Origin of the sequence: Rhizobium sp. NZLR8, assembly GCF_019685025.1 — a bacterium.
Lineage (GTDB): Bacteria > Pseudomonadota > Alphaproteobacteria > Rhizobiales > Rhizobiaceae > Rhizobium.
In genome coordinates this window covers 283,161-340,831 of the sequence record NZ_JABDVY010000001.1, presented here as the reverse complement: position 1 = coordinate 340,831, position 57,671 = coordinate 283,161, and the positions used below count along the sequence as shown (strand labels likewise).

Sequence of the window (57,671 nt, the reverse complement as noted above, 5' to 3'; positions counted from 1 at the left end):
GGCGGTCAACGAGGTGCAGCGCCTGCAGATCCTGACGAAGAAATACGGCCGCGAGGTCGTCGCCAGCCAGGCCTTCGCCGGTTATTGCGGCGGCGAATGGACGACGCTCGGCGAAGAAAAGCTGCGCGGCATCCGCCAGAAGGTGACGGTGCTGCAGCCGCGTGCGCCCACCCCCGAGATCAACGTCGACGAGAGCTTCCGCGAGGCCGTCCAGAACGGACTTTCAGAAGCCGAGCAGGTCATTCTCCTGCACCGTGACGCGAAGAAACAAGTCGAGCGCACAACCATGGAGAAGTTCATCCAGTAAAGCCACGAAACTCCTGCCATAAATCTGCGCATCCCGCCTGGGGAACTTCGGCGGGACGTGGCAGTTTTCCCTTGATTGTCATCTGCTAGACACCCCGTTTGCGGTACGATAGTGTTGCCTCAACGGGAACATAGAAGACTGGGGAATTTCATTGGTATGGCGTCTGCAGCCGATTTGTTGCGTATTGAAAATCTCGACGTTTCCTTCTCGGTTTTCGGCGACCGGCTGCGCGTCGTAAAGGAAGCCAATCTTCGCATCCTTCCGGGCAAGGTCACCGCTCTCGTCGGCGAATCCGGCTCCGGCAAATCGGTGATCAGCCAGTCGGTCATGGGCATTCTGCCCAACCCGGCCAGCGCCTCCGGCCGCATCCTCTTCACCGATCCGCTCGACGGCACCGCGACCGATATTCTGTCGCTCTCGCGCGACAGCGAGGAAATGCGCGACCTGCGCGGCCGGCGCATGGCGACGATTTTCCAGGAGCCGATGACCTCGCTCTCGCCGCTGCACACCGTCGGCAACCAGATCGGCGAAGCGCTGCTGATCCATACCGAAGCCGACAAGCAGGAAGCACGGGAGAAGACCGAGGAAATGCTCGGCCTCGTCGGCTTTTCCAATCCCCACCGCACCTACGACATGTATCCGTTCGAACTGTCCGGCGGCATGCGCCAGCGCGCGATGATCGCCATGGCGCTGATCTGCAAGCCGGCGCTGCTGATCGCCGACGAGCCGACAACGGCGCTCGACGTGACGATCCAGGCGCAGATCCTCGAGCTGCTGCGCGATCTGCAGGCCAAGCTCGGCATGGCGATGCTGCTCATCACCCACGATCTCGGCATCGTCGCCAATATGGCCGACGAGGTGGTCGTCATCTATCACGGCGAGATCATGGAGGCCGGGCCGGTAGAGGCAATCTTCCGCAATCCGCAGCATCCCTATCTCAAGGCGCTGATGGCCGCCGTTCCGCATTTCGACATGAAACCCGGCGAGCGGCTGAAGGCGCTGCGCGACGTGCCGGTCAATCTCGAGACCCTCGTCGGCAAGAAGAAGCCGTTGCAGGCGGAGGCGCCGGGCACACTGCTTTCGGTCGCCAACCTCTCGAAAACCTATAAGACGCGCAAGCGCAGTTTCCTCGGCAAGCACGAAGCCGCCGTCGTGCACGCCGTCGACGACGTCAGCTTCGACATCCGCCGCGGTGAATGCCTCGGCCTGGTCGGCGAATCCGGTTGCGGCAAGACGACGCTCAGCAAGATCCTGATGCGCGCCATCACACCCGACAGCGGCGCGGTGGTGTTCAACGACGGCAAGGACGTAATCGACGTGCTTTCGGTGCGCGGCGAAGCGTTGCAGGATATGCGCACCAAGATCCAGATGGTGTTCCAGGATCCGGTCTCCTCGCTCTCGCCGCGCATGACGGTGCGCAACATCCTCAGCGAACCGCTGGAGATCCACGACCGCGGCGACAGTGACGAGCGCAAGCGCAAGGTCGAAGGCTTGATGGCGGCGATCGGCCTCGACAAGCGTTATCTCAGCCGCTACCCGCATAGTTTTTCGGGCGGCCAGCGCCAGCGCATCGGCATCGCCCGCGCCCTGGCGCTCGGCCCGAAGCTCGTCATCCTCGACGAGCCGGTCTCGGCTCTCGACGTTTCCGTCCAGGCGCAGATCCTCAATCTGCTGAAGGATCTGCAAAAAGAGCTGGGGCTGACCTATCTCTTCATCTCGCATAATCTCGCCGTCGTCGATTACATGGCCGACCGCATCGCGGTGATGTGCAAGGGCCGCATCGTCGAGATCGCGCCGCGCGAGATCATCCTGCGCGACCCGGTGCACCCCTATACGAAATCGCTGCTCGCCGCCGTCCCCTTCCCCGATCTCGACCGGCCGCTCGATTTCAAGGCGCTCCGGGAAAACGGCGCTGCCGACAAGCAGAACTGGGGCGCGACCTTCACCGCCGCGCATGACGACGCCTCCGAGCTTGCCTATGCCGATCTCGGCGACGGCCATCTGGTGCGCGCCCGCAAAGGCGCCGATGCCAAGGAGTTGCGCGGATGGTGACGCGTCGCATTTTTCTGGGCGGCCTTGTCGGCGCAGCGATCGCGCCGGCGGTGCTTCGGGCGCAACAGGCCGGCGAGCCGGAATTCCTCAAGGACCAGCTCACATCCGGCAGCCTGCCGCCGATGGCCGAGCGCATTCCCGCTCGCCCTCGCATCGTCAACCTGAAGGAAATGGGGCTTGCACCCGGCAGCTACGGCGGCACGGTGCGCACCATCATCGGCAGCCAGCGCGACATCCGCTTCATGACGATCTACGGCTATGCCCGCATGGTCGGCTACAACAAGCACCTGCAGTTCCAGCCGGATATCCTCGCCGATTTCCGCTCGGAGGACGACACCGTCTTCACCTTCACGCTGCGCGAGGGCCATAAATGGTCAGACGGCCAGCCGTTCACGGCCGACGATTTCCGCTACTGGTGGGAAGACGTCATCCTGAACGACAAGCTGACGCCCGGCGGCGGTGCGCTGGAGCTTCGCCCTCATGGCAGCCTGCCGCGCTTCGAGATGCTCGATCCGCTGACGGTGCGCTACACCTGGGATAAACCCAACCCGATGTTCCTGCCGACGCTGGCCGGCCCCATCCCGCTGGTCATCGTCGGGCCTGCGCATTATCTCAAGCAGTTCCATAAGAAGTTCCAGCCTGACCAGGCGAAGATGGACCAGATGATGCAGGCCAACCGCGTCAAGAAGTGGCAGGACCTGCACATCAAGATGGCCCGCTCCTACCGGCCTGAGAATCCCAACCTGCCGACGCTCGATCCCTGGCGCAATACGACGCCGCTGCCGGCCGAACAATTCGTCTTCGATCGCAATCCGTTCTTCCACCGCGTCGACGAGACCGGCAGGCAGCTTCCCTATCTCGACCGGTTCATTCTCAACGTCTCCTCCTCGTCGATCATCGCCGCCAAGGCGGGTGCCGGCGAGGCCGACCTGCAGGCGACCGGCATCGATTTCAACGACTACACCTTCCTGAAGGAGGCCGAGAAGCGCTTCCCGGTGAAGGTCAATCTCTGGAAGGTGGCGCGCGGCTCGCGCATCACGCTGTTGCCGAACCTCAACTGCGCCGACGAGGTGTGGCGCGGCCTTTTCCGCGACGTGCGCCTGCGCCGCGCCTTGTCGCTGGCGATCGACCGGCACGAGATCAACATGGTCGCCTTCTACGGCCTCGGCACGCCGAGTGCCGATACCGTCCTACCCGACAGTCCGCTGTTCAAACAGGAATATGCCGATGCCTTCGTGAAGTTCGATGTCGACGAGGCCAACCGCCTGCTCGATGAGCTCGGCCTGACCCAGCGCGGCGATGACGGCATCCGGCTGTTGCCGGACGGGCGGCGCGCCGAGATCACCGTCGAAACCGCCGGCGAGAGCAATCTCGATACCGACGTGCTGGAGCTGGTCCACGATCACTGGGCCAATATCGGCCTTGCGCTCTATACCCGCACCTCGCAGCGCGACGTCTTCCGCAACCGCGCCATGAGCGGCTCGATCATGATGTCGATCTGGTACGGGCTCGACAATGGCGTGCCGACGGCCGACATGTCGCCCTCAGGGCTGGCGCCGACGCTCGACGATCAGCTGCAATGGCCGCTCTGGGGCATGCATTACCTCTCCGCCGGCCAGGAGGGCGCCGCACCGGACTTGCCGGAAGCAGCCGAACTGGTCGACCTGCTCGGCCAATGGGGCTCGACGGCAAAATTCGAGGAGCGCCAGGTGATCTGGCACAAGATGCTGTCGCTCTATACGCAGCAGGTGTTCTCGATCGGGCTGATCAACAGCACGCTGCAGCCGGTCCTTTGCGCCGCCAAGCTGCAGAACCTGCCGGAGAAAGCCCTCTACGGCTTCGATCCCACCTCCTATCTCGGCATCTACATGCCGGATACATTCTGGTACAAGGAGGCCTGAGGCGTGCTCAGATACATTCTCTGGCGCATCGCCGCCATGGTGCCGACGCTCTTCGTCATTTCAGCGCTGGTTTTCACCATCATCGAGCTGCCGCCGGGCGACTTCTTCGAAAGCCAGATCGCCGAACTGCGCGCCTCCGGCGAGACCGCCAACCTCCAGGAAATCGAGGAGATGCGCCAGCAATACGGCTTCGACAAGCCGGAGATCGTGCGCTATTTCTACTGGGTCGGCGGCATGCTGCACGGCGATTTCGGCTATTCCTTCGAATACCAGCTGCCGGTCTCCGACGTCGTCGGCGAGCGCCTGTGGCTGACGATCCTCGTCTCCTTCACCACTATCCTGCTTACCTGGCTGATCGCCTTTCCAATCGGCATCTATTCGGCCACGCACCAGTATAGCTGGAGCGATTACGGGCTGACCTTCTTCGGCCTGCTCGGCATCGCCATACCGAACTTCATGCTGGCGCTGATCCTGATGTATTTCGCCAATATCTGGTTCGGCATCTCGATCGGCCATCTGATGGACCAGCAATATATCTCGGCGCCGATGAGCTGGGAGAAGGCGCGGTCGATCCTCTCCCATCTCTGGATCCCCGTCATCATCGTCGGCACGGCCGGCACCGCCGGCATGATCCGCCGCTTGCGCGCCAACCTGCTCGACGAGATGCAGAAGCAATATGTGACGACAGCGCGCGCCAAGGGTCTGCATCCGATGCGGGCGCTGCTCAAATATCCGCTGCGCATGGCGCTCAACTTCTTCGTCGCCGACATCGGCTCGATCCTGCCGTCGATCATCTCGGGCGCCGAGATCGTTGCAATCGTCCTGTCGCTGGAGACGACGGGACCGATGCTCATCAAGGCGCTGCAGAGCCAGGACATGTATCTCGCCGGCTCGTTCCTGATGTTTTTGGCCTTCCTCAACGTCATCGGCGTTTTGATCTCCGACATCGCCCTCGGCTTTCTCGATCCCCGCATCCGTCTGCAAGGCAGGAGCACCAAATAATGTCGCCCCTTCCCGCACCCGGCGCGCCGCTTCCGCATTATGTCTCGACCGCGCCTTTCGACCCCTTGGCGACCGAGACCATGACGGCGGCGCAATCGCGCATCCATCTCGCCTCGCAAAAGCAGCTGATGTGGTGGAAGTTCAAGCAGCACAAGCTGGCCTTGATCTCCGGCATCTTTCTCGCCCTCGTCTACCTGATGATCCTGATCGTCGAATTCCTGGCGCCCTACGGTCTGCACACGCGCAACGTCGATTTCATCCATGCGCCGCCGCAAAGCATCCATTTCTTCGACAAGGGCAGCTTCGTCGGTCCGTTCGTCTACGGCCGCAGCATGACGCTCGATCTCGACACTCTGCACCGCGTCTATGCCGACAAGACGAACGACGTGCAGCCGATCCGTTTCTTCTGCCGCGGCGATGCCTATAAATTCTGGGGAATTGCCGCCTCGAACTATCATCTGGTCTGCCCGGCAATCGGCGGGCAGATGTTCCTGCTCGGCACTGACCGGCTCGGCCGTGACGTGCTGTCGCGCATTCTCTACGGCGCACGGATATCGCTGACGATCGGTCTGATCGGCATTTCGATCAGCTTCGTGCTCGGCATCGTCATCGGCGGCCTTGCCGGTTATCGCGGCGGCATTTTCGATCTCATCGTCCAGCGCCTGATCGAAGTGCTGCAATCGCTGCCGAGCCTGCCGCTGTGGATGGCGCTGGCGGCGATCATGCCGGTGACCTGGAGCCCGATCGTCATCTATTTCGGCATCACCGTCATCCTCGGCATCATCGACTGGACGGGGCTTGCCCGCGCGGTGCGCTCCAAGCTGCTGGCGTTGCGCGAGGAGGACTACGTCCAGGCGGCACAGCTGATGGGCGCCAGCACGCCGCGCATCATCGGCCGGCATCTGGTGCCGGGTTTCATGTCGCATCTCATTGCCTCGGCGACGATTTCAATCCCCGGCATGATCCTCGGCGAGACCGCACTCTCCTTCTTGGGCCTCGGTCTTCGCCCGCCGATCACCAGCTGGGGTATTCTGCTGACCGAGGCAAAAAGCGTCAGCGTCATCGCCTTTTATCCTTGGTTGCTCTATCCGATCATTCCTGTTGTTCTTGTCATTTTGGCGTTCAACTTTCTGGGAGACGGCTTGCGTGATGCGGCAGATCCCTACAAATAGCAGGAAGTTCCGCGGCGCCTCACGGCACCGCCCCCATCTCCTGGCCTCCGGACGGTGGGGGTACTAACCATGTTGCTCAGCCCAGAAGGGATGCCCATGTCCAGACGACTCGAAGATGCGCGCATCCTCATGTACAGCCACGACACCTTCGGTCTCGGCCACCTGCGCCGCTGTCGCGCCATCGCCCATGCGCTGGTCGAGGATTATCGCGGCCTCAACATCCTGATCATTTCAGGGGCGACGATCGCCGGCGCCTTCGATTACCGCGCCCGCGTCGACTTCGTGAAGATCCCGAGCGTCATCAAGCTCCGCAACGGCGAATATACGTCGCTCGCCAGCCATATCGACCTGCACGAGACGCTGAAAATGCGCGAATCGAGCATCCGCCATACGGCCGAGACCTTCCAGCCCGATATTTTCATCGTCGACAAGGAGCCGATGGGACTGAAAGGGGAGGTCGAGGATACTCTGGCCTATCTCAAGGCCCGCGGCACCGTGCTGGTGCTCGGCCTGCGCGAAGTCATGGACGCGCCGCATCTGCTCGACGCCGAGTGGAAGAGGAACGGCATCATGCAGAAGATCGACCAATATTACGACAGCGTCTGGGTCTATGGCCCGCCTGATTTCTACGATCCGCTTGTTGGTCTCGACGTGCCGGCCAGCCTGCGCCGGAAGATGGATTTCGTCGGTTTTCTGCAGCGCAGCGTCTCCAAGGGCAAGACCTCGGTCAACGCCCGCAAGGACAATTACCTCCTGGTCACCACAGGCGGCGGCGGCGACGGCTCCGATCTCGTCCACGACGTCATGAACGCCTACGAGGCCGATCCGACGCTGACGCAGAAGGCGCTCGTCGTGCTCGGACCCTATATGCCGGCCGCCGAGCGCGCCAAGCTGGTGCAGAAGGGCGAAGCCATCCCGTATATCGAGGTGATCGAGTTCGACAACCACATGGAAGAGCTGATCGACGGCGCCACCGGCGTCGTCGCGATGGGCGGCTACAACACCTATTGCGAGATCCTCTCCTTCGACAAGCCGGCCCTCATTGTGCCGCGCGTCAAGCCGCGCGAGGAACAGTTGCTGCGCGCCCAGCGGGCAAGCGAGCTCGGACTCGTCGACATGCTGCTGCCGGAACAATCGGTCGATCCGACCATCATGGCCGAGGCTCTGAAGCGTCTTCCCTCCCGGCTGCCGCCATCAAAGAGCGGCAGCAATATGCATCTCGAGGGGCTGGACCACATCTCGCAGACCGTCGGCCGATGGATCGACGGCCGCGGCAGCCACCTTTCCCTCGTCGGCGCGGAATAGGGAACAGCCTTGCCGCCACGCCGCAAGATCCTCGTCGTGCTGAAAGGCTATCCCCGCCTTTCGGAAACCTTCATCGCCCAGGAGCTGCTCGGCCTCGAAAAGGCCGGCTTCGACCTCACGCTGATTTCGATGCGCCGGCCGACCGACAAGAAGCGCCATCCCGTGCATGACGAGATCAGGGCGCGGGTCGTCTACCTGCCGGAATATCTGCATGAAGAGCCGATCCGCGTGCTGAAGGGCCTGGTCGCCGGTTTTTCCAAACCGGGCTTCAAGGCGCTGATCAAACGCTTCCTCGCCGACCTCACGCGCGACCTCTCCCGCAACCGCTTCCGCCGTCTTGGCCAGGCACTGGTGCTGGGACGAGAATGGCCGGACGGCGGGCAATGGCTGCATGCCCATTTCATCCACACACCGGCTTCGGTGACGGAATATGCGAGCATCCTCACCGGCACGCCCTGGACCTGTTCGGCGCATGCCAAGGACATATGGACGTCACCCGACTGGGAGTTGCACGAGAAACTCGGCAGTGCCCGCTGGGCCGTCACCTGCACCAGGACGGGCTATGAGCACATGCGCGCACTGACGTCCCGCAAAGATGCGGTGCACCTAAGTTACCACGGGCTCGATCTTGCCCGTTTCGGCCATTTTGCCGGCGAGCGTTCGGACAGGACCGGCAGCGACCCCGCCGATCCCGCCTTCATCCTTAGCGTCGGCCGCGCCGTCGAAAAGAAGGGCTACGACGTGCTGCTGCGCGCGCTGGCCCTGTTGCCCGCCGACCTCCACTGGCGCATGGAGCATATCGGCGGCGGCGAGGAGCTTGCGAGGCTGAAGGCGCTGGCAGCCGAACTCGGCCTTGCCGACCGCATCGTCTGGAAGGGCGCCATGGCGCAGGAAGACGTGCTCGATCATTATCGCCGCGCCGACCTCTTCGCGCTTGCCTGCCGGATCGCCGCCAACGGCGACCGCGACGGCCTGCCGAACGTGCTTGTGGAAGCCGCGAGCCAGCGGCTCGCCTGCCTCTCGACCGACGTATCCGGCGTGCCGGAGCTGCTGACGGACGGTGAAAACGGCCTGGTGGTGCCGCCAGAGGATCCGGCGCTGCTTGCCAAAGCGCTGGAGGCGGCAATCCGCGACCCGGCCCTGCGCAAGCGCCTCGGCGACGCCGCCGAAAAGCGGGTGCGCGAAGATTTCGACTATCACTCCAGCATCAGACAGCTCACCGGCCTGTTCGAGGCCGAATGGCAGAAGGCGTCATGACGGCACCGCGCATCTTCTTCTACGTCCAGCACCTGCTCGGCATCGGCCACATAGCCCGCGCCAGCCGCATCGCCAGTGCGCTTGCCAAGGATGGTTTCGACGTCACCGTCATCACCGGCGGCCTGCCGGTTCCGGGTTTTCCGGGCGAGGGTGTGAAGACCGTGGCCTTGCCGGCGGTCGTTGCCAGCAATGCCGGTTTCTCCGGTCTCGCCGATGCCGATGGCCGGCCAGCGGGCGAGGATTTCCTCCATGCCCGCCGCGATCTGCTACTTGACGCCTTTCATGCAGCAAGGCCCGATGTCGTCATCATCGAAGCCTTTCCCTTCGGCCGCCGGCAGATGCGCTTCGAACTGCTGCCTTTGCTTGCCGCAATCGACAAGGCCGAGCCCCGACCGAAACTCTTGAGCTCGGTGCGCGACATCCTGCAGGAAAACCGCAAGGCCGGCCGCGACGCGGAAACCGCCGCCCTGGTCAAAGCGCATTTCGATGCCGTGCTGGTCCACGGCGATCCGAGCTTCGTCAGGCTCGAAGACACGTTCCCGCTGACAGGGGAGATCGCCGACAGGCTGCGTTATACCGGCCTCGTCGCAGCGCCGCCGGCGCCGGAACCGACCGAGATATTCGATATCATCGCATCGGCGGGCGGCGGCGCGGTCGGCGCCGCGCTGATCGGTGCGGCGAAAGAGGCGGCGGCGATGCTGCCCGCCGATCTCCGCTGGCTGCTGATATCGGGTCCCAACCTGCCGGAAGCCGATTTCGCCGCGCTGTCGCAGGACGCGCCTGCGAATGTGACGCTGGTGCGCTTCCGCAAGGATTTTCCCTCGCTACTGCGCGGCGCCAAGGTTTCGATCTCGCAGGCCGGCTATAACACGGTCGGCGACCTCCTGCGCACCGAATGCCGGGCGATCCTCATCCCCTTCGTTGTCGGCGGCGAGACCGAGCAGACGGTGCGCGCCGAGCGGCTGCAGGCGCTTGATCTGGCCGATATCCTGCCGGAAACCGGACTGACGGCTGGCCATGTGAAAGAGGCCGTCGAAAAGGCGCTCGCCACGGCGCGCCGCGAGCCGGTATTGCTCGATCTCGACGGCGCCGAGAAAACCGCTGGCATCATTCGCTCCATGCTGGCCGAATCGCTCGCCTAATCCAAAATTCCTGTGATATAAGCAATGTTCCGGCGAGAATCGGCGTTTCTGCAGCCGGTCGCTTCGCCTTGTTTTCATTGCGATATCGGCGGTCCGGCTGCATGGTCCTGTTCTCAACATTCCTCCCCATCCCGGCCCCCGGAATTTCCCAGCAAGCTGACGGTTAGCCATGGAAAAAAGCCTCGCCCGCTACATCTGGAAAAACACGCGGCTGCAGCAGCTGTGGATTCTGGCTGTCGTCGCCGCCTCGATGGTGCCCTACTTCCTGTCCTTCGACCTGCCGAAGCAGATCGTCAACGGACCGATCCAGGGTGACGGCTTCGAAGGTCCGGGCGCACGGCAGACCTTCATGCACATTGCCTACGACATCCCGCTGATCGGCCATGTCGAGTTCTTTCAAGGCTTGCAGCTCAACCGCTTCCAGATGCTGATGGCCCTTAGCCTGGTGTTCCTGGCGCTGGTGGTGCTGAACGGCCTCTTCAAGTTCTATATCAACACCTATAAGGGCCGGCTTGGCGAGCGCATGCTGCGCCGTATCCGCTTCGAGCTGGTCGACCGGGTGCTGCGTTTTCCGCCCATTCATTTCAAGCGGGTAAAATCCGCCGAGATCGCCACCATGATCAAGGACGAGGTGGAGCCGATGGGCGGTTTCACCGGCGATGCCTTCGTCTCGCCTGCCCTTCTCGGCGGCCAGGCGATCACCGCACTCGCCTTCATCATCGTCCAGAATTTCTGGCTCGGCATGATCGCCGCCGGCATCGTCGGCGTCCAGGCCATCATCATCCCTCGCATGCGCAAGCGGCTGCTGGAGCTCGGCCGCCAGCGGCAGCTGACGGCACGCGAGCTTTCCGGCCGCGTCGGCGAAATCGTCGACGGCATTGGCACGATCCACGGCAACGACACCTCCAACCTCGAACGCGCCGACATCGCCTCGCGGCTTGGCCGGATCTTTTCGATCCGCTACGACCTTTACCAGTGGAAGTTCCTGGTGAAGTTCATCAACAACTTCCTCGCCCAGGTCACGCCTTTCCTGTTCTACGCGATCGGCGGCTACCTGGCGCTGCAGGGCAGGCTCGATATCGGCCAGCTCGTCGCCGTCATATCAGCCTATAAGGACCTGCCCGGGCCGCTGAAGGAACTGATCGACTGGGACCAGATGCGCCAGGACGTGCAGGTGAAGTACCAGCAGGTCTATGAGCAGTTCAATGTCGAGCCGCTGATCGACAGCCGCATCCAGGAGCTCGCCACTGCCCCGGTGGGTCCGCTGACGCATGCGTTCGTCGTCACCAACCTCTCACTCTCCGATGACAGCGGCGCCCGCCTGGTCGACCACGTCTCCGTCGAGATCAAGCCGAACGAGACAGTTGCGATCGTCGGCCCGAACGGCAGCGGCGCGGAAGCCTTCGCCGAAGCGCTCGGACGCATGGTCTGGCCGGATTCCGGCCGCATCACCATCGACGGGCAGGACCTGTTGGCTATGCCGGAATCGATCACCGGCCGGCGCATCTCCTACGCCTCGGCCGACACCTTCTTCTTCCATGGCACGCTTGCCAGCAATCTGCTCTACGGCCTCAAGCACGCGCCGATGACCGATCCGGTCTACGACGAGCAGGAAGCGCTGGAATACAAATGGCATTCCATCGAGGCGGTGAAGGCCGGCAATCCGACGCTCGACCTCAACAGCGACTGGGTGGACTATAAGGCAGCCGGCGCCAGCGGGCCGGAAGACCTTTTGAAAGCGATCCGCCCGGTGCTCGACGCCGTGATGATCTCGCAGGACATTCTGGATCTGGCGCTGCGATCGACCGTCAACACCGACGTGCATGTGGCCGTCAGCGATCACGTCGTCGCACTGCGTGCCTCGCTCCGGGACCGGCTGCGCGACGAAGGGCTCGACACGATCGTCGTGCCTTTCGATTTCGACGCCTATAACGGCCAGGCGACGGTTGGCGAGAACCTGCTCTTCGGCACGATGAAGCGGCCGCTGATGACCAATCGCAGGCTGGCCGCGCATCCCTATTTCCAGCAGCTGTTCCGCGAAACCGGCCTCAGCACCGATCTCTATGCCATGGGCCTGGAGATCGCCGAGAATGCGGTGGAACTCTTCCATGATCTGCCGCCGGACCATCCGTTCTTCCAGCAGCTGACCTTCATGACGGCGGAAGACATTCCGACCTACCAGGCGCTGCTGCAGAAACTGCAAAGCCGCCGCTTTGAGGATGCGACGCCCGAGGAACGTTCGGCCATCATCCGGCTGAGTTTTGCCTATATCGAGCCGCGCCACCGCTTCGGCTTGCTGACGGACGAGCTGATGGGCAAGATCGTCAACGCCCGCAAGCAGTTTCACGAGCATATTCCGGCCGATCTCGCCGAGCTGATCGAGCGCTACGACGCCGAGCGTTTCACTCCATCGGCAAGCCTGATGGACAATGTGCTCTTCGGCCGCATCGCCTATCAGCAGGCCGACGCCTCCGATCGCATCCGCGGCATCATGGGCGAGCTCTTCGACGCGCTCGACCTTTATGACGATGTCCTGTCGATCGGCCTCGAATTCGACGTCGGCTCCGGCGGCAAGCGGCTGACCATGGTGCAGCGCCAGAAGCTGAACCTTGCCCGCGCGCTGTTGAAACGCTCGGACTATTTCATCTTCAATCGGCCGCTATCGGCGCTCGACCAGCGCGTTCAGGATCAGATCACCCGCAACATCGTCGAAGACCTTCACGAAGAAGGCCAGCGGCCGGCGATCATCTGGGTGCTTTCCAATGCCCGGATGGCAGAGGTGTTCGACCGGATCCTGCTCTTCGACCGCGGCGGACTGGCGGAAGCCGGAAACTATCCGGAACTTTCCGAGAAAAACGGGATGTTCAAGGAACTGTTATCGTAATATTCTATAGGGGCGGCGATGGTAGGTGTTCCCGGCGGGACGCCCGGAATTGAAGACGCAGGGTTCCAAGAACCCGGCGTCAGGGGATTGAAACGCTCATGCTGTTGAGAGACGAAGTCGAAATGCTGCGACGGGTGCCGATCTTTTCGAGGATTGCGCCAGCAAAGCTCAAGCTTTTGGCCTTCACCTCCGACCGCATGACCTACAAGGCCGGGCAGAACCTCTTCCATCAGGGCGATGTCGGCGACGCCGCCTATGTGATTCTTTCCGGCACCGCCGACATCATCGTCTCCTCACCGGCCGGCGAGATCAAGGTTGCCGATGTCGAGCTCAATTCCATCGTCGGCGAAATCGCCATCCTCTGCGATGTCTCGCGCACGGCAACGGTGCGCGCCACCTCCCCGCTCGAAGTGCTGCGCATCAGCAAGGAGCACTTCCTGAAGCTGCTCAGCGACTTCCCCGAAATGGCCGTGGAAATCATGCGCGTTCTCGCCGACCGCCTGAACCACACGACGGCGGAACTGACCGCGGCCCGCGCGGCAAAGCAGCCGCAGATGGCGCAGTAAAATGCGCATTCAGCCTTTCGGCGGCCATTGCTGGGCGCAGTGAAGAAGGCGCAGTATTTCCACCCTCTGTGCTTTTCTGTCGATGCGATAGATCAGCAGAAATGCAGTGGGCGGAATGACCAATTCCCGCGTTCCATCGAGACGGCCGCCACGTCCTGCCTCGGGGTGATCGGCGAGCATTTTGGCCTGATGTCGAATAACATCATCCAACGCAATTGCAGCCTTCGGATTTTGAGCGAAGATGTGCCGAATCTGGCCTTCCCGATCCAGGAGAGCCTGCTGCAGCCACTTGACGATCAAGCCTTATCTCCGGATTCCAGCTGCGCCAGCAGTTCGGCCCGAAGCTTGTCCATTCGCTCTTCGGCGTCCTGCGCACTAATCCAGACGGCGTTCGGATCATCGGCTTCCCGGATCGCTTCCTCGACCTGTTCGCGGAACCACTTGTCGTATTCGGCCGCCTCATGGGTCCGACGCAGAGCCGCGGCCCGATCCGGCCGCGACGCCGTCTGAGGGGCGTAATCGGCCGCATCGACATCGAACTGCGAGATGCCGACATCCTTGAGATAGGAGACCAAGGTGTCCATGCGCTTGAACACACGCACCTGCCGGCTGCGTTGAGCCGCGAGCGGGCGCTCTGCCTTGCCGTAGCGGATAACGACGGACCAGCCGCCGGTTTTGCCGACGACATGCGCACCATCGACCGCTCCTGCGTTGACAAGGCGGGAAAGGGTCGAATGATCGATGGTTTCCGCAGTCATGGCATATCCTCTTCAGGCCGATAAGGATATGCATTTAATTATAGATTGCAATGCATTCAATAATTGAAATTGCGCAGTTCGAAAACGCAGCCTGCATGATTCCCGTGGATGCTCGGACGACTGACAAAGCCGGCCAACCTCTCTTTCGTCATGCTCGGGCTTGTCCCGAGCATCTGCAGCCGGTTCATATGTAGCAGATCCTCGGCACAAGGCCGAGGATGACGACGAGTGAACAGCGAAGTTTTGAAATTTATCAGCAAACCGAGCCTGCACGGTTTCCCATGCAGGCCGTGTCTTCAAGCCCGCCTATTCGCGCTGTTCCAGCGCCTTGCTGAAGGCGAGTGCGGCAAGCGTGCAGATGGCGCCGGACAGCAGATAGTAGCCGACGAAGGTCAGGCCGAAGCGGCTGGAGAGGCTGAGCGCCACCAGCGGCGCGAAACCGGCGCCTATCAGCCAGGCAAGGTCCGAGGTGAAGGCAGCACCGGTGTAGCGATAACCGCGGCCGAAGCGCGACGAGATCGAGCCGGTCGCCTGGCCAAAGGATAGGCCAAGCACGCCGAAACCGATGATGACGAAGGCATCGTGGCCGCTGTTGCCGGAGGCGATCAGGATCGGCCCGACGAAGCTGAAGACGGCGATCAGGACGGCGCAGATGGCAAGCTGGGCGCGCCGGCCGATTCGATCGGCAATCAGGCCCGAGGCGATGATCGTGACGATGCCGACCATGGCGCCGACCACCTGCACTACCATGAAGGCGCCGATCGGCTGGTTGCCGTAAAGGCTCATCCAGCCGAGCGGGAAGATGGTGACGAGGTGGAACATGGCGAAACTGGCGAGCGGCACGAAGGCGCCGATCAAGATATCGCGGCCGTGAACGCGCAGCACGTCGAAGATTGGTGCTGCCTCCAGCTCGTGCTGCTCCAGCAGCGTGCCGAATTCCTTGGTCATCACCAGCCGCAGGCGCGCAAAGAGCGCCACGACATTGATCGCGAAGGCGACGAAGAACGGATAACGCCAGCCCCATGAGAGGAAATCCTCACTGGAAAGATTGGCGACGAAATAACCGAACAGCGTGCTTGCCAGCGCAAAGCCGATCGGCGCGCCGAGCTGCGGGATCATCGCATACCAGCCGCGGTGATTGGCCGGCGCATTGAGCGCGAGCAGCGAGGCAAGCCCGTCCCAGGCGCCGCCAAGCGCAAAACCCTGGCCGAGACGGAAAAGCGCCAGCAGCGCGATCGACCAGACGCCGATCTCGTCGTACCCCGGCAGGAAGGCGATCGAAGCCGTAGAGCCGCCGAGCAGGAAGAGCGCGATCGTCAGCTTGGTGCCGCGCCCGTACATCCGGTCGATGGTCATGAAGACGACGGATCCGACGGGGCGGGCGAGGAAGGCGAGCGAAAAAATGGCGAAGGAATAGAGGGTGCCCGTCAGCCTGTCCGGCGCGAAGGGGAAGACGAGCTGTGGAAACACCAGCACGGAGGCGAGACCGTAGACGAAGAAATCGAAGAATTCCGACATGCGGCCAATGACCACGCCGACGGCGATGCTGCCTGGCGAAACCGGTTTGTCGTCGTGAATGCGCCGCGCGTCGCGTTCCAGCGACGACGATGACGGTCCGTAATGCGATGTTGTTGCCATAAACGCCTCCTCGTTAAGGCGCTTCCGGCAAGGCGCCCCACGCGTGATCTTGATCAAACCCGCAGGCTTATCAAGTCCGTAAGACTGAAATAGTTCATCATCACCGCTCAAATGAAGCCTGGATGAAAAAAACTGCGTGATCGGGACGGTGATATTTCTCCTGCAAACGCTGGCCCGGCCGGTTCTTGCGGATATATTGGAGCTGAAACATGCGCTGGCGAAAAAATCCTTCTGGATTTCATCAGGATTTCGAAGCTATAGAGCATCATGATTTACGCCGCAGTGCGGCATGCTTGCTGCACTGCGACCAAACACCTCATGTCGCGATCGGGTTCAGTGCTTTAGTCGCGGAACAAACGAAACAACAAGAGCTTAGAGACGTGCAAAAACTCACGAAGTTTTCCCGCCTTCTATCCGTCTTGCCGCTGTTTTTTCTGGCAGGATGCAACATGGTAGTCATGGCGCCCTCCGGCGACATCGCCGTGCAACAGCGCGATCTCATCATCATCTCGACGGTGCTGATGCTTTTGATCATCATACCGGTGATCTTCCTGACGCTGCTCTTCGCCTGGCGCTACCGCCACTCCAATACGGCTGCGACTTATGCGCCGGAATGGCACCATTCGACCCGCCTCGAAATCATCATCTGGGCAGCGCCGCTGGCGATCATCATAGCGCTCGGCGCCGTCACCTGGATTTCCACCCATAAGCTCGACCCCTACCGGCCACTCGACCGCCTCGATGCGGAGCGCGCCATTCCGGCCGATACCAAACCGCTAACCGTCGAGGTCGTGGCGCTCGACTGGAAGTGGCTGTTCTTCTATCCCGAGCTCGGCATTGCGACGGTCAACGAGCTCGCTGCCCCAGTGGATATGCCGATCAGTTTCAAAATCACCGCCTCCTCGGTTATGAACTCCTTCTACATTCCCGCCCTTGCCGGCCAGATCTACGCCATGCCGGGCATGGAGACGAAGCTGCACGCCGTTATCAACAAGGAAGGCGAGTATGAGGGCTTCTCTGCCAATTACAGCGGCTCAGGCTTCTCGCATATGCGCTTCAAGTTCCACGGTCTCAACCGCGAAGGCTTCGATGCCTGGGTGGCTAACGTCAAGCAGCAGGGCACGATGCTCAACCGCGACGCCTATCTGAAGCTCGAGAAGCCGAGCGAGAAGGAACCGGTGCGTTATTATGCCGGCGCCGATGCCGATCTCTACAACGCCATCCTCAACATGTGCGCCAAGCCGGGCAAGATGTGCATGAACGAGATGATGCACATCGACATGAAGGGCGGCGGCGGCAAGGAAAGTGCGGAAAACCGCGACAAGCTGCAATACGACAATCGCCATGCCGACGAAGGCATCGTCGCGCCTGCGGCCACCGTGCCGGCAACGGGCGCTCCGGCGCGCAGCGAACCGGTCAACACCAGCGACGGCAACAGCATGCAGCACGACATGCCCGGCATGGACATGCAGCATGACGGCCATTCCATGCCGGGCATGAGCAATGGCGCCGATCCTGCGCCGGCGCAGCTCAACAACAACAATTAACCTGGCGCTTTGCGTCGCAAGACATAATGAACGGGTTGTTCCATGTTTTCCAATCCTGACCTCCTGAAGTTCGTCTTCGGCCGGTTGACCCTCGATGCCATCCCCTATCACGAGCCGATCCTGGTCGTGACCTTCATCGGCGTCGTCATCGGCGCCATCGCAGTGCTTGGCCTCATCACCTATTTCAAGTTCTGGGGTCCGCTCTGGAACGACTGGATCTGCAGTGTCGATCACAAGAAGATCGGCATCATGTATGTGATCTTGGCGGTCATTATGCTGCTGCGCGGTTTTTCCGACGCGATCCTGATGCGCGTGCAGCAGGCGATCGCCTTCAATGGTTCGGAGGGTTATCTGCCGCCGCACCATTACGACCAGGTGTTCACCGCCCACGGCGTCATCATGATCTTCTTCGTGGCGATGCCCTTCGTCACCGGCCTGATGAACTTCGTGGTGCCGTTGCAGATCGGCGCGCGCGACGTCTCCTTCCCCTTCTTGAACAATTTCTCCTTCTGGATGACCACCGCCGGCGCGATCATCATCATGCTGTCGCTGTTCATCGGCGAATTCGCCCAGACCGGCTGGCTCGCCTACCCGCCACTGTCGGGGGCCGCCTACAGTCCGGGCGTCGGCGTCGACTATTATATCTGGGGCCTGCAGGTGGCCGGCGTCGGGACGACGCTGTCGGGCATCAACCTGATCGCCACCATCGTCAAGATGCGCGCGCCGGGCATGACCTTCATGAAGATGCCGGTCTTCACCTGGACGGCGCTCTGCACCAACGTGCTGATCGTCGCCTCCTTCCCGATCCTGACGGCAACGCTCGCTTTGCTGTCGCTCGACCGCTATGCGGGGACGAACTTCTTCACCAATGACCTCGGCGGCAATCCGATGATGTATATCAACCTCATCTGGATCTGGGGCCATCCGGAGGTCTACATTCTGGTGCTGCCGGCCTTCGGCATCTTCTCGGAGGTCGTCGCCACCTTCTCCGGCAAGCGCCTCTTCGGTTACGCCTCGATGGTCTACGCGACTTGCGTGATCATGATCCTGTCCTACATCGTCTGGCTGCACCACTTCTTCACGATGGGCTCGGGCGCCAGCGTCAATTCCTTCTTCGGCATCACCACGATGATCATCTCGATCCCGACCGGGGCGAAGATCTTCAACTGGCTGTTCACCATGTATCGCGGCCGCATCCGCTTTGAGGTGCCGATGCTATGGACGGTCGGCTTCATGGTGACCTTCGTCATCGGCGGCATGACCGGCGTCATGCTCGCCGTGCCGCCGGCCGACTTCGTGCTGCACAATTCGCTGTTCCTCATCGCCCACTTCCACAACGTCATCATCGGCGGCGTTCTCTTCGGCATGTTCGCTGGCGTGAACTACTGGTTCCCGAAAGCCTTCGGCTTCAAGCTCGATCCCTTCTGGGGCAAGATGAGCTTCTGGTTCTGGCAGATCGGCTTCTGGTTCGCCTTCATGCCGCTCTATGTGCTCGGCCTGATGGGCGTTACCCGCCGCATGAACCAGTTCGACGACCCGTCGCTGCAGATCTGGTTCATCATCGCGGCCTTCGGCGTCGGCCTGATCGCGCTTGGGATTGCCGCCTTCCTGATCCAGATCGTCGTCAGCTTCATGAAACGCGAGGAATTGCGCGACGACAGCGGCGATCCGTGGGATGGCCGTACATTGGAATGGTCGACCTCTTCGCCGCCGCCGGATTACAACTTCGCCTTCACGCCCGTCGTCCACGACCATGACAGCTGGTACGACATGAAGAACCGTGGTTATGGGCGTCCGCTGGAAGGCTTCCGGCCGATCCACATGCCGAAGAACACCAGCACCGGCGCCATCCTCTCAGGCATCAGCGTCGCCCTCGCCTTCGGCCTGATCTGGTACATGTGGTGGCTGGTCGTCGTCTCCTTCGTCGGTCTGCTGGTCGTGGCGATCGGTCATACCTTCAACTACCGGCGCGACTTCCACATCTCCGCCGACGAGGTGACCGAAACGGAAGGCAAGCGCACCGCGCTGCTTGCCGAGCAGGTGTAGTGACCATGAGCGATCAGACCATCGACACGGCCGAAAAGCCTGAATTCTACCTGACTGAAGACCATCATCCGGAAAACAGCACCAATCTCGGCTTCTGGCTCTACCTGATGAGCGACTGCCTGATCTTCGCGGTGCTGTTTGCCACGCACGGCGTGCTCGGCCGCAACTATGCCGCCGGTCCGTCGCCGGCCGATCTCTTCGATCTGCCGATCGTTGCCCTCAACACCTCGATGCTGCTGCTCTCGTCGATCACCTACGGCTTCGCCATGCTGCAGATGGAGCGCAACGCCAAGGCGGAAACGCTTTTCTGGCTCGCCGTCACCGGCCTGTTCGGCGCCGCCTTCATCGGGCTCGAGCTTTATGAATTCATCCACCTGATCCATGAAGGCGCCGGGCCGACGCGCAGCGCCTTCCTCTCCTCCTTCTTCACCCTGGTCGGCACGCACGGCCTGCACGTCACCTTCGGCATCATCTGGCTGATCACGCTGATGGTGCAAGTGTCGATGCACGGGCTGGTCGAGGCCAACCGCCGCCGCCTGATGTGCCTTTCGATGTTCTGGCACTTCCTCGACGTCGTCTGGATCGGCGTCTTTTCCTTCGTCTATCTGCTGGGAGTCCTCGGATGAGTTCGCAAGTACCCGCACACGAGGACGCGCACGAGGCGCATCACGGCCACAGCCACGGCCATCAGGCCGGCCACGGCACCTTCCGGAGCTACATGACGGGCTTCGTGCTGTCCGTCATCCTCACCGCCATTCCCTTCTGGCTGGTCATGTCAGGCGTGTTCGATAGCCCGGCGGTGACGGCGGTGCTGGTGATGGGCCTCGCCGCCATCCAGATCGTCGTGCATATGGTCTTCTTCCTGCACATGAACCCTCGTAGCGAGGGCGGCTGGACGATGATGGCGCTGATCTTCACCATCATCATCGTCGCCATCGCGCTCTCCGGTTCGCTCTGGGTCATGCATCATCTCAACGCCAACATGATGCCGATGAGCCCCGAGATGATGAAGAACATGCCGTGATCGGCAGGAAAGGCCGGCGGCAGCGCCGCCGGCATCGACCCAGCCGATGAACAAGGCTCCCTCGGAAAAATCGGAACGACCGCCTTCGCCGGCAAAACGCGCGATCTTCGCCGTCTGCCTGGTGCTGCTTGCCGCAGGTCTCGCAGCCCTCGGCACCTGGCAGGTGCAGCGGCTCGCCTGGAAGCGTGATCTCATCGCCCAGGTCGATCAGCGTGTGCATGCCGCCCCCCTGCCCGCCCCGACCCAAGCCGACTGGGCCAAGGTCAATGCCGCCGATGACGAATATCGGCGGGTGAGCGCAGCTGGGACGCTGGCGAACGACAAGGAGACGCTGGTCTATGCCTCGACGGCGCTCGGCCCCGGCTATTGGGTGATGACGCCGCTAACGCTTGCCGACGGCACCGCCGTTCTCGTCGATCGCGGCTTCGTTCCGACAGACCGGCGCGATCCGGCCACGCGCCGCGACGGCGAATTGTCGGGCATCGTTGAGATCACCGGGCTGATGCGGATGAGCGAGCCGAAGGGATCGCTGCTGCAATCCAATGACCTCGCCGCCGACCGATGGTATTCCCGCGATGTCGCGGCGATCGCGCAAAAGCGCGGTCTCAGTGCGGTCGCGCCCTATTTCATCGATGCGGATGCCACGGCCAATCCGGGCGGCCTGCCTGTCGGCGGCCTCACGATCATCCATTTCGCCAACCATCATCTCGTCTATGCAATCACCTGGTACGGGCTGGCGGCGATGGTACTGGCATTGCTGGTGTTCATTCTTCGCGGCGAGATCGGAAGACGCCGCCGGGAGTAGGCCGGAACTCATACGAGTGCTCAGGCAAACGGTTGCGCCGGGCGGCGTGAACGCAACCGGATTAACATCGTGTAAAGCGATGTCCGATATTTCTTACCCGAACAGAACATATAAAGCTGCACATGAACCGGCCGGATTACATTCCCAGTCTCGATGGCCTGCGCGGTATCGCCGCGCTGCTGGTCGTTCAAGCCCATGTCGGACTTATCTTTCCGGGTGCATCCGTGCATTTAACGACCATGGGCAGCGAAGCCGTCGGCTTGTTCTTTGCCCTCAGCGGCTTTCTGATGGCCCATCTCTACGGTTCCCGGCCGGTGACCAAAGAAAACGTCCTGGATTTTCTGGTGAGCCGCTTTGCCCGCATCTATCCGGTTTATCTGGCTGCCGTTCTGCTCGTGGCGATGCTGTCCGGCATACCAAATCTAGACTTCGTTCAGCCGATCATGGGCGGGATGGACTTTGTGCGCCATGTGTTTCTGCTGGGCTCGAGTGGCGTTTTCTGGTCGATTCCACCCGAAATTCAATTCTATCTGCTCTTCCCAATCCTATGGCTTTGCTTAGCCCGACCGCACCGCTATAGCGGCGTGATCGTCGGCTTCGCAGTGGTCATCGTCGTGGATGGCCTGCTTGAATTGCCAGGGCCTGGAATCATGCTCGTTTCCAAGCTCCCGTACTTTCTTTTCGGCGCACTTGCCGGGGCGATGCATTCTTACTGGGATCGATGGACGCCTTCCGCCCTCACGGGAATTTTCACGCTGTTCCTTCTGGCGGTGTTCTTCGCTTACAGGCATCTCGCGCCTGGTTTTTCGCCCGAATTCTGGAGCCTGCAAAGTGCGGTCGCCGCGGCCGTCATCGTGGCACTCGTCGCACGACAACCCCCCATCGCAGCAAATGTCCTGGCTGCTGCACCGATGAGGTTTCTGGGGACGATCAGCTTCTCCCTCTATCTTTTCCACGTCCCGATAATGTTCCTGGTGCATCGGACTTTTGAGACTGTGATGCCGGAACCGGCGCTCATCGCGGTAGCGCTGTTCGTTGCGGTGGGGGGAGCGTGGTTCCTTCATGAGACGATCGAAGTCCCGAGCCGACGCCTGCTCGTCGGCTTGTGGCAGCAGCACCGGTGGCGCGTAACCGCACGCGATTCTTCGGCTGAGCGGATCGAACGCGCGATCCTTGACCTGCAAGAGACCGAAAAGCGCCTCCTCAGCGGCGCAACTTCAGCCACGGTCGGGGCCGACCGCGCCGTCATCCAAGATAATGGCGACGAGACGCGTAGCGCGTAGTGCAGACGCGACGAGGCGTTCGCCGGACCAAGTCGCAACGCAGCTGAGAATTGGGCGCCGCCGCTCGCGTTTCTTAAGAAGCGACCCGGCTGATCGCATCGGCGAGCTGGGTCTGCGAGAAGGGCTTGCCCAGGCGGGGCAGATTGGCGATGCCGGTTCCTTCGGGGAGTTCGGCGTAACCGGTTGCGAGAATGATCGGCATCTCAGGCCATTCCTCGCGGATCGCCTCGGCGAGTTCAGCCCCCGTCATGCGCGGCATGGCATGGTCGCAAATCACCAGATCGACCGGCTGCCTGCGCAGGATCTCAAGCGCATCGGGGCCGGCCATGGCCTCGAACACGGTGTGACCGAGATCCTCCAGCATCAGCGTCGTATTCATCAGCACCAGACCATCGTCATCGACGGCGACGATGCGCAGCCGGCGCGACGCATTTTCAGCGCGTTGCGTCAGGCCTATAGCGACCTCGGCTGTCCGCTCGACAACGACGACCGGGAACCACAATTCAGCCGTGGTGCCTTCGCCAAGACTGCTCTTCAGCATGAGGCGGCCGCCGGACTGGGACGCAAGGCCTTGCACCATGGAAAGCCCGAGACCGGTACCCTTGCCGACGCCCTTGGTGGTGAAGAACGGCGTCGTTGCCTGCTCCACCGTCTTTGCATCCATGCCCTCGCCTTCATCGATCACCGCTATTCTTATATAGCGGCCAGGCGGCAGCGGAGCCTTGCCTGATGGCGCGGATTCCTCGGACGCGCGAAGCACGATCCGGCCGCCGGACGGCATGGCGTCGCGGGCGTTGACGACGAGGTTGAGGATCGCCATCTCCAGCTGGTTCGGATCGGTAAGGATCGTCGGCAGCCTGACGGGGAAAGAGGTCTCGATCCTGGTAAGCGGGCCGAGCGAACGGCTCAGCATGTCCATCATGCCGCGCATCAGGCCGGAGACGTCGATCGGCTCCATGTGCAGTTCCTGCCGGCGGGAAAAAGCAAGCATGCGCTGCGTCAATGCCGCGCCGCGCTGGGCACCCTGCATCGCATTATCAACAAGCGATGTCAGCGACAGATCCTGCGGCATGCGCTTCTTCAGGATTTCGAGACTGCCGAGCACAGCCATCAGCAGATTGTTGAAATCATGGGCGATACCGCCGGTCAATTGGCCGATCGCCTCCATTTTCTGCGATTGGAAGAGTTCTTCGCGGGCCTGCTCCAGCGCGCGCTGTGTTTCCATCTTTTCGGTGATATCGCGGGTGATCTTGGCAAAACCGATCACATCGCCTTCATCATCCCGGATGGCGTCGATGACGACGCTGGCCCAGAAGCGGGTGCCGTCCTTGCGGACGCGCCAGCCTTCCCTCTCGAACCGGCCTTCGCCGCGCGCAACGCCGAGCGCGGTCTCCGGCACGCCGGCTGCTCGGTCCTCGGGGGTATAGAAGGTCGAGAAATGCCGGCCGATGATTTCTTTCGGGCGATAGCCCTTGATCCGCTCGGCGCCGAAATTCCAGCTGCTGACATTGCCGTCGGGATCGAGCATGTAGATCGCATAATCCGAGACGCCCTGGACGAGCCGGCGGAACTGTTCCTCGCTCTGGCGGATCGCCTTTTCGGCGGCTCTGCGTTCGGTCAGGTCACGGGTGATCTTGGCATAGCCGATCAGCTCGCCGGAGGGACGCCGGATCGGGTCGATGATCACATGCGCCCAGAAGCGGCTTCCATCCTTGCGCTGGCGCCAGCCTTCCCCCTCGAACCGGCCGTGTTCCTTGGCGGTCGCGAGCGCCCGCTCCGGAACTCCCGCGGCGCGGTCCTCTTCCAGATAGAAACGGGAAAAATGTTCGCCGACAATTTCGGACGGCTTGTAACCTTTGAAGCGCTGAGCGCCGGTATTCCAGCTGGTGACGATGCCTTCGGGGCTGAGCATATAGATGGCGTAGTCGGTGATGGCATCGACCAGAAGACGAAAGCGCCCCTCGTCGTCAAGAGACGTATCATGTCGATTCAGCGCTTCCATCGGCCCCTCTGAGTCACCAGCGCTTTATAACGCAAACGCAGACGGATGGTTCCGAAGCAGCCTCAATTTTCAGACGGCCTTAACCTGTGGGTAGAACCGCTCGCCGACCCGTTCGGCAGCGGCATAAGCCTGCGAGACGATCTCCGGCACCAGATCGATGTCGGGCAGGCTGCCGAGGCCGAGCGGGCCGACGGCAAAGAGCCCGGCGACGGTCGAACCGTCCTCCAGGAATGGCTCGCCGCGCGCATTGACCGCCAGCCCGAGCGAAAGTTCGTCGGGCATGGCGAGGCCGGCGGAAAACAGGCTCTCAATCAGCGGCGCCGAAAGATCCGGCGCCTGACAGCGGCAATCGATGATGCGCTCGGCATGGATGACCTCTTCGGCAGAGGAACCGGCCGGCGTGAAGAACAGGCCGCTCAGGCCCCGGCGACCGGCCCGCCCGCGGCGCAGCACCGTGCGGCCTTCGGCCAGCTCGCGTTTCAGGCGCAGGTGCATGGCTTCCGGCAGGCGGTTGCGGTGGCTGTCGTAGATTGCCCGGAGGTGCCGGTTGAACTGATGTTTGTCGCGTGCCGGCAGCGAGCGCCAGAGCGAGCGGGCATGTTTCCTGAGGCCGTTCATCACCGATTGCCAGCTTCGGCCCTCTTCTTCAGCCTCGCGACAGGCCTGGCGGATGAAGCGCACGATCTCCGGCAGGCTCTCAGGCAGCGCTTCGGCCGGGAACAGCGGATCGGCGGAATTCGGCGTATGGCTCTGGGGCAGGAAACCGCGGCGGGAAATGATCGTCACCTGGCCGGCATAACCGGCATCGCGCAGCTGCAGCAGCTGGTCGACGACGCGAATGCCGCTGCCGAGCAACACCGCATGTGGCCGTGCCACGAGGCGCTGGGCCCTGACCGGCGAAACCTCCTCACCGCCGGTATCCTGATCGTTCAGGCCGTAGCCGGTGGCCAGCATCACGGTATCGAACAGCGGATTGGCGGGATTGGCGCTTTCGAGCAGGAAACGGTTGCCGTGGCTCCTGCGGATCGCCACCACCGGATCGTTGCAGACCTGGACGGTAATGTCTCGGCGCGCGGCGAGCGCTTCCGAAAACCGCTGGTAGACATAATCGCTGAAGATTTCCTTCGGCACGAAGATCTGCCGGAAACCGGGAATGGCGGCCGGCACGGCGGCGCGAAAGGCGGCATTGCTGCAGAGCCAATCGTTGAAATCGTCACTGTCGCCGACAGACACCGAGAGATCGCGCACGCGGGTGTTGAGGATCGTCGAGGCGCGCACTGACGCCAGCGCCTGCCCGCCGCTGACCGACGAATTCGGATCGAACAGTTGCAGGTGGAAGGGCGCGCGCAGCGTCTTCATCAGCGCGATCGCCGTCATCATCCCGGAAAAGCCGCGCCCGACGATGGCAATACGCGGCACCGCCGATATCAGCGCCGCCGCATTGGCGCGCGCCGAAAAAAGTCCCTGAACCGTCATCGCAACTCCTTTGCGGTTTCATCCGCACCGTGGGTCGATCGAGGTTTCAACGCATAAAACAGCGGATCATGCGTTAATGAGGTTCATGCGGCCATTCACGACAGCTGCCGCAGGATCGAGGTCCGAGCCGGAAGCCCCGGAAATGCACAAGCGGACCAATCACGCTCGCCTATAGTCTATTAAACTAGTAGTGTATGAAAGCGCGAAATGGCGCATATGGCAAGAGGTTTATTGCCACGGCAATTCAAGCCATTGAAAGATAACTTGGTTTAGAACGTCGATGCGGCGCGCTTCAGTCACCCTCGCCCGGATATTGCTTCGCCTTCAGCAGGCCGGCCAGATGCGCGGTATTGCGCGCCAGCGTGTCGACGGCTGTCGTCACCACCTTCGGAACCTTGTCGAGGTCGACGAAATTGGTGGAACCCAACGCCTCGCCGACCCAATAGGCGACGGCGCTGGCCGGAATGGTGAAGCCGACATCGTTCAGCGCCTGGAAAAGCTCGGCCGACACATGATGGGCGCCGTCCTCATTGCCGACGACGGCGACGGCCGCGACCCTGCCATAGGAAACCATGCGGCCCTGATCGTCGGTCTCATCGAGGAAGGCGTCCATACGCTCCAGCGCCCGCTTGCAGACGCTGGAGGGCTGACCGAGCCAGATCGGCGTCGCCATCAGCAGGATATCGGCGGCGAGCACCTTGGTGCGAATATCAGGCCAGTCATCGCCTGCGCCTTCATCCGATGTGACGCCCGGCTTGACGTTGAAATCGGCAAGCCGGAGCACTTCGGTCTTGACGTCATAGGTCGACAACGCCTTGTCGATGAGAGCGATCATCCGGTCGGTCGAGGACGCCTCCTTGGCATCGCTGGTCTTCAGTGTGGCGTTAAGAGCGAGGGCTTTCAGCGGCATGGTCTCTCTCCGGTAATGATTGCCTGACAGGGTTTGCCTGCTGCAACCAACCCACAATGCGATTGTTCCCGCCAGCTCGCGAGGAGACCTCACGTAAAAATAACCAGTTGGTGAATTCTTTACTTGAACCCCCAAATGGAATCGGCAAAAGTGAAGGCGCAATCAATCCCTTCATGGATTTGCCGTCTTTTCGGGCCAGCGTCCGACCACACATCTATTGGAAAAAATACCGTGAGCAGCGATGCGTTAACACGCGCGACGAAGCCTTCGGCTTCGATGGCGCTTGCAACTGCGGCAGGCTGGGGCCGAGGCCTCTTCACATTGGTGCGTATCACCATGATGGCCTTCCGCCACCCCTGGCAATCGGGCTTTGCGATCGGCGCCACGCTGGTCGCTTCCACCTTCCAGCTGATGATCCCCCGCCTTCTCGGCCAGGCGGTCGACCACACACAGATGGCGATGAGCGGCGGCGCGGCGGGCCAGGCGGCGCAGGACGCGCTTTTGACCACGGCGCTGCTCCTGCTCGGCGCCAGCGTGTTGCGCGGCCTCTTCACCATGGTCCAGAACTATTACAGCGAAGCCGTCGGCCATCACATCGGCTACGAGTTGCGGCTGGCCTGCTATGAGAAGATCCAGCGGCTGTCTTTCAGCTTTCACGACACGGTGCATTCCGGCGATCTGATCACCATCGGCCTGCTCGATCTCGAAGGCGTGCGGATGTATTTTTCCACGGCGCTCGTCCGAATGATCCTGCTGTCGATCCTGATCGGCATCGGCGCCTATATGCTGCTGTCGACCGATATCGTGCTCGGCCTCCTGGCGCTCTCTTTCGTGCCCTTCGTCGGCTGGCGCTCTTCGGCGACGCAGCTCAGGCTGCGGGCCACCTGGCTCGATCTGCAGGAGCGGCTTTCGGTGCTGACCCGCATCATGGAGGAGAATCTCGGCGGCATCCGCGTCGTGCGCGCCTTTGCCGCACAGGATCATGAGCTGTCGAAATTCGAGGCGGCCTCGAAGAATGCTCTGGCGCTCGCGCATCAACGCGTCGGCATCCGCGTCCTCAATACCAGCGCCATGACCTTCTCCTTCTTCCTGGCGATGGGCCTGGTGCTCTTCGTCGGCGGCGGCAAGGTGACGTCGGGCGAGATCACCGTCGGCACGCTCGCCTCCTTCCTGACCTTCATGACCATTTTGCAGATGCCGGTGCGCCAGCTCGGCCTGATGGTCAATGCCTTTGCCCGCGCCTCCACCTGCGGCTCGCGCCTCTTCAGCCTGCTCGACCTCGACATCGCGATCAAGGACGCACCGGATGCCAAGGAATTGGCGGTGACCGACGGCGTGCTGCGCTTCGAGAATGTCAGCTTCGCCTATCCCGGTTCGGAAAAGCGCACCGTGCTCCACGATGTCTCCTTCGAAGCCAGACGCGGCCAGACGATCGGCATCGTCGGCCCTCCCGGCAGCGGCAAGTCGACGATCGCCCATCTCATTCCCCGCTTCTACGACGTTAGCGGCGGCAAGATCACCATTGATGGCCAGGACATCCGCAAGGCAACGCTGCAATCGCTGCGCCGGGCGGTTGCCGTCGTGCAGCAGGATTCCTTCCTGTTCACGACGACGATCGAAAACAACATCGCCTATGGCGACCCCTGGGCAAAGGAAGGTCGCATCGAACGCGCCAGTGAAAGCGCCCAGCTGCATAATTACGTGCTCGGCCTGCCCACCGGTTACGACACCGTCGTCGGCGAGCGCGGCGTTTCACTGTCCGGCGGCCAGCGGCAGCGTCTTTCGATCGCCCGGGCGCTGATGCTGAAGCCGGCGGTGATGGTGTTCGACGATTCGACGGCGGCAATCGACGCGGCCACCGAGCAGCGCATCCGCAGCGCCATGCGCCGCTATGCCGCCGACCGGGTGACGATCATCGTCGCCCATCGCCTCAGCTCGCTGATGCATGCCGACCAGATACTGTTCGTCGAAGACGGCCGGATCGTCGAGCGCGGAACACATCAGGCGCTGCTGTCGCTCGGCGGCCGCTACAAGGCGCTCTACGACCTGCAGGTTCGGCCGGGCGACGAGGTGCTGAGCGCCTAACTCGCCTCTCCCCCGCTGGGGGAAGAGCAAACAAGCAGTGAATATTGCGGGCCATCCCATGTAATGGCCGCAGGAGGAACGAGATGGCCGAGGAACTGGAAACCGAGCGTCCCGACGTTCGCGAGGATGGGCGCCGCCCGCCGCGGGCGGTGGTCGGTTCGCATCGCGTCGAGGAGGAGATGTTCGGCAAGGCCTTCGACGGCAATATCGTCAAGCGCATCTGGGTTTTCGTTCGTCCCTATCGCCGCCAGGTCCTCTGGTCGGTCGTTGCCGTCCTGACCTTCACGATGATGCAGCTGCTGATCCCGCTGATCATCCGTTATGCCATCGACCACGGCATGTCGCCGGGCGGCAACTCTTCGGCACTGGTCTGGTCGATCGCCGCTTTCGCCATCGCCATATCAATCAACTATGCGGCAAGCTACGCGCAGGAGACTCTGGTCGGTGGCGTGGCGGAAGACGTGCTCTTCGATATCCGCCGGGCGATGTTTTCGCATCTCCAGCGCGTCTCGCTCTCCTTCATGGACAAGACCGAGGTGGGCCGGCTGATGTCGCGCCTGCAGGGCGACGTCAACTCGATGCAGGAATTCCTCGAAACCTCGGTTCTCTCGGTCGGCGACATCGTGCTGCTCTTCGGCATCGTCGTCGTCATGCTTTATCTCGATTTCAAGCTGGGGCTGCTGACGCTCTCGGTGCTGCCGGTGCTGTTCATCGTCCGCTTGTTCTGGCTGCCGCTCGCCCGCAAATCCTTCATGGCCGCGCACGAGACCAATTCGGTTGCCAACGGTGCCCTTGCCGAAGCCATCCACGGCGTGCGCGCCGTCCAGAGCATGGACCGGCAGGGCGTCAACTTCACGCTTTATGACGACAAGGCGCATGCGAACTTGCGGACGCATCTGACGGCGGCACGTTATGCGCAGGTGATGGTGCCGATCGTCGATAGCCTGACCGGCGTGGCGATGGCGCTGGTCATCGTCGTCGGCGGCGCCCGCGTTCTCAACCAGGCGCTCGATGTCGGCGTTCTCGTCGCCTTCCTGTTTTACATCCAGCGCTTCTTCGACCCGATCCGTTCGCTGACGCTGCAATATTCGGTGATGCAGCGCGCCATGGCCTCCGGCCAGCGGCTGACCGAAGTGCTCGATGTGCCGGTCGACATCAAGGACGCGCCGAATGCCAAAGCGCTATCGCGCGACATGGACGGCTCGGTCGAATTCAACGACGTCGTCTTCGGCTACAATCCGAAACATCCAGTGCTGAAACATGTAAGTTTCAAGGTCAATCCCGGCGAGACGGTGGCGCTGGTCGGGCCGACCGGGTCCGGCAAATCCAGCTGCATGTCGCTGATCCACCGCTTTTACGATGTGCAGCAAGGCCAGGTGCTAGTCGGCGGCCACGATGTGCGTGACCTGACGCAGGATTCGCTCGGGGCACAGATCGCCATGGTGCTGCAGGAGCCTTTTCTCTTCACCGGTACCGTCTTCGAAAACATCCGCTACCACAAGGCGGAAGCGACACGCGAACAGGTGATCGAGGCGGCAAAGGCCGTCGGCGCGCATGAATTCGTCATGCGCCTGGCCGATGGCTACGACAGCATTCTCGGCGAGCGCGGCGGCAATCTTTCGCTCGGCCAGCGCCAGCTTTTGAGCTTTGCCCGCGCATTGGTGGCAGATGCGAAGATCCTCGTGCTCGACGAGGCAACCGCCAACATCGACAGCTATACCGAGATGCTGATTCAGAAGGCGCTGGTGAAGCTGCTCGAAAATCGCACCGGCCTCGTCATCGCCCATCGCTTGGCGACGATCCGCGAGGCCGACCGCATCATCGTGCTGCAGAACGGCGAAATTATCGAGAGCGGCAACCACCGCCAGCTGATGAAAAACGGCAAGCTCTATTCCAAGCTCTATAACCTCAACTACTCGTCTTTCGACGATATTCCCGAAGACGTGCTGGAGGAGACGACGGCGACGCAGTCGGCGACCTGACCGCGACCCCCATGGCGACCCCGCTGAGAAAATGACATGAATTAACGCCTGTCGCAAAGTTTGATCGAACAAACGATTTGCTGCCGCATTTCTCTTTTATCGGGGGACGAGTGCCACTGAGGAGAATGACATGAAGAGAATCATTAGCAGCCTGTTGATCGCGACGGCCCTTGTTGGATCGGCTATTCAGCCTGCTGCCGCGCGTGACCACCATCATCACGACAATACCGGCCGCATCATCGCCGGCGGCGTTGCCGCAGGTGTCGTCGGCGGCCTTATCGGCGGCGCACTCGTCAATGGCGGTGGCCCTCGCTACGTTGATGAAGGCCCTCGTTATGTCGAGAGCCCCCGTTATGTCGAACCCCAGCCGAGATGCTGGTATGAGGACCGGGACGTGCGCAACCGCTATGACGGCGGCTACCACGCCGAAACCGTCCGGGTCTGCGAATAGGCCTGAGCATTTGCAGCGGCTTTGACCTCGTCATCGCCGCTCGACCCCTCAGCCGAGGTTGTGTTTCGCAGCCTCGGTTTTGGTTTATATCAGCGACATCCCAAGAATCGGCCCCTCATCCGGCTGCCGCCACCTTCTCCCCGTCAACGGGGCGAAGGGTATGTGCAGCGACCTCTCCGTCCCCACTAACCTCTCGCGGGGCACGTCCCCTCTGCCTGTTTTTTACGGGGAGAGGGTTAGGAGGGGCAGCCTTCACCGAAGGGCGGTACCAACGCACAGTCTGAACTTCGCTCAAGCGAGTCATCCCGAACTGGTCATGCGCCGGAGCTTCCAGCCGTAACCTCTACCCACGGCTTTTCGCAGGCGCTGTCCTGTGGCAAGAAGGGCCACTGACGCGTGGCGCTTTCAGAGAGGAAGATCGACAAAGATGAAGGGAATTCGCCAGCTCGCCGAGCATCTCGACATTTCGATCGGGACGGTGTCCCGTGCGCTGAACGGCAAGCCGGACGTCAACGAAGAAACGCGCCGGCGCGTGCTCGCCGCCGCCGAGGAGCTTGGTTACGTCGCCAACCAATCGGGCCGCAGCCTCCGCCAGGGCATGACCAACGTCATCGGGCTGATGCTCGAGGTCAGCCGCGAGACAGTCGAAAACAGCGACGACTTCTTCCTGGGCGTCACCGACGGGCTGCAGAGCGTCTTTTCCCGTCACAAGCTCGATCTGGTCATGCTGCCCTGCCCCGATGACGAGGATCCGCACGAATATCTGAAGCGCATGGTGGCGCGCCGCCTGGTCGATGCGATGATCATCTCGGCGACCCGACGCACCGACCGACGCATTGAGCTGTTGGAAAAGGTCCGAATCCCGTTTGTGGCGCTCGGCCGCAGCGCGTCCGGCGGCAGCTATACCTGGATGGATCTCGATTTCGAAGGCGTGGCGGCGCGCGGCGTCGACCGGCTGGTCGCAAAAGGCCACCGGCGGATCGCGGTGGCGGCCCCCTCCTCCGACATCAATCTCGGCTATATCTTCCTCGAGAGTTACCGCCAGGCGCTGAAACGCCACGGTATTGCCTTCGACCCGGCCCTCGTTATCCGTGTCAAGTCGAGCGAACAGGGCGGTTATCAGGCCGGCCACGAACTGCTGATGATCGAAGAACGGCCGACGGCGATCATCCTGATCCACGAACTGATGGCGATCGGGCTTTACCGGCGGCTTGCCGAGGCCGGCATCGTTCCCGGCCGAGACCTCGCCGTCGTCGGTTTCCGCGAGGAGCCGCGCACGCATTTCCTGCAGCCGTCACTGACCTCCTTCCGCATGTCGCTGCGCGATCTCGGCGCCCAGCTCGGCGAAACCCTGCTTGCCACCATGCCGGCCTATGCCGATCATTATCCGCAGGGAGCCCGCAGCCGGATCTGGCCGCTGGAACTCGTTCCTGGCGAAAGCGACGCGTTCACGCTGACGGGCTGAGTTCCCCTCACACCCGGCTCGGCGCCGCCGGAGGCTCCCGGCTCGACAGTTGCCGCGTGACGAAGAAGACCAGCAGAGCGCCGACAGCAAGGCAGGCGGCGAGGAAGAACATCGGCGCAGTCGTGCTGCCGCTCGCCTCCTTGATCCAGGGCACGACGTTCTGGGCGACGAAACCGCCGAGATTTCCGACCGAATTGATGGCGGCAAGCCCCGCAGCGGCACCCGCCCCTTTGAGGAAACGCGAGGGCAGGCTCCAGAACACCGGCTGCGGCGCGAAGATGCCGGCAGCGGCGACGCAGAGGAAGGCGAATTGCAAGGCGTGGTTCGGGATCAGCGCCGACAGCAGCAGGCAGGCGGCGCCGATCAAGGCCGGAACGACGATATAGGGCGTCTTCGATTGGGCCTTGTCGGCCATCGTGGGAACGGCATAGAGCGCGACCGCAACCAGCAGCCAGGGAATGATGTTGAGGAAACCGTTCACCGTGTTGCTGACGCCGAAGGCCTGGACGATGGTCGGCAGCCAATAGCTCAGGCCATAGGCCGAGAGCGGAAAGGCGATATAGCAAAGCGCCATCAGCAGGACGCGCGGGTCGATCAGCGCCTTGAAGCCGTTTCCGGCATTTTCGCCCATGCCGGCATTTTCCGATGCGAGCCTCCGTTCAAGCCAGTCCTTCTCCTCGCCAGTCAGGAAACTTGCGTTTTCAGGCCGGCCGGGAAGATAGAAGAAGGTGACGATGCCGGCGATGACGGCTGGAATACCGGTCGCCAGGAAGACCCACTCCCAGCCGGCAAGGCCGTAAAGACCATCGAGATCGAGCAGCACGCCGCCGAGCGGTGCGCCGACGGCATTGGCGATGGCGCTGAAGATCATGAACAGCCCGACCATCCGGCCGCGATAGGCAGAGGGGAACCATAGCGTCAGCAGATAGAGCACGCCTGGAAAGAAGCCGGCTTCGCAGACGCCGAGCAGGAAGCGCAGGATATAGAACATCGTCGCGTTCTGCGTGAAGGCGAGCGCGACGGTGACGAGGCCCCAGGACACCAGGATGCGGGCGAACCAGACACGGGCGCCGAGCCTTTCGAGGAAGAGGTTGCTCGGCACCTCGAAGAGAAAATAGCCGATGAAGAACAGCGAAGCGCCGAGGCCGTAGGCATATTCGCTCATCCCCAAGGCATCGACCATCTGCAGTTTGGCAAAGCTGACATTCTGCCGGTCGATATAGGCGATGAGATAAAGGATGCCGAGAAACGGCATCAGCTTCCAGGTGATTTTCGAGATCAGCCGCTTCTCATCGACCATGCGTATCCTCCGGAATGATCATGTTGCGTCATGGCGTAAATAGTGCTGGCCGCCAATATTCAATCGCGCGAGGTATTTTCTGCGGTATCGCAACCCTGATTGGTGGCCGCACCCGGGGGATGGGTGCGGCCTGTGCTTGACTATTCGGCAGCGGCGACGGCGGCGCGGCGGCCGATCGTTGCCTGGGTCAGCGCGAAGGCTAAGAAGGCGCAGAGCGCAATGCCGGCAGCCATCGGAACGGCCGTGCCGTCGAAGAAAAGGCTCGATATCACCATGGCGACGGCGGCAATGACGAAATGCAGCGTGCCCATCAGCGACGAGGCGGTGCCGGCAATCGCGCCGTGATCCTCGAGAGCAAGAACGGCGCTGGTCGGGATGACGAGGCCGAGGAAGCCGTAGCCGATGAACAGGAAGGTCGCCATGACGGGCAGCTGGTTGAAGCCTGAAGCCATCACCACCGCCATGACAACCATGGCTAGCGCAAAGGCGCTGACCGCAATCCGCATGACGCGCACCAGGCCGAAACGCTCGCCGAGCCAGCCGGTCGCCTGCGACACCGCGAAGAAGGACACGGCGTTGATCGAGAAGGCGAAGCTGTATTCGGTCGGCGTCAGCCCGTAGTGCTGGATCAGCACGAAGGGCGAGTTGGCGAGATAGACGAGAAAGCTCGAAATGCCGAGACCGCCGATGAAGGTCAGCGTCAGGAAATTGCGGTCGGCCAGCAGCAGCCGGTAGGCCGCCATGGCGCTCTTGAGGCCGCTGCCGCTGCGCTCCTTGGCAGGGCGGGTTTCGTCAAGCTGGGTGGCAAGCAGGACGAGGCCGATGAAGGCGGCGATCATCACCGCCCAGAACACCCCGCGCCAGCCGTAGAATTCGATGACGGCGCTGCCGGTCAGCGGCGCCAGGATCGGCGAGATCGAGAAGACCAGCATCAGCAGCGACATCAGGCGCGCGGCCTGCACGCCGGTATGCATGTCGCGGACGATGGCGCGCGGAATGACCATGCCGGCGGCACCGCCGATGCCCTGGACGAAACGGAAGGCGATCAGCGTTTCGATATCGGTCGAAAGTGCGCAGCCGATCGAGGCGACCGCGAAGACGCCGATGCCGAGATAGAGCGGCAGCTTGCGACCCCACATGTCCGAAAGCGGACCATAGACGAGCTGGGCGAGGGCAAAGGAGATGAAGAAGGCGAGAAGCGTCAGCTGGGTGACGTTGTTATCCGCATGCAAGTCCTGGCCGATGGACGGCAGCGCAGGCAGATACATGTCAATGGCGAAGGGGCCGATGGCCGAGAGAAGGCCAAGAATGAGAGCAATGCGAAAGAAGGAAGCCGTCATAATGGTGATCTTTCATAAAAGCGCAGCGGAAGCATCGAATCGTCGCTCCGCCGCAGTGCTCTTAGAACAGGATGGCGCCCGAAAACTCCTCACACTTTTCGGCATCATGTTCTGGGGTTCAATGATGATCGTTCGCGCGAAGACGAAGTTGGGAGCTCATATCTTCAGCAACGGAACCAATAGTGTCAACAAATTTGGACACGGCTGTAAACTAGACGCCATTGTCTAAATCGTCAAGACGTCTTATCTTCGCCTTCATGAAAGATCGCATGACACCGGCAGTCCGGATGGGGGGGCATACGCAGCGCGGACAATGCGCAAAGCGCATGTCGATCCTCGATGCCGCCGCCGACGTCTTCTGCCGCCAGGGTTTTGCCGGCGCCAGCATCGACGAGATTGCCGCCGTCGCCTGTGTCTCTCGCCAGACGATCTACAATCACTACCGCGAGAAGGAAACGCTGTTCGTCGCCGTCGTCGAGGACGTCATGAACCGCGCCAACGCCATGCTCTTCTCGGTGCTGGCGAGCTTTCCCGAAAACGCCGACAATCTGGAGGACGGGCTGACGGCCTTCGCCGTGCGCCTCAACAAGAACTGCATCTGCAATCACGACGGAAAATTCCTGCGCAAGCTGGTGCAGACGGAGGGTGAGCGATATCCGCACCTGTTCGAAAGCTGGCGCCAGCAGGGACCGGGCAAGCTGACCACTGCCCTTTCCGCGCTTCTTGCGCGGGTCGCTCATAAGGGCGCGCTCGTCATCGACGATTTCGACGTCGCCGCCCGGCAGTTCGTGGCGCTCGCCAATGCTGACCTGCAGATGATGACGCTTTTCGGTGGAACGCCCACCGATGAAGAGCTTGATAAGGCGGCGCGCAATGCCGTCCGTACCTTTCTCAAGGCCTATGGCGGGCCGGCGGCTGATAAGGTCGGTCGCCCGCCGCAGCTTGCGGCCATAGCGGGCGGATAAGGCCTCCCGATCAGGCCCTTTCAATCAGGCGAAGACGGTCATCTGCGAGGGCACGACCGCAAACATGCCGACGCGGCGCGCGGCAAGATATTTCACCAGCTGCTGGACGACAGAAGGCATGACCGGCTTCTGCACCACGCCGACCGCGCCCTTGACGCCATTAGCGACAACTTCGGGATTGCCGGTCATGAACACGACGGCAATGCCGTGTTCTTCTGCCAGCCGCCGGCCGATCTCGGGCCCGGTCTGGCCGTCGGCGAGATTGACGTCGACGAAGGCGATATCGGCAAGCGGCGCCAGCCGCAGCGCCTGTTCGCGATCACTCGCAAGACCTGCGACCTGCATACCCATATCTTCCACCGTCGCCCCGAGATCCAGGGCGATGAGGAATTCATCTTCGACGATCAATACTCTCTGTCTCATGAGATCATCTCGTTGCCAGCGCCGCACGACATTGGTGGCCATGATACGTCCCCTTGTTACGCATATACTTCGGAAGAGGTATCCGCTCCGGCAGCTGTCCCTGCACGAAACTCCCTGCTGAAACGGCCAACTTGAAGATATGTTCCGCGGTGGAACGCGATTTTTGATATTTAAGATATTGTTAACGTTGATAGATTCTTAACAAGAAAGCCGGCGAAGCAAAAACGGGCGCTAAATTGTGCTCAATCTCAAGCGCGCACCTTCTGGATGAAGGCACGATGACACGATATGATTATTCCGTTGGCATGAAGATCGAGGCTCACGTTGAAAACCAAACTTATCGTCTTGGCCACGGTCGTGGTCAGCCTTTTCGCCTATACCAAATTGATGGCCAGGATCGGCTCGGGCTCGCCACCTCCGGATGCGCCGCTCGCGCAACAGGCCGACCTCATCCGTGTTTATAAATCCGAACGCCGCATGGTCCTTCTCAAAGGGGATGTTCCGATCTCGACATATCGGATTTCACTGGGGCAGGCTGCCGATGCCGGTCCCAAGCAACAGGAAGGTGACGAAAAAACGCCGGAAGGGCGCTATGAGATCGACTGGCGAAATCCCAAGTCCATGGCGCATCTCAGCCTCCACATTTCCTATCCGAACCCGGATGACCGACGCAACGCCGGATCCAACGGCTTTCCGCCCGGCGGCAATATCATGATCCACGGGCTTCCCAATGGCTGGGGCCTGTTCCAGGAAGCCCATCAGCTATGGGATTGGACGGATGGCTGTATTGCCGTCACCAATGCGGAGATGCGCGATATCTGGGCCCGCGTTCCCAATCACACGCCTATCGACATCATCCCCTGAGGGTTAATCACCCCTTGGCCTTCCTGACGAGGACCGGCTGGCTGCGGTAATCGGCGGGAAACAGCGACTTCAGATTCTCGATTTTCGGCAGGTCGTTGTAGACGATATAGGGGTAGGTCGGATTGAGCGTCAGAAAATCCTGATGATAGGCCTCGGCGGAATAAAAGCCGGTGGTGTCGGAGACCCTGGTGACGATCGGCTGGGCGAAGACATGCGCCTTGTCGAGCTGAGTGATATAGCGCTCGGCGACCTTGCGCTGCTCGGGGTCGGCGACGAATAGCGCCGAACGATACTGCGTTCCCTGATCCGGGCCCTGGAAATTCAGCTCCGTCGGGTTGTGCGCCACCGAGAAGAAGATCTGCAGCAATTTGCCGTAGCTCACTTGTTTCGGATCGAACTTCACCTCGACGGCTTCGGCGTGACCTGTCGAGCCGGTGCTGACGGTCTCGTACTGGGCCGTCCCAGCCTCACCGCCGGCATAGCCGGAGACGGCGCTCTGGACGCCCTTGACGTGCTGGAAGACGCCCTGGACACCCCAGAAACAACCGCCGGCGAAAATGGCGCTCTCGGTGCCCGGCCGGGCAGCCTCGTCAACGGCCGGCGGCGGAATGACGACGGCATCTTCAGCCGCACTTGCGGCACACGCACCGAGCGAGACAATGGTGGCGGCTAAGAGCCCGGCAAGGCTCCTGCGGTGAGAAAATATGGACATGGCGCTACCTCCTGCGATGGCCCAAATCCTTGCTCATCCTTGCAAAAGGCGCAAATCACAAGCCGATCACTCACGCCGATGTGACAGGCAGACGAAAGCGCCTGTGTGAAGATGAAACAGCATGCAACCTGAGTTGACAATTTCGCGAGGAGTGAGGAGAGTGCCCGCCGGTCAGAGCCTGCATTTCCGGGGGGAACCTATGTCCGTGCGCTCGTTCTTTGCTTTCGCGACAATCGCATTTTTTTCCACGATCGCCGTCAGTTTTCCCGCCGCCACTGCGGAGACCAAGCGCGACATCCAGACGATCAAGGACGCCGATTTCTTCGGCTTCGATCTTCGCACCGAGCAGAACGTCTCACTCGATCAGTGCAAGACCTCGTGCATCGGCGACAAGAGCTGCAAGGCCTTCACCTACAATCCCAAGGTGAAATGGTGCTTCCTGAAATCCGATTTCAAGACGATGAACGCCTTCCCCGGCGCCATCGCCGGCAAGATTGTCGAGACGACCGGCCAGAAGGAGCAGGATCTCGGTGCTGCGCCGCGCCTGACCTTCCTGTCGAACGACCTCATCCAGCAAGCCCGCGACTTCAAGGACAATCTGGCGCTTGCCGACGACCAGCAGGGCCAGGGCGCCGACAGCCTGACGGCCAATGCCCGCATCGACCTCACCGGCAACAATCTGGCCGACGCGCTGAAGTCCTTCCATGGCGCGCTGTCGATCACCCCTGACGACGCCGATCTCTGGCTCGAAACCGCCCGCGCCGCAGCTTCGCTCGGCAGCGCCGAGAGTGGCACGAGCGGTCAGGCCGTGCTCGACGCGCTGAACGGCTACGAGCTGACGCGCACCAAGCCCAAGCGCGCCGAAGCGCTCGCCGTCCTCGCCGACGCCCTGGACCGAAACGCCAATTACCGCCCGGCGCTCGACGCCTACAAGGCGAGCCTGGCGCTGGTTGCCTCCGAGGATGTGCAGGCGGCCTACCTGCAGCTGAAGGCGACGCAGGGCTTCCGCATCACCGAACACACGGTCGACGCCGACAGCGCCACGCCGCGCGCCTGCGTCACCTTCTCCGAAGCTCTCAACAAGACCACCGACTATACGCCCTTCGTGACGCTGAACGGTGCGGCGCCCAAGGCGCTGGAAACCAAGGACAAGCAGATCTGCGTCGAGGGGCTGACGCATGGCGAAACCTACAAGCTCGGCTTCCGCACCGGCCTGCCGTCATCCGTCGACGAGGCGCTCGAAGCGCCCGTCAGCATCGACGTCTATATCAAGGACCGCAGCCAGATAGTGCGTTTCACCGGCGACAGCTTCGTGCTGCCCTCGACGGCGCGCCGCGGCATTCCGATCGTCTCGGTCAACATGACGTCTGCCAACCTCAAACTCTACCGCATCGGCGATCGCGCCATCGCGCCGCTGTTGACCAACTCGCAATTCCTGACCCAGCTCGACGGCTACAGCGCCCAGAACATCCAGGATCAGAACGGCGAACTCGTCTGGCAGGGTTCGATCGAGATCGCCGACGAGCTCAACAAGGACATCGTCACCAGCTTCCCCGTCGATGAGGCGCTGCCCGAGCGCAAGCCCGGAGTCTACGTGATGACCGCAACGGGGCCGAATGGCCCGGCGCAGGAGTGGGACTCGCAGGCGACGCAATGGTTCCTCGTCTCCGATATCGGCATCACCACCTATGCCGGCACGGACGGGCTCAACGTCTTCACCCGTTCGCTTGCCTCGGCAAAGCCGATATCAGGCGTCGAGCTGCAGCTGCTTGCCAAGAACAATGAAGTGCTCGGCACCGCCAAGACCGACGAAAACGGCCGCGCCACCTTCACCGCCGGCCTGATCCGCGGCACGGCGGCGCTGACACCCGCCGTCATTACCGCCAGGAACGGCACGTCGGACTACGTTTTCCTCGACATGACGCGGGCCGGCTTCGATCTCTCCGACCGCGGCGTGACCGGCCGCGCCGCACCCGGCGCGATCGACGTCTTGACCTTTACCGAACGCGGCATCTATCGCGCCGGCGAAACGGTGCATGCACAGGCGCTCGCCCGCGACACCGATGGCAACGCCATCGAGAACCTGCCGCTGACTTTCATCTTCAGCCGCCCCGACGGTGTCGAAGACCGGCGGATCGTCAGCCAGACCAGCAATCTCGGCGGTTACAGCATCGATTTCCCGACCCAGGAAAACGCCATGCGCGGCACCTGGACGATGAACATCTACACCGATCCCAAGGGCAGTGCGATCGCCAGCAAGAGTTTCCTGGTCGACGATTTCGTGCCGGATCGCACCGACCTGGAGATCAAGACCGAGGCCAAGGAAATCGGCCCGGATATGCCCGCGAAGATTAATGTTTTCGGCAAATATCTCTATGGCGCCCCGGCCGCCGGCCTGACGCTCGAGGGCAATGTCGTCGTCAAGCCGACGCGCGAGAGCGCCGCCTATAAGGGCTTCCTCTTCGGCCTCGCCGACGAGGAGGCGAGCGAGGATTCGCGCCTGCCGATCGACGGCCTGCCGGAACTCGACGAGAACGGCGAAGCCTCGACCGATCTCACCGTCAGCGAGCTGCCGGCAACGACGCAACTGCTCAACGCCACCGTCTATATCAGCATGCAGGAGGCCGGCGGCCGCGCCATCGAGCGTTCGCTGACCATTCCGGTGAAGAATCAGGGCGCTTCGATCGGCATCAAGCCGGAATTTTCCGACGATCTGCCTGAGAACGCCATCGCCAACTTCACGGTGATCGGCGTCAATGCCGAGGGACAGAAGCAGGAGACCAAGGGCCTGCGCTGGAAATTCTACAGCCTCAACCGCGAGTACCAATGGTATCGCGAGGGGACGGCATGGAAATACGAGCCGGTCTACACCGCCGAGCAGATCGCCAATGGCAGCGTGGACGCGACGACGGACGGCGGCAAGATCTCCGTGCCGGTGAAATTGGGCCGCTATCGCCTCGAAGTGGAAAGCTCGGATGCCGACGGCCCGACCTCCAGCGTCGAATTCGACGCCGGCTGGTTCGTGGCCTCGACCTCGACCGAAACACCGGATGGGCTGGAAATCGCCCTCGACAAGGACAGCTACAACGTCGGCGACACCGCCAAGCTGAAAATCACCTCGCGCTATGGCGGCGAGCTGATGGTCATGGCCGGAACCGAAAAGCTGGTTGCCGTGCAAAATGCGACGATGGGCGAGACCGGCGGCGAGGTCGACATCCCCGTCACCGCAGACTGGGGTGCCGGCGCTTATGTGACCGCGACGCTCTTCCGCCCCGGCGACGCCCAGGACAGCCACATGCCGATGCGTTCGATCGGCATCAAATGGCTGAAGGTCGATCCCGCACAGCGGGCGCTGCAAGTCAAGCTCGACACGCCGGAAAAGATGCTGCCGCGCGGACCGTTGAACATCGGCCTGCAGGTGGCCGGTGCGGGCGCCAACGAGGATGCCTATGTCACGGTTGCCGCCGTCGATGTCGGCATTCTCAACCTGACACGTTACGAGCCGCCGAACCCGGAAGACTGGTATTTCGGCCAGCGGCAGCTCGGCCTTGAAATCCGCGACCTCTATGGCCGGCTGATCGACGGCTCGCTGGGTGCGACCGGCAAGCTCAGGACCGGTGGCGACGGCGGTGCCATTGCGCTGCAGGCAAGCCCGCCGACACAGAAGCTCGTCGCCTTCTTCTCCGGGCCGGTGAAGCTCGACGCCGAAGGCAAGGCCAATATCTCCTTCGACATTCCGCAATTCAACGGCACGGCGCGCGTCATGGCGGTTGCCTGGTCGAAGACCGGTGTCGGGCACGGCGTCAAGGACGTCATCATCCGCGATCCGGTCGTCGTCACCGCGAGCTTGCCGAAATTCCTCGCCCCCGGCGACAAGGCCAATCTGCGCCTCGACATCGCCAATACCGATGCGCCGGCCGGCGACTACAAGCTGCAGCTGACCGGCAATGATGCGGTCGGCATCGACCAAGCCTCTGCCGACCAGACGATCCGGCTGGAGGCCGGCGCCAAGTCCGCGCTGACGCTTTCGCTCATCGGCAAACAGCCGGGCGCCGGCAGCGTCTCGATCAACCTCTCCGACGCCTCCGGCCTTTCGCTCGACCAGACCGTCGACGTGCCGGTGCGCCCGTCATCCCTGCCGATCACCGAACGCAGGGTGCTGGCGCTGAAGCCCGGAGCAAAGCTCACCGTCGATAAGAACCTGCTTGCCGACAGCGTCCTGCCGGGTGCTTCGATCAGCGTCAACGTCACCCGTTCGGCCGCCTTCGACATCCCGGCACTGCTGATGACGCTCGACCGCTATCCCTTGGGCTGCGCCGAGCAGACCATCAGCCGGGCGCTGCCGCTGCTCTACCTCGCCGAAGTGGCGAAGCAGGCCGGCATCGAAAATGACGACGACGTGCACAAGCGCGTCCAGGATGCGATCTACCGCGTGCTCTCCTACCAGGCCTCGGCCGGCAGCTTCGGCCTCTGGGGACCGGATTCGGGCGATGTCTGGCTCGATTCCTACGTCACCGACTTCCTGACGCGGGCCCGCGAAATGAAATATGACGTGCCGGAAAGGGCCTTCGTGCAGGCGCTGGAAAACCTGCAGAACACCCTGTCCTACACCACCGACATCAAGGGCCAGGGCGATCAGATCGCCTATGCCATCTATGTCCTTGCCCGCAACAAGAAGGCGGCGATCAGCGATCTGCGCTACTACGCCGATACGATGATCAACGACTTCCCGACGCCGCTCGCCAAGGCGCATATCGCCGCCGCACTGGCGCTCTATGGCGATGCCCAGCGCTCGAAGAACATCTTCCTCGACGCGCTGCAAATGTCCGAGCAGTCGATGGTCTCACGCGTGAACCTGTCGCGCACCGACTACGGCACGATCCTGCGCGATGGCGCGGCGATCCTGGCGCTCGCTGCCGAAAGCCGGCCGGTGCCGCCTGTCGTCCCGGAACTCGCCAAGGCCGTCGCCAAGGAATGGCAGCGCAGCAAATACAAGAGCACCCAGGAAGAGGCCTGGATGCTGCTTGCCGCACGCGCCATCCAGGGCGGTGACGACGGGTTGAAGGTCGACGTCAACGGCGCCGCCCACACCGGCGCCTATATGGCCCGGATGACCGGCGATGCGCTCACCGATCATCCGCTGACCTTGACCAACCAGACGAACGACCCGGTATCGGCGGTTGTTACCACCGTTGCCGCACCGACCGTGCCGTTGCCGGCCGGCGGCGACGGCTTCCTCATCGAGCGCAGCTATTACACGCTCGACGGCGAGGAGGCGAATGTCAGCGAAGCCCAGCAGAACGAACGCTATGTCGTCGTCATCCATGTACGCGAAAGCAACGACTGGCCGTCGCGCATCGTCGTCACCGATCTTCTGCCGGCCGGCTTCGAGATCGACAATCCAAACCTCGTCGACAGCGCCCAGATGACGAATTTCGACTGGATCGGCGAAATTTCCGCCGCCCATACCGAATTCCGCTACGACCGTTTCGTCGCCGCCTTCAACCGCGCTCAGGGCGACGAGCGCGAATTCAACGTCGCCTATGTCGTGCGCGCCGTCACCCCCGGCATCTACGACCATCCGGCCGCAAGCGTCGAGGACATGTACCGGCCGGAGCTTTCGGCCCGCACGGCGACCGGCAAGATGGAGGTCGTGGCAGCACAAGAATGAGGCTGTGGCACAAGTTTGCGATCGGGTCCGTCGCCGGCATCCTTCTTGCCGGCGCGGCTCTTCTTGCGCTCGACGCCGCCGACAAGGCTTTTCCGCCGCCGTTGGATAGAGCGGACGTGGTTTCCGCCGAGGTGCTCGATGCCGACGGCCAGTTGCTGCGCGCCTTTGCAACGACGGAAGGCCGCTGGCGGCTGAAGACGACGGTTGCCGACGTCGATCCACAGTTCCTGCGCATGCTGATTGCCTATGAGGATCAGCGTTTCTACGATCACAATGGCGTCGATGCCTGGGCGCTCGGGCGGGCAGCCACGCAATTCGTCCGCAACGGCCGCATCGTTTCCGGCGCCTCGACGCTTTCGATGCAGGTGGCGCGGCTGATCGAGCCGCGGGCGGGACGCTCGCTTTCGGCAAAACTGCTGCAGCTCGCGCGTGCCGTGCAGATCGAGCGGCGGCTGTCGAAGGAACAGATCCTCGATCTTTATCTGACGCATGCGCCTTACGGCGGCAATCTGGAAGGCGTACGCGCCGCAAGCCTTGCCTATTTCGGCAAGGAGCCGCGCCGCCTGACGGTCGCCGAGGCAGCCCTGCTCGTCGCCCTGCCGCAATTGCCCGAACGGCGCCGGCCGGACCGCAATCTGAAGGCGTCGCAAGAGGCGCGCAAGCGTGTGCTTGAGCGTGTCGCCGTGGCTGAGGCCGTCGGCGACGGCGAGGCGGAGCGAGCCGAGGGTGTCGCTGTCCCCATGCGACGCATGCAATTGCCGGCGCTGGCCGCTCATGTCGCCGAAGCAGCACTGCGCAAGGAGCCGGCAGTCCTCAAGCACCAGACGACGCTGAAGAAACAGGTGCAGCAGGGGCTGGAATCGGTCGCCCGGGCAGCGGCGATGAAGCTCGGGCCAAAACTGTCGCTGGCCATGGTGATGGCCGATGCCCAGACGGGCGCGATCGTCGGCGAGGTCGGCTCGGCCGATTATTTCGACGCCAGCCGCTCCGGCTGGATCGACATGACGCGCGTCAACCGCTCGCCGGGCTCGACGCTGAAGCCCTTCATCTACGGGCTCGCCTTCGAGCAGGGCCTCGTCTCCCAGGAGACGATCATCGAGGACCGGCCGGCTGATTTCTTCGGCTACCGGCCACGCAATTTCGACATGAGCTATCAGGGCGACGTCACCGTGCGCGAGGCCTTGCAACTCTCCTTGAATGTGCCGGCCGTCAAGCTGCTCGACGCCGTCGGGCCGTCGCGGCTGCTGGTCCGCTTCCGCCGCGCCGAGGTGCGCCCGGCCCTGCCGCCGAACGAGACGCCGGGACTGGCGATCGGTCTTGGCGGCGTCGGTCTCACGCTGAAAGATCTGGTGCAGCTCTATACCGCGCTCGCCAATCGCGGCCAGCCGGCAAGGCTCGGCGACGGTGTCACCGGCGCACCGGGCAAGCTCGACGGCGAACCGCTGTTGGAGCCGGTCGCGGTCTGGAACGTCGCCGATATTCTCTCCGGCGTCATTCCCCCCGCCGGCGCACCGCAGCGCGGCATCGCCTACAAGACCGGCACCAGTTACGGTTATCGCGACGCCTGGTCGGTCGGCTATGACGGGCGTTATGTGCTCGGCGTCTGGGTCGGACGGCCGGATAACAGCGCCGTGCCGGGACTGACCGGCTATGGCACCGCAGCACCCATCCTGTTTGAGGGTTTCGCCAAATCCGGCATCGCGACGACGCCCTTGCCCCGCCCGCCGGCCGGGGCGGTGCGCATCGCCCAGTCCGAACTGCCGATCAGCCAGCGGCGTTTCGCGTTCAATGCCAGTGGCCTGCTGGTCGCCTCCGGCCGCGAGGCCGCCCCTCAGATCGTCTATCCGCCCGAGGGCGCCCATATCGATCTCGGCGCCGGCGCCGGCGCGCTGTCGCCGCTCATGCTGAAGCTGCAGGGCGGCCGCGCGCCCTTCCGCTGGCTTGCCAATGGCAGGCCGCTGCCCGACCTCTCCCGCCGGCGCACCCAGCAATGGCTGCCCGATGGCGGCGGCTACTCGAAATTGACCGTCATCGACTCGGCCGGACGCGCCGCAAGTGTGGGCGTTTTCATCGACTGAAGGAACCAAAACCCGCCTACAACCGTTGGAAAGGGTCTCCCTCCAACGTCAGACGGCCTCATGACACTTCCGACCGCGACCTACCGGATACAATTCCGCAACGGCATGACCTTCGATCGCGTCTGCGACCTCGTTCCCTATCTCAAGACGCTCGGCATCAGCCATCTCTACGCCTCGCCAATCTTCACCGCCGTCAGCGGCTCCACCCACGGTTATGACGTCACCGACGCCAACGAGATCGACCCGGCGCTCGGCGGCCGCGCGGGGTTCGACCGGCTGACGGAGAGCCTCGCTTCGGCCGGCATGGGACTGATCCTCGACATCGTCCCGAACCACATGGCCGCTTCGCCGGAAAACGGCTGGTGGCGCGACGTACTGGCATTCGGCCATCAAAGCGCCTATGCGGGCCACTTCGACATCGACTGGAGCGAGCCGCTGACCCTGCCGCAGCTCGGCCAGGATTTCGAGCGCGCGCTCGCTGATGGCGAGCTGCGCATTACGCTGGACGAAACGCATGGCACCTTCGCCTTCGGTTATTTCGAGACGCTGTTGCCGCTCAACCCCAGCTGTTACGGCGCGATCGCAAACCGGCTCGACGATCCGGTGGCAACGAGAATGGCAGAGGCTGCGGAGGTCACCTCCGGCGAGAACCTCGCCCGGGCGATGCGCGACATCCTCTTCGAAGGCGGCGATCGGGCGATCCTCCGGCAAAAACTCGACGACGTCTCGTCCGACCGCGATTTCCTTAAAAGCCTGCATGAGGGACAGCACTGGCGGCTCACCCATTGGCATGAAGCGGCACGGCATCTGAGCTATCGCCGTTTTTTCGAGGTCACCGGACTGGTCGGTACCCGCGTCGAAAATCCCCCGGTGTTCGAGGACATGCATTGCCTGACGATCGAGCTGGTGCGCCACGGCAAGGTGCAGGGGCTGCGCATCGACCATGTCGACGGGCTCGCCGAACCCAAGGCCTATCTCGACCGGCTGCGGGAAGCGGTCGGGCCCGATACCTATATCGTCGTGGAAAAGATCCTTGGGGCTGGCGAGGTCCTGCCGGAAAGCTGGCCGGTGGCGGGCACCACCGGATATGAATTCATCGCGGCGCTGAGCGAACTCTTCGTCGACGGCGGCGGCCTGCGCAGATTGGACGATGCCTATCGTGGCGTCGCCCGAGAGACAGGCGATCTCGAGGAGGGCCGGCGGCTTGCCAAGCGACAGATGGTCGAGCGCAATTTCGCCGGCGAGACCGGCAGGCTGGTATCGATCGCGGCAGGGGTCTTCCCCGAGATAAACAGAGACGAGATCGCCAAGGCGCTCAGCGAACTGCTGATCGCCTTTCCGGTCTACCGCACCTATGGCGATGGCGGCCCGCTCGCCTGGCAGGATTCAGCCGTCCTTGCCGCGACCGCATCGCAAGCCATGGCAGAGCTCGATGATCGTCGCGCCCTCGACCATGTGCTGAAGCTTCTCGAAGGCAAGGTCGACGGTGATCCAGCCCACGAATTCCGTATCCGCTTCCAGCAGTTGAGCGGGCCTGTGATGGCGAAGGCGACGGAGGATACGCTATTTTACCGCTATAACAGGTTGCTTGCCGCCAACGAGGTCGGCAGCGAACCCGGCAAGGCGCCCGACGGTCCGGACGGATTCCATCGTCGCTTGGCCGAGCGGGCGCGGCTGCAGCCGCACGGGCTGTCGGCAACCGCCACCCACGATACCAAACGCGGCGAGGATGCGCGCGCAAGGCTCTATGCGCTGAGCGAGGGCGCGGATGTGTTCGTGCAGGCGCTGGCGCGCTGGCGTGAGATGAACCGGCCGTGGCTGAAGGACCTGCCGGATGGCGTAGCGCCGGAGCCGAATATCGAATGGATGCTCTATCAGGCGCTGGCCGGCATCTGGCCGGAAGATTTCGACAGAGGACAGATGGAAGAACATCGTCAGCGCTTCACCGAGTACGCGGTCAAGGCAGTGCGCGAGGCGAAACTCCACACTGATTGGGTGGAACAGGATTCCGCTTACGAAGAAGCGGTGACGACCTATGCAGCGGCGCTGGTGTCGCCCGAGAATGACGCCTTCCTTGAGGATTTCGAAAGGGTGCTGCAGCCCTTCATCGCAGCCGGCTACCTCAACAGCCTGTCGCAGACGCTGCTCAAGCTGACGGCGCCGGGCATTCCCGACATCTACCAGGGCACGGAAGGCTTCGATTTCAGTCTTGTCGATCCCGACAACCGACGCCTGGTCGATCATGCACGGCTGACCGCCTGGCTTGATGAAGCCGGACCGATCGCCAAGCTACAGGCGGCGGCGTTAAAGCAGCGCATCGTCGGGATCGGCCTGCAGCTGCGCCAGCGGCATCCGGACCTCTTTATAAGAGGCGACTATCTGCCGCTGAAGGTGACGGGCAGCCGGCGCGATCATGTGCTGGCTTTTGCCCGGGTGCATGCCAGTGATTTTGCGATCGTCGCCGCACCCCGGCTGATGTTCGGCTGGCTCGACCCGGGCGTGCTGTTTGCCGGCCCGGAATTTTGGGAGGATACGGCGATCGCCGTCCCCTCCCCTCTTCACGGGCTGAAGGCGGATCTGGTGACCGGAAAGACGATCGAACCCGGCGGCAGCATCTCGGTCGCCGCCCTGCTCGGCAGCCAGCCGGTCGGGTTGATCAGCCCGATCTGAGGATCGGGCTGCAGACAAAAATCATCTCCGTCAAAATTAGCGCTTGACCTTCCAGTCGCTGGAAGGTGGATAAGCCTCTCCAACTGCCCCTCGGGCATAGGAGATGGCAATGAATATCAAACACGATCACGACCATCATCACGGCAACGCCCATAACGGCGATCACAGCTGTTGCGGCCATAGCCCGACTACCCCCGCGCCGGTTCGTGACGCCGTCTGTGGTATGACCGTCGATCCAGAGGCCGGCAAACCCTCGCTTGATCATGCGGGCCGCCTCTATCATTTCTGCTCCGAAGGCTGCCGGACGAAGTTTGCAGCTGCGCCGCAAGATTACCTGACCGCGAAAGATCCGGTTTGCGGCATGGACGTCGATCGTTCGACGGCAAAACATTTTCTGAAAGTCGAGGGTGAGAAATTCTACTTCTGCTCGGCCGGCTGCCAGACAAAGTTCGACGCCGATCCCTCAGCCTATCGCGGCGGCAAACGCCCTCCGGCAAAGCCGGCGCCGAAGGGCACGCTCTATACCTGCCCGATGCATCTGGAGGTGGTCAGCGACCGCCCCGGCGACTGCCCGAAATGCGGCATGGCGCTCGAGCCGGCGGGCATTCCTCCGGCCGACGAAGGTCCGAGTCCGGAACTTGTCGATTTCGTCAGACGGCTTTGGGTCAGCGCCATCCTTGCGGTGCCGCTGCTCGCCCTCGGCATGGGTCCGATGCTCGGCCTGCCGCTCCGGGAAATGATCGGCGAACCGCAGGCGACCTATATCGAACTGCTGCTGGCAACGCCGGTCGTGCTTTGGGCGGCCCTGCCCTTCTTCCGCCGCGCATGGGCCTCGCTCGTCAACCATAGCCCGAACATGTGGACGCTGATCGGTCTCGGCGTCGGCACCGCCTATGTCTACAGCCTCGTCGCCACGCTTGCACCCGGCATCTTCCCGATGAGTTTCCGCGGCCATGGTGCGTCCGTGCCCGTCTACTTCGAGGCAGCGGCCGTCATCGTCGCCCTGGTTTTCGTCGGCCAGGTGCTGGAACTGAAAGCACGCGAACGCACCGGCTCGGCCATCCGCGCTTTGCTCGACCTTGCGCCGAAGACGGCGCGGCGCATCGCTGCCGACGGCGGCGAGAGCGACGTGCCGGTCGACGAGATCGAGGCCGGCGACCGGCTGCGCGTGCGCCCGGGCGAGCGGGTGCCGGTGGACGGCTCCGTCCTCGAGGGCCAGTCGACCGTCGACGAATCGATGATCTCAGGCGAACCCTTGCCCATCGAGAAATCGACGGGCGATGCGCTGACTGGCGGCACGATCAACAAGAACGGCTCTCTCGTCATGTCGGCCGAGAAGGTCGGCGCCGACATGGTGTTGTCGCGCATCGTCGACATGGTCGCCAAGGCGCAACGCTCGCGGGCGCCGATCCAGGGTGCGGTCGACCGGGTGTCGGCCTTGTTCGTGCCGGCGGTCGTTGCCGCGGCCATCCTTGCCTTTATCGTCTGGGCAGTGATCGGTCCGGAGCCAAGCTTGGCGAATGGCCTGCTTGCCGCCGTCGCCGTTCTGATCATCGCCTGCCCCTGCGCGCTCGGTCTTGCGACGCCGATGTCGATCATGATCGCCACAGGACGCGGCGCTGGCGAAGGCGTGCTGATCAAGGACGCCGAAGCGCTGGAGCGTTTTTCCAAGGTCGATACGCTGATCGTCGACAAGACCGGTACACTGACCGAGGGAAAGCCGAAGCTTACCGACATCGTCGCTTTCGGCGGAATCGAGGAAACCCGGCTGCTGTCGCTGGCGGCAAGCCTGGAGCGCGGCTCCGAACATCCGCTGGCCGACGCGATCGTTTCCGGCGCCGAAGAGCGCGGTGTCGCCTTCGTCGAGATCACCGGTTTCGAGGCGAAGACCGGTAAAGGTGTTCAGGGCCTCGCCGGCGACACAAACATAGCGCTCGGCAATGCGGCGATGCTCGCCGATCTCGGCATCGATCCGTCGGCGCTTGCCGAGAAGACCGAAGCCCTGCGCGGCGAGGGCAAGACGGTGATGTTCGTGGTATTGGATGGCGCGCTTGCCGGTCTCGTCGCCGTTGCCGACCGGATCAAGCCGACGACATCAGCCGCCATCAAGGCGCTGCATGACAGCGGCCTGAAGATCATCATGGCGACGGGAGACAACGAGCGCACGGCGCGTGCGGTGGCAAAAAGCCTCGGCATCGACGAGGTCCGCGCCGACCTGTTGCCGGAGGGCAAAAGCGCGCTGATCGACGAGCTGCGTGCCAAAGGCGCGGTCATCGCCATGGCCGGAGACGGCGTCAACGACGCGCCGGCGCTTGCTGCCGCCGATGTCGGCATCGCCATGGGCACCGGCGCGGACGTTGCGATGGAAAGCGCCGGCATCACCCTGGTAAGGGGCGATCTCACCGGCATCGTCAGGGCGCGGCGGCTGGCGGATGCGACGATGCGCAACATCCGCCAGAACCTCGGCTTCGCCTTCGGCTATAATGCGCTCGGCGTGCCGGTCGCAGCCGGCCTGCTCTACCCGATCTTCGGGTTGCTGCTGTCGCCGATGATCGCGGCGGCGGCGATGAGCCTCTCGTCCGTCTCAGTGATTTCAAATGCGCTGAGACTGCGTTTTGCAAAATTATAGGAGATGACGATGAATATCGGCGAAGCATCGGAACGCTCCGGCCTGCCTTCGAAGACCATCCGCTACTACGAGGATATCGGCCTTATCCGCCCTGAAAGGGGCGGAAACGGCTACCGCGATTATGCCGCGACCGACGTTCACAAGTTGCGCTTCCTGCAGCGCTCGCGCGGCCTCGGCTTTTCCGTCGAGGAGTGCCGGCAATTACTGGCGCTCTACGAGGACAAAAGCCGGGCGAGTGCCGACGTCAAGGACATCGCTGAGAGCAAGCTTGCCGAGATCGACCGCAAAATCCGCGATCTCTCGGAATTGCGCCGCACGCTGGAACACCTCGTGCATGCCTGCCATGGCAATGACCGGCCGGACTGTCCGATCCTCGAAGGGCTTTCGGACGGGGGCTGACATTTCAGGAGGGCGGCCGGCGCGCTTCAGGAAAGCTGCGGCATGTTCTGGTTGGCCGCCTGCGCCGATTGAGCCCGCTCGTCGGGCTCCTCGTCTTCGCCGTCATCCAGCACGCCGTCATCCAGCCGATGTTTGATCGCAAGCGCATAGATCACGTCGAGAATATTGCGGTCCCTGAGATGAGGATCGGTCAGGGCGAGAAGCGAGGCCCGGACGATCTTCCTGCTGGTGGCCTTTGGACAACGCGCCTTGACGAAATCATAAAGCGCCTGATCCGTCAGCCCTTCCATGGCGCCGTCTACGAGAGCTTCGTAGACCCGCTTCTTTTCCTTCATTCTTGAATTTCCCCTTCAAATCAGCGGCGTCATGATCTGTCATGTAATTGTCATAAACAACCGCGGATTTCGGGCGCCGGTCCGCTGGAGAGGCTAATTGAAGACGGTATTCTCGGCCGGCATGATTTTTTTATTCTCGCCGGGAATAAGATCTGCCGCACTGACGTATACTCAATCATGGAACGCAAAGAACGCCCCTTCGACGTCATCGGACAGCTTGCAGCGCTCAGGCGCTACGCACGCTCGCTGGTGCGCAATTCGGACGAGGCGGAGGATCTGGTGCATGATGCGCTGGTGCGGGCGCTGGAGAAGAAGAAGAGCTTCCGCAGCGGCGGCAATCTTCGCACCTGGCTGCTCTCCATCCTGCACAACGCTCATATCGACCGTCTGCGCCAGAACCGGTCGCTGACGCGCCGCCACGACGAGGCGGCTGTCGAAGCCGAGCAGTCGCTGCCGGCCGGCCAGGAACATGCCGTGCGCCTGCGGCAGGTGCGCAACGCCTTCTTCGGCCTGCCGGAGGAACAGCGCGAGGCCCTGCATCTCGTTGCGATCGAAGACCTGTCCTACCAGGAAGCCGCCAATGCGCTCGGTATTCCGGTGGGGACGCTGATGTCGCGCATCTCCCGCGCCCGCGCGCAATTGCGCGAATTCGAGGAGAAGACGCCGCGTGTTTCGCATCTGAGAATTATCGGAGGGGACGGCAATGAAAGCAATTGATCCGATCCTCGATGCCGATCTCGACGCCTATGTGGATGGCGAGCTCGATGTCGCCCGCCGCATCCAGGTAGAATCGTATCTTTCCGACCACCCGGCGATTGCCGCCAAGGTCATGGCCGACCTCAGCGTGAAGGGCGAGCTGCGCTTGGCGCTTGCCGGCGAAAGTGCCTTCGGCCGCCCCGAGACCCGCGACGCCGCCCGCCGGCTGGAACGTGGCCTTTCCTACGGCCGCATTTTTCATTCCATGCAGCGCATTGCCGCTGTCGGTATCCTGATTACCGCCGGCTGGGTGGCGCACAATTCCTTCGGCGCTTTTTCGGCAACCGAGGTATCGGCCTCCGTCCCAGCGCCCGCCTATGTCGAGGATGCCGTCCGCGCCTATCAGACCGCCGCATTGCGCCAGTCGATGCCGCCGCAGACGCCGGCCACCTATAGCGCTGACGATATTCGCGCCGCCACCGCGATCGTGATGCCTGAACTGCCGAAGGACTGGAAGGTCGCCGACGTGCAGATCTTCCCGTCCGAATTCGGCCCCAGCGTCGAGATGGCGATCGAGGTGCCGGAGGGAAAGCGGCTGTCGCTTTTCGCCGTCCGTCCAGGCGCCTTCGAGGTCAAGCCGGTCAGCCATCTCGCATTGGCAAAAGCAGAAGCCGCCTATTGGCAGATCGGCGAGGTCGCCTATGCGCTGATCGCCGACGAAAGCGGTCTCAATCTCGACCAGGCGGCCGAACGGCTCGCCCGCTCGCTCTATTAGTTCAAACCGAGGAGATCAGCATGAACCCGATCAATCCCCGCTACGGCGCCGTGGCCGGCACCCAGGCCGTCTTCGACGAAGGCCTGCGCCAGCACATGCTGCGCGTCTACAATTACATGTCTCTTGGCCTGGTCATAACCGGCCTCGTCGCCTTCGTTGTCGGCTCGACGCCGGCCCTATACGTGCCGATCTTCGGCTCGCCGCTGAAGTGGGTGGTGATGCTGGCACCGCTCGCCTTCGTATTCTTCTTCTCGTTCCGCATCCAGACGATGTCGGCCAGCACCGCGCAGATCACCTTCTGGGCCTTCTGCGCCGTGATGGGCCTGTCGCTTGCCTCCGTCTTCCTGGTGTTCACCGGAATGAGCATCGCGCGGACCTTCTTCATCACCGCCACGATGTTCGGCGCCACCAGCCTTTACGGCTATGCGACCAAGCGTGACTTATCGCGCATGGGCTCGTTCCTGATGATGGGCCTGTTCGGCGTTATCATCGCCAGCGTCGTCAATATCTTCCTGGGTTCGAGCGCGCTGCAGTTCGCCATCTCGGTGATCGGCATCGTCGTCTTCGTCGGCCTCACCGCCTACGACACGCAGAACATCAAGGAACAATATTCGGAAAACTTCGATCAGGAATCGAACCAGAAGCTCGCCGTCTTCGGCGCACTCTCGCTCTACCTGAACTTCGTCAACATCTTCCAGCTTCTGCTCAACTTCACGGGCGAGCGGGAATAGGGACCGCGCTTCTGGGGGCAAAGGAAGCGCAAGAGCGCCCGGTCTGCACTCTGTGACAGGATGGCAGACCGGGTGTTCACCTAAATGCCTATCGCCCGGAAGTGTGCAGCGGTTCCGGGCGATAGGCATAAGTAAAGAGCTGGAGCGGCCGGGTCATCCCCGGCCGCTCTTATTTTCAGATGATGCCCCACGCGCGGTAGCGGCCGCGGCCGGTGATTTCACGAATGCCGATCTCGTTGACGAGGTTCAGAGCGCCGCGCGGCGTGATGCGCAAATGGCGGGCAACCATCGCCGCCGAGACCATCGGCCGCGACAGGATGAAATCGGCAAGGTCCGGCAGGCTGCTGTTCGAACGGCGGCCGCGAAAGCGCAGTTCCATCTGTGTACGGGCGAGCGACAACCGGTCGAGTTCCTTGAGTCCGGCCTCAGCACCGAGATGCATCGCCTCCAGGAAGGCCTGCAGCCGTGTGGCCCGGTCGCGCGCCCGGCGACGTTCATGGCGTACCAGCTTCAGCCCACCGTAAAAAGAGAAGAGATGCGAGGTGACCTTGCCGCGGGCGCGCAGATGGCTTGCGACCAGAAGACCGCCGAGCCAGTGCTGACGTCGCAACGGCTCGATCCTTTCCCAGGCTTCGAAAAGGATGACGGCGCCGAGAACCGGCGGCAAACTTTCGGCCAATGGCTGTACGCTCCGCCACTCCGCAAGCCGCTGTTCCTCGTCCCATTCGTCATCACCCAGCAAGCCGAGAGGATCGTCATTGCGCCTTGCCGGGGCAACCGCGGCCGTTTCGCTTGCCGGGGCTTTGCCGGTATGGATATCGAGCAGCTTCTGCGAGCGGGCAAGAAGCGCATCGATCTCCGCCATCTCGGCCGCGAGCGGCCCGTCCTCATCGCCGCCCTCTTCTTCGGTCTCGAGCGTAACGGCGAGGCTGTTTACCTCCGGCACTTTCCCCTCCCCTTCCCCGAGCGTCGCGGTTAGCGTCGCAAGTCCCGAAGCTCCCAGCGCCCAGGTCGGCTCGCCGGTCCAGATGCGCCGACGTGCCCGCAGCACCGAGTGAGCGATCGTCAGTTCGTGGCTGGGTGCCCGGCTATCCATATGCGCATCGTGCAAAACCAGATCCTCGACATGCACGAGTTCGCCGGCCACCCAGAGCGCGCCGGCAGCATCGAAGAAATGGCTGCGTTCGGCAAAGCCCTCACCGACCGGCGCGCGCAACACCCGCTCGTCCAAGCGTGCCACGGCGTCCTCCGCCGCAGCAAGGGACGGAAGCAGGGTTTGAAGCATCACACCGTCGATATCGTAGCGCATTGTTAAGCTTTACGGTTTTTCACAAATGGAAGCAAAACCTATGTTTCCTTCCGCCATCTATGACATGGTTAACGGCGCTTTTCAACAAAAGGCCAGGAGGAAGCGGTCGAGTTTGCCTGGGCGACCGGCAGCATTCCCTTCTAGCTGTTGCACCTGGCGCGAAACGTTTTCAGCCCCGCTCATCCGGTTTTCCTTGCTGCCGGACCACTTGCCCGCATGAGCGCCATCAGCATCGGCCCAAGCGAGAATTCGCCGCGCTCTGCCCGCCGCGTCAGGTCTCGCAGATAGCCGCCGGCCGAGTTGATATGCCCGCCTCTTTCCAGGATGCAGGCGATCACCGTCGCGGCGTTCTCCGGTCCCATGACCTCGCAAGCCAGCTGATAGGCGCTGGGGCTGACGCCGAGCGTCGAGCGGACGATGACGGCAGCCGCCATCAGATCCCGCCAACTGCCGATCCCACCGCCTGGCCCATAAGCGACGATCTCCGGGCAGGCCTGCAGCACCATGGCAAGCGGGAAGGACTTTGGCGTCTCCCGCCACGGCTGCGGTTCTTCCTCCGGTTTTGCGCCCTGCTTCGGTTCGAAGCCTGGTTCAAGTTCAGATAGAGAGTGTGGGTTTGAATTATGTATGTGCCGACCGTTTTGGCCATCATTGGCGTCTGGTTTATGTGATTTCGTCTTCAATTCCAGCGTCTTGATGATCATTTCGCGGAAGGCTTCGAGATCAGTCAGCAGGCTCTCCATCTCGGCGGACGACGGGCGCCGCGGCAGGCTTGCCGAGAGAAGATTGAAATGCTTCTGCATCTCGATCCATTCGCCGGCAATTTCTTCTTCCAGCGCGATCTCGATGAGTTTGGCGATGTCACGCCGGCAAAGTGTCAGACGCTCCCGCAGGCGCTTCCATTCGAGCTTGCCGGCAAGCACCTGAGCCGCCTGCGCCTCGATCTCGCCAGCGCGCACCAGGAGCGGCGCCAGGCTGAAGCCGAAGGCCTCTCCAAGCCCGCCCTGACCGTTACGACGGGCAAAACGTTTACCGTTCGGGCTATCCCGCCGGATAATCAGGCCGGCCTCCACCAGCATCGCCAAGTTCCGCCGCAGCGTCGTGCCGGCCATGCCATGCGTGCGCAGCGACAACTGCTCGTTCGACGGAAAGACGACGAAACCGTTGGCCTCGGCAATCTCGTTCTTCGGATAAAAGGTCAACAGCGCGTTGAGAACAGCGAGCGCACGGTCCGATACGCCGACCATGTCCTTTGCTTCGCAGAGCGCGCGAAAGATCTTCCACTTATCGACCGATGCGTCCGGATCGACCTTACTGGCATTTTCCTGGCTTGCCAGCATGCCAAGCGTCATCGATCGCCGCCCAAAGGGCGTCGATACATATTGAGGCTCCATGTCCCTCACCTTTTCTCAAGGCAAAAGAAATCTGCCACCCAAAAGGATGCCGAAGATGCTTGACAGCGATTCGAGGAAGTGCGATTCTCAGATTGTCCAGATATGAGAAAGGCTTCCGCGACGGCAACGTTCGGAGGCTTTTTCTTTTGCGGCCTACTCTCCTGCTTGCAACTTGCCGGCCCGATAGGCTTCGTAAAGCTCATCGAGACGACGTGAAATGTAAGCGCCGAAATCCGGCGCATCGCCGGTTTTCAACGCAATCGTAAAGGAATTGCCGGCGCTCTTGATTCGGCCGGCAATCTTGCCGCCGCTCTTCGGCT

The 57,671-nt window shown here is 62.4% G+C and carries 45 protein-coding genes (2 of these 45 cut by a window edge); 31 read left to right on the top strand and 14 right to left on the bottom strand.

All coding sequences use genetic code 11. The features are described from left to right. The 10 genes from HJB89_RS01580 to HJB89_RS01535 form a co-directional block, all read left to right on the top strand. Positions 1–307: the 3' end of an adenylate/guanylate cyclase domain-containing protein gene (locus tag HJB89_RS01580; protein WP_207585460.1), read on the top strand. The gene continues 1,037 nt to the left of window position 1, outside the view; only the last 307 of its 1,344 coding nucleotides appear in the window; the start codon falls outside the window, past its left edge; the stop codon is at positions 305–307. 156 nt (positions 308–463) lie between these two features. Further along, positions 464–2,359 (top strand): ABC transporter ATP-binding protein, encoded by a 1,896-nt coding sequence (locus tag HJB89_RS01575; RefSeq protein WP_207585459.1) that lies wholly within the window; start codon positions 464–466, stop codon positions 2,357–2,359. Then, positions 2,353–4,260, top strand: a complete 1,908-nt coding sequence (locus tag HJB89_RS01570; RefSeq protein WP_207585458.1) for an ABC transporter substrate-binding protein — start codon at positions 2,353–2,355, stop codon at positions 4,258–4,260. The genes HJB89_RS01575 and HJB89_RS01570 overlap by 7 nt, the downstream gene beginning before the upstream one ends. A gap of 3 nt (positions 4,261–4,263) precedes the next feature. Next, positions 4,264–5,262: an ABC transporter permease gene (locus HJB89_RS01565; RefSeq protein ID WP_007628233.1), complete on the top strand. Its 999-nt coding sequence runs from the start codon at positions 4,264–4,266 to the stop codon at positions 5,260–5,262. After that, the gene (locus HJB89_RS01560) at positions 5,262–6,434 is read left to right on the top strand and encodes an ABC transporter permease (protein WP_207585457.1); all 1,173 of its coding nucleotides are present in this window, start codon (positions 5,262–5,264) and stop codon (positions 6,432–6,434) included. The genes HJB89_RS01565 and HJB89_RS01560 overlap by 1 nt, the downstream gene beginning before the upstream one ends. Positions 6,435–6,530: 96 nt before the next feature. Then, positions 6,531–7,739, top strand: coding sequence for a glycosyltransferase family protein (locus HJB89_RS01555; RefSeq protein ID WP_207585456.1), 1,209 nt, complete (start codon positions 6,531–6,533; stop codon positions 7,737–7,739). 9 nt (positions 7,740–7,748) lie between these two features. Beyond that, positions 7,749–8,996, top strand: coding sequence for a glycosyltransferase (locus HJB89_RS01550; RefSeq protein WP_207585455.1), 1,248 nt, complete (start codon positions 7,749–7,751; stop codon positions 8,994–8,996). Beyond that, positions 8,978–10,138 carry a glycosyltransferase family protein gene (locus tag HJB89_RS01545; RefSeq protein WP_259671317.1) on the top strand — a complete coding sequence of 387 codons (1,161 nt, stop codon included), beginning with the start codon at positions 8,978–8,980 and terminating at the stop codon, positions 10,136–10,138. Before HJB89_RS01550 ends, HJB89_RS01545 begins: the two co-directional genes overlap by 19 nt. A 169-nt stretch (positions 10,139–10,307) precedes the next feature. Beyond that, on the top strand, positions 10,308–13,022 hold the full coding sequence (locus tag HJB89_RS01540) for an ABC transporter ATP-binding protein (protein ID WP_221148752.1): 2,715 nt from the start codon (positions 10,308–10,310) through the stop codon (positions 13,020–13,022). Positions 13,023–13,120: 98 nt separating this feature from the next. After that, positions 13,121–13,588, top strand: a complete 468-nt coding sequence (locus HJB89_RS01535) for a cyclic nucleotide-binding domain-containing protein (RefSeq protein WP_003563501.1) — start codon at positions 13,121–13,123, stop codon at positions 13,586–13,588. Between the two features lie 9 nt (positions 13,589–13,597). On the opposite strand, the gene HJB89_RS01530 is transcribed toward HJB89_RS01535, so the two are convergent. The 3 genes from HJB89_RS01530 to HJB89_RS01520 form a co-directional block, all read right to left on the bottom strand. Continuing rightward, positions 13,598–13,888, bottom strand: a complete 291-nt coding sequence (locus tag HJB89_RS01530) for a type II toxin-antitoxin system RelE/ParE family toxin (protein ID WP_221148751.1) — start codon at positions 13,886–13,888, stop codon at positions 13,598–13,600. Continuing rightward, positions 13,885–14,346: a hypothetical protein gene (locus tag HJB89_RS01525; protein ID WP_221148750.1), complete on the bottom strand. Its 462-nt coding sequence runs from the start codon at positions 14,344–14,346 to the stop codon at positions 13,885–13,887. Before HJB89_RS01525 ends, HJB89_RS01530 begins: the two co-directional genes overlap by 4 nt. A gap of 306 nt (positions 14,347–14,652) precedes the next feature. Beyond that, positions 14,653–15,984 carry an MFS transporter gene (locus tag HJB89_RS01520; protein ID WP_221148749.1) on the bottom strand — a complete coding sequence of 444 codons (1,332 nt, stop codon included), beginning with the start codon at positions 15,982–15,984 and terminating at the stop codon, positions 14,653–14,655. A gap of 380 nt (positions 15,985–16,364) precedes the next feature. On the opposite strand from HJB89_RS01520, the gene cyoA reads away from it, so the two are divergent. The 6 genes from cyoA (at position 16,365) to HJB89_RS01490 (ending at position 22,689) form a co-directional block, all read left to right on the top strand. Next, entirely contained in the window at positions 16,365–17,531 is a 1,167-nt protein-coding gene (gene cyoA, locus HJB89_RS01515; RefSeq protein WP_221115611.1) for a ubiquinol oxidase subunit II, read from the top strand. A gap of 42 nt (positions 17,532–17,573) precedes the next feature. Then, entirely contained in the window at positions 17,574–19,577 is a 2,004-nt protein-coding gene (gene cyoB / locus HJB89_RS01510; protein ID WP_221148748.1) for a cytochrome o ubiquinol oxidase subunit I, read from the top strand. Between the two features lie 5 nt (positions 19,578–19,582). Beyond that, positions 19,583–20,203: a cytochrome o ubiquinol oxidase subunit III gene (gene cyoC, locus HJB89_RS01505; RefSeq protein WP_007628222.1), complete on the top strand. Its 621-nt coding sequence runs from the start codon at positions 19,583–19,585 to the stop codon at positions 20,201–20,203. Next, positions 20,200–20,601, top strand: a complete 402-nt coding sequence (cyoD, locus tag HJB89_RS01500; protein WP_207585446.1) for a cytochrome o ubiquinol oxidase subunit IV — start codon at positions 20,200–20,202, stop codon at positions 20,599–20,601. The genes cyoC and cyoD overlap by 4 nt, the downstream gene beginning before the upstream one ends. A 46-nt stretch (positions 20,602–20,647) precedes the next feature. Next, positions 20,648–21,406 carry an SURF1 family protein gene (locus HJB89_RS01495; RefSeq protein WP_221148747.1) on the top strand — a complete coding sequence of 253 codons (759 nt, stop codon included), beginning with the start codon at positions 20,648–20,650 and terminating at the stop codon, positions 21,404–21,406. Between the two features lie 122 nt (positions 21,407–21,528). Next, on the top strand, positions 21,529–22,689 hold the full coding sequence (locus HJB89_RS01490) for an acyltransferase (protein WP_221148746.1): 1,161 nt from the start codon (positions 21,529–21,531) through the stop codon (positions 22,687–22,689). A 73-nt stretch (positions 22,690–22,762) separates the two neighbouring features. Here the strand turns inward: HJB89_RS01490 and HJB89_RS01485 are convergent, their stop codons facing one another. The 3 genes from HJB89_RS01485 to HJB89_RS01475 all read right to left on the bottom strand — a co-directional run bounded on the left by HJB89_RS01485 (position 22,763) and on the right by HJB89_RS01475 (position 27,077). Beyond that, a complete protein-coding gene (locus HJB89_RS01485) occupies positions 22,763–24,691 on the bottom strand; it encodes a PAS domain-containing sensor histidine kinase (protein WP_221148744.1) in 1,929 nt (642 codons plus the stop codon). A gap of 69 nt (positions 24,692–24,760) precedes the next feature. Further along, positions 24,761–26,167, bottom strand: a complete 1,407-nt coding sequence (locus HJB89_RS01480) for an FAD/NAD(P)-binding protein (protein ID WP_207585442.1) — start codon at positions 26,165–26,167, stop codon at positions 24,761–24,763. 292 nt (positions 26,168–26,459) lie between these two features. Beyond that, the gene (locus HJB89_RS01475) at positions 26,460–27,077 is read right to left on the bottom strand and encodes a flavodoxin family protein (RefSeq protein ID WP_207585441.1); all 618 of its coding nucleotides are present in this window, start codon (positions 27,075–27,077) and stop codon (positions 26,460–26,462) included. Between the two features lie 123 nt (positions 27,078–27,200). Between HJB89_RS01475 and HJB89_RS01470 the strand changes: the two genes are divergently transcribed. The 4 genes from HJB89_RS01470 (at position 27,201) to HJB89_RS01455 (ending at position 33,060) form a co-directional block, all read left to right on the top strand. Further along, on the top strand, positions 27,201–29,162 hold the full coding sequence (locus HJB89_RS01470; RefSeq protein ID WP_207585440.1) for an ABC transporter ATP-binding protein: 1,962 nt from the start codon (positions 27,201–27,203) through the stop codon (positions 29,160–29,162). An 83-nt stretch (positions 29,163–29,245) separates the two neighbouring features. Next, positions 29,246–31,144: an ABC transporter ATP-binding protein gene (locus HJB89_RS01465; RefSeq protein WP_207585439.1), complete on the top strand. Its 1,899-nt coding sequence runs from the start codon at positions 29,246–29,248 to the stop codon at positions 31,142–31,144. Between the two features lie 130 nt (positions 31,145–31,274). After that, positions 31,275–31,595: a hypothetical protein gene (locus HJB89_RS01460; RefSeq protein WP_207585438.1), complete on the top strand. Its 321-nt coding sequence runs from the start codon at positions 31,275–31,277 to the stop codon at positions 31,593–31,595. Between the two features lie 427 nt (positions 31,596–32,022). Next, positions 32,023–33,060: a LacI family DNA-binding transcriptional regulator gene (locus tag HJB89_RS01455; protein WP_207585437.1), complete on the top strand. Its 1,038-nt coding sequence runs from the start codon at positions 32,023–32,025 to the stop codon at positions 33,058–33,060. Between the two features lie 7 nt (positions 33,061–33,067). Here the strand turns inward: HJB89_RS01455 and HJB89_RS01450 are convergent, their stop codons facing one another. Beyond that, the gene (locus HJB89_RS01450) at positions 33,068–34,360 is read right to left on the bottom strand and encodes an MFS transporter (protein ID WP_207585436.1); all 1,293 of its coding nucleotides are present in this window, start codon (positions 34,358–34,360) and stop codon (positions 33,068–33,070) included. Between the two features lie 140 nt (positions 34,361–34,500). Continuing rightward, positions 34,501–35,700 (bottom strand): multidrug effflux MFS transporter, encoded by a 1,200-nt coding sequence (locus HJB89_RS01445; RefSeq protein ID WP_207585435.1) that lies wholly within the window; start codon positions 35,698–35,700, stop codon positions 34,501–34,503. A 1-nt stretch (position 35,701) separates the two neighbouring features. Between HJB89_RS01445 and HJB89_RS01440 the strand changes: the two genes are divergently transcribed. Both HJB89_RS01440 and HJB89_RS01435 read left to right on the top strand, forming a co-directional pair. Beyond that, positions 35,702–35,929, top strand: a complete 228-nt coding sequence (locus HJB89_RS01440; RefSeq protein WP_221115602.1) for a hypothetical protein — start codon at positions 35,702–35,704, stop codon at positions 35,927–35,929. Continuing rightward, positions 35,922–36,665 carry a TetR/AcrR family transcriptional regulator gene (locus HJB89_RS01435; protein ID WP_221115601.1) on the top strand — a complete coding sequence of 248 codons (744 nt, stop codon included), beginning with the start codon at positions 35,922–35,924 and terminating at the stop codon, positions 36,663–36,665. The genes HJB89_RS01440 and HJB89_RS01435 overlap by 8 nt, the downstream gene beginning before the upstream one ends. Positions 36,666–36,689: 24 nt before the next feature. On the opposite strand, the gene HJB89_RS01430 is transcribed toward HJB89_RS01435, so the two are convergent. Then, positions 36,690–37,130, bottom strand: coding sequence for a response regulator (locus tag HJB89_RS01430; RefSeq protein WP_207585433.1), 441 nt, complete (start codon positions 37,128–37,130; stop codon positions 36,690–36,692). A gap of 282 nt (positions 37,131–37,412) precedes the next feature. Between HJB89_RS01430 and HJB89_RS01425 the strand changes: the two genes are divergently transcribed. Beyond that, positions 37,413–37,952, top strand: coding sequence for a murein L,D-transpeptidase family protein (locus HJB89_RS01425; RefSeq protein ID WP_207585432.1), 540 nt, complete (start codon positions 37,413–37,415; stop codon positions 37,950–37,952). Positions 37,953–37,959: 7 nt separating this feature from the next. Here HJB89_RS01425 and msrA read toward each other — a convergent pair whose 3' ends face one another. Further along, positions 37,960–38,664 (bottom strand): peptide-methionine (S)-S-oxide reductase MsrA, encoded by a 705-nt coding sequence (msrA, locus tag HJB89_RS01420; protein ID WP_221148742.1) that lies wholly within the window; start codon positions 38,662–38,664, stop codon positions 37,960–37,962. 199 nt (positions 38,665–38,863) lie between these two features. Here msrA and HJB89_RS01415 point away from each other — a divergent pair, with 199 nt between their 5' ends. The 5 genes from HJB89_RS01415 (at position 38,864) to cueR (ending at position 52,111) form a co-directional block, all read left to right on the top strand. Continuing rightward, the gene (locus tag HJB89_RS01415; RefSeq protein WP_221148740.1) at positions 38,864–44,335 is read left to right on the top strand and encodes an alpha-2-macroglobulin family protein; all 5,472 of its coding nucleotides are present in this window, start codon (positions 38,864–38,866) and stop codon (positions 44,333–44,335) included. Continuing rightward, the gene (gene pbpC, locus HJB89_RS01410; RefSeq protein WP_221132941.1) at positions 44,332–46,413 is read left to right on the top strand and encodes a penicillin-binding protein 1C; all 2,082 of its coding nucleotides are present in this window, start codon (positions 44,332–44,334) and stop codon (positions 46,411–46,413) included. Before HJB89_RS01415 ends, pbpC begins: the two co-directional genes overlap by 4 nt. Positions 46,414–46,473: 60 nt before the next feature. After that, positions 46,474–49,083, top strand: coding sequence for a malto-oligosyltrehalose synthase (treY, locus tag HJB89_RS01405; protein WP_221148738.1), 2,610 nt, complete (start codon positions 46,474–46,476; stop codon positions 49,081–49,083). 109 nt (positions 49,084–49,192) lie between these two features. Further along, positions 49,193–51,712 carry a heavy metal translocating P-type ATPase gene (locus HJB89_RS01400; protein ID WP_221148736.1) on the top strand — a complete coding sequence of 840 codons (2,520 nt, stop codon included), beginning with the start codon at positions 49,193–49,195 and terminating at the stop codon, positions 51,710–51,712. Between the two features lie 9 nt (positions 51,713–51,721). Further along, positions 51,722–52,111: a Cu(I)-responsive transcriptional regulator gene (cueR, locus tag HJB89_RS01395; RefSeq protein WP_221148735.1), complete on the top strand. Its 390-nt coding sequence runs from the start codon at positions 51,722–51,724 to the stop codon at positions 52,109–52,111. Between the two features lie 26 nt (positions 52,112–52,137). On the opposite strand, the gene HJB89_RS01390 is transcribed toward cueR, so the two are convergent. Then, positions 52,138–52,446 (bottom strand): hypothetical protein, encoded by a 309-nt coding sequence (locus HJB89_RS01390; RefSeq protein WP_207585426.1) that lies wholly within the window; start codon positions 52,444–52,446, stop codon positions 52,138–52,140. Positions 52,447–52,623: 177 nt separating this feature from the next. On the opposite strand from HJB89_RS01390, the gene HJB89_RS01385 reads away from it, so the two are divergent. The 3 genes from HJB89_RS01385 to HJB89_RS01375 are packed head-to-tail and all read left to right on the top strand — an operon-like array spanning position 52,624 to position 54,648. Continuing rightward, on the top strand, positions 52,624–53,163 hold the full coding sequence (locus HJB89_RS01385; protein ID WP_207585425.1) for a sigma-70 family RNA polymerase sigma factor: 540 nt from the start codon (positions 52,624–52,626) through the stop codon (positions 53,161–53,163). Next, a complete protein-coding gene (locus HJB89_RS01380; protein WP_207585424.1) occupies positions 53,150–53,917 on the top strand; it encodes an anti-sigma factor in 768 nt (255 codons plus the stop codon). The genes HJB89_RS01385 and HJB89_RS01380 overlap by 14 nt, the downstream gene beginning before the upstream one ends. 20 nt (positions 53,918–53,937) lie before the next feature. Continuing rightward, positions 53,938–54,648: a Bax inhibitor-1/YccA family protein gene (locus HJB89_RS01375; RefSeq protein WP_164012461.1), complete on the top strand. Its 711-nt coding sequence runs from the start codon at positions 53,938–53,940 to the stop codon at positions 54,646–54,648. 175 nt (positions 54,649–54,823) lie between these two features. Here the strand turns inward: HJB89_RS01375 and HJB89_RS01370 are convergent, their stop codons facing one another. From HJB89_RS01370 to repB, 3 genes are all read right to left on the bottom strand, one after another. Further along, positions 54,824–55,957 (bottom strand): RHE_PE00001 family protein, encoded by a 1,134-nt coding sequence (locus tag HJB89_RS01370; protein WP_221148732.1) that lies wholly within the window; start codon positions 55,955–55,957, stop codon positions 54,824–54,826. 179 nt (positions 55,958–56,136) lie between these two features. Further along, positions 56,137–57,351, bottom strand: coding sequence for a plasmid replication protein RepC (repC, locus tag HJB89_RS01365; protein ID WP_221115595.1), 1,215 nt, complete (start codon positions 57,349–57,351; stop codon positions 56,137–56,139). A 153-nt stretch (positions 57,352–57,504) separates the two neighbouring features. Further along, a protein-coding gene (gene repB / locus HJB89_RS01360; protein WP_207585420.1) for a plasmid partitioning protein RepB crosses the window boundary here: on the bottom strand, positions 57,505–57,671 show its 3' portion. 829 nt of this gene lie beyond the right edge of the window; the window shows 167 of its 996 coding nt (coding positions 830–996); the start codon falls outside the window, past its right edge — the gene reads right to left on this strand; the stop codon is at positions 57,505–57,507.

Bases quoted from the DNA above. Each gene is read 5' to 3' on its own strand.
- cyoB (WP_221148748.1), top strand. From the start codon at position 17,574: ATGTTTTCCAATCCTGACCTCCTGAAGTTCGTCTTCGGCCGGTTGACC.
- cyoD (WP_207585446.1), top strand. From the start codon at position 20,200: ATGAGTTCGCAAGTACCCGCACACGAGGACGCGCACGAGGCGCATCAC.
- HJB89_RS01415 (WP_221148740.1), top strand. From the start codon at position 38,864: ATGTCCGTGCGCTCGTTCTTTGCTTTCGCGACAATCGCATTTTTTTCC.
- HJB89_RS01540 (WP_221148752.1), top strand. From the start codon at position 10,308: ATGGAAAAAAGCCTCGCCCGCTACATCTGGAAAAACACGCGGCTGCAG.
- HJB89_RS01480 (WP_207585442.1), bottom strand. From the start codon at position 26,167: ATGACGGTTCAGGGACTTTTTTCGGCGCGCGCCAATGCGGCGGCGCTG.
- pbpC (WP_221132941.1), top strand. From the start codon at position 44,332: ATGAGGCTGTGGCACAAGTTTGCGATCGGGTCCGTCGCCGGCATCCTT.
- HJB89_RS01555 (WP_207585456.1), top strand. From the start codon at position 6,531: ATGTCCAGACGACTCGAAGATGCGCGCATCCTCATGTACAGCCACGAC.
- HJB89_RS01440 (WP_221115602.1), top strand. From the start codon at position 35,702: ATGGTGATCTTTCATAAAAGCGCAGCGGAAGCATCGAATCGTCGCTCC.
- treY (WP_221148738.1), top strand. From the start codon at position 46,474: ATGACACTTCCGACCGCGACCTACCGGATACAATTCCGCAACGGCATG.
- HJB89_RS01475 (WP_207585441.1), bottom strand. From the start codon at position 27,077: ATGCCGCTGAAAGCCCTCGCTCTTAACGCCACACTGAAGACCAGCGAT.
- HJB89_RS01465 (WP_207585439.1), top strand. From the start codon at position 29,246: ATGGCCGAGGAACTGGAAACCGAGCGTCCCGACGTTCGCGAGGATGGG.
- HJB89_RS01380 (WP_207585424.1), top strand. From the start codon at position 53,150: ATGAAAGCAATTGATCCGATCCTCGATGCCGATCTCGACGCCTATGTG.
- HJB89_RS01400 (WP_221148736.1), top strand. From the start codon at position 49,193: ATGAATATCAAACACGATCACGACCATCATCACGGCAACGCCCATAAC.
- HJB89_RS01575 (WP_207585459.1), top strand. From the start codon at position 464: ATGGCGTCTGCAGCCGATTTGTTGCGTATTGAAAATCTCGACGTTTCC.
- HJB89_RS01495 (WP_221148747.1), top strand. From the start codon at position 20,648: ATGAACAAGGCTCCCTCGGAAAAATCGGAACGACCGCCTTCGCCGGCA.
- HJB89_RS01520 (WP_221148749.1), bottom strand. From the start codon at position 15,984: ATGGCAACAACATCGCATTACGGACCGTCATCGTCGTCGCTGGAACGC.
- repC (WP_221115595.1), bottom strand. From the start codon at position 57,351: ATGGAGCCTCAATATGTATCGACGCCCTTTGGGCGGCGATCGATGACG.
- HJB89_RS01430 (WP_207585433.1), bottom strand. From the start codon at position 37,130: ATGGCCACCAATGTCGTGCGGCGCTGGCAACGAGATGATCTCATGAGA.
- HJB89_RS01385 (WP_207585425.1), top strand. From the start codon at position 52,624: ATGGAACGCAAAGAACGCCCCTTCGACGTCATCGGACAGCTTGCAGCG.
- cueR (WP_221148735.1), top strand. From the start codon at position 51,722: ATGAATATCGGCGAAGCATCGGAACGCTCCGGCCTGCCTTCGAAGACC.
- HJB89_RS01545 (WP_259671317.1), top strand. From the start codon at position 8,978: ATGGCAGAAGGCGTCATGACGGCACCGCGCATCTTCTTCTACGTCCAG.
- HJB89_RS01535 (WP_003563501.1), top strand. From the start codon at position 13,121: ATGCTGTTGAGAGACGAAGTCGAAATGCTGCGACGGGTGCCGATCTTT.
- HJB89_RS01485 (WP_221148744.1), bottom strand. From the start codon at position 24,691: ATGGAAGCGCTGAATCGACATGATACGTCTCTTGACGACGAGGGGCGC.
- HJB89_RS01370 (WP_221148732.1), bottom strand. From the start codon at position 55,957: ATGCGCTACGATATCGACGGTGTGATGCTTCAAACCCTGCTTCCGTCC.
- msrA (WP_221148742.1), bottom strand. From the start codon at position 38,664: ATGTCCATATTTTCTCACCGCAGGAGCCTTGCCGGGCTCTTAGCCGCC.
- HJB89_RS01390 (WP_207585426.1), bottom strand. From the start codon at position 52,446: ATGAAGGAAAAGAAGCGGGTCTACGAAGCTCTCGTAGACGGCGCCATG.
- HJB89_RS01560 (WP_207585457.1), top strand. From the start codon at position 5,262: ATGTCGCCCCTTCCCGCACCCGGCGCGCCGCTTCCGCATTATGTCTCG.
- HJB89_RS01445 (WP_207585435.1), bottom strand. From the start codon at position 35,700: ATGACGGCTTCCTTCTTTCGCATTGCTCTCATTCTTGGCCTTCTCTCG.
- HJB89_RS01525 (WP_221148750.1), bottom strand. From the start codon at position 14,346: ATGACTGCGGAAACCATCGATCATTCGACCCTTTCCCGCCTTGTCAAC.
- cyoC (WP_007628222.1), top strand. From the start codon at position 19,583: ATGAGCGATCAGACCATCGACACGGCCGAAAAGCCTGAATTCTACCTG.
- HJB89_RS01455 (WP_207585437.1), top strand. From the start codon at position 32,023: ATGAAGGGAATTCGCCAGCTCGCCGAGCATCTCGACATTTCGATCGGG.
- HJB89_RS01375 (WP_164012461.1), top strand. From the start codon at position 53,938: ATGAACCCGATCAATCCCCGCTACGGCGCCGTGGCCGGCACCCAGGCC.
- HJB89_RS01450 (WP_207585436.1), bottom strand. From the start codon at position 34,360: ATGGTCGATGAGAAGCGGCTGATCTCGAAAATCACCTGGAAGCTGATG.
- HJB89_RS01570 (WP_207585458.1), top strand. From the start codon at position 2,353: ATGGTGACGCGTCGCATTTTTCTGGGCGGCCTTGTCGGCGCAGCGATC.
- HJB89_RS01460 (WP_207585438.1), top strand. From the start codon at position 31,275: ATGAAGAGAATCATTAGCAGCCTGTTGATCGCGACGGCCCTTGTTGGA.
- HJB89_RS01490 (WP_221148746.1), top strand. From the start codon at position 21,529: ATGAACCGGCCGGATTACATTCCCAGTCTCGATGGCCTGCGCGGTATC.